The sequence below is a fragment of the Nonlabens antarcticus genome (assembly GCF_015356755.1).
In the GTDB taxonomy this organism is placed as follows: domain Bacteria; phylum Bacteroidota; class Bacteroidia; order Flavobacteriales; family Flavobacteriaceae; genus Nonlabens; species Nonlabens antarcticus.
The window spans coordinates 1-57,671 of the sequence record NZ_JADFCO010000065.1 but is presented as its reverse complement, the minus strand read 5'-3'; the positions used below and the strand labels follow the sequence as shown (position 1 = coordinate 57,671).

Here is a 57,671-nt window from a genome sequence, read left to right as displayed (position 1 = left end):
CGCGTAAGAAGGATAGCGTGCTTCAGGCCAGGAAAGATGCTAGAGAGGGAAATAAGAACAATCCTCCAGGAGGGAATTAAAACTCTAGAACTCATTATATTTGCAACCCGTAAGAAATAAAAAATAAGAACAACTGAAAATGAAACAAGTGAAAAATATTATCATCGCAGCCACTTTCCTATTAATGGGAACTATCGCTTTTGCTCAATCTACAAGTTCTAAGGTTTGTCACATAGCCTCACAGGAACTAGTAGAATCATTGCCTAAAGCAAAAGCTGCCGAAAAGCAATTGAGAAACTTTGCTAAGACTTATGAAGCTCAATTGGTAGAAATGGACAAGTCATTACAGAGTAAGGCACAGCAAGCACAGCAAAATGCCCCTAATCGTTCTGATGAGGAAAATCAACGCATTCTTGCTCAAATTCAAGATGATCGTAAGAAAATTGAAGATTTTTATACAAAATCACAAGAATCTCTTTCCCAAAAAAGAACAGATCTTTTAAAGCCAGTTTACAACCAGGCTCGTGAAGCAATCTTCAAAGTAGCTCGTGCAAAAGGTTTTGATTATGTTCTTGATTCAACTACTGGAACAGGATTGATCATGGCAGATGGTTATGATTTAATGCCAGATGTAAAAAAAGAATTAGGTATTCAGTAAGCTGTATTTCCTAAATATATTAGAAACCGTCCCTACGTTGTGGGGGCGGTTTTTTTTTGACTAAATTCAAGCTTTTAAACGGTGCAATTTGAGTAAAGCAGCTTTGGGTTTTTTTGATAGTGGTGTGGGTGGCACCTCCGTATGGAAGGAGGTCATCGATCTATTGCCGTATGAAAACACCATCTATCTAGCCGATTCAAAAAATGCGCCCTACGGGATTAAATCTCCAGACGAGATCATCGCTTTAAGTATAAAAAATACGGAATTCCTTATTTCAAAAGGTTGTAAGCTCATCGCTATACCCTGCAACACGGCAACGACAAACGCCATTGATTATTTACGCTCTAAATATAGTATCCCACTCATAGGAATTGAACCAGCCATCAAACCGGCAGCCTTACAGTCTGATACTAAGAAAATAGGTATCCTCGCTACCAAGGGGACATTGTCCAGTCAGCTTTTTAAGACGACTCAAGAAAAATTCAGTCAAGATATCGATACTATTGAAGTCGTGGGTACCGGTATTGTAGAGCTTATAGAGGCTGGAAAAACCAACACTGTAGAAATGAAAACCTTGTTGAGAAGGATAGTAGAACCCTTCATGATTTCTGGTATAGATTACCTCGTTTTGGGATGCAGTCATTATCCATACATCAAACATTTATTAGAAACTTTGCTTCCTAAAAACGTGCGCATAATTGATTCGGGAGCTGCAGTGGCAAGACAGTTACTAGTAACCTTGCAACAAAGCAAATTACTTAATGAGGATGGTAAACTGGGCCATCACCAGTTGTATTCTAATGCTAATTGTACCACATTAAAGGAAATTGTGGGTGTCGTTGAAAACATGACGATCGAGCACCTGGACTTTTAAAAACACACCATAAGATGTTGAAAAGAAGATGTGCAGCGACTCTAGCATCGCAGGCTTAAACCGTATTTTTATAGATCATTAAAATCCATTAACTATTGAGTTCCCAAGGTAAAAAGGTCACGCCTTTGATGCAGCAGTATAATAAGATCAAAACAAAGTATCCTGATGCTTTGCTGCTTTTCCGTGTGGGGGATTTTTATGAAACATTTGGTGCAGATGCCGTCAAAACGGCTCGCATTCTTAACATTGTTTTGACTAATAGAAATAATGGAGGTGAGCGCACAGAGCTTGCAGGTTTCCCCCATCATTCTCTCAATACTTACTTGCCTAAGCTGGTCCGCGCTGGGGAACGCGTGGCAATTTGTGATCAATTAGAAGACCCTAAGCAGACAAAGAACATCGTAAAGCGTGGTGTGACAGAATTGATAACGCCAGGAGTATCGCTTAATGATGAAGTGCTCAGTTCCAGATCTAATAATTTTCTGGCAGCCTTATCGCTTTCGCGGAATGTGTATGCCGTTGCCTTTCTGGATATTTCCACAGGCGAATTTCTAATCAGCCAAGGAACTAAAGAAGAAGCCGATAAATTGTTGCAAAATTTCAACCCTAGCGAAGTCTTGGTTTCCCGAAGTGATAAAAAGGAGTTGGCTCAGGATTTTCCATACGACTTGCCCTTCTTTTATCTTGAGGACTGGGTTTTTCAAATAGATTATGCCAGGGAAAGTCTTCTGAAACATTTCAAAGTGAATTCCCTAAAAGGTTATGGCGTTGACAAACTGGATCAAGCATTGATTTCAGCAGGTGCCATCCTTCATTATCTAGCCGAAACCCAACACCACCAGATCGATCATGTGGCAACTATAGCGCGGATTGAGGACGACAGCTTTGTGTGGATGGATCGATTCACGGTGCGTAATCTAGAATTGTATCAAGCCTTAAGTACAGGAGCGGTTACGTTAATTGATGTAATCGATCAGACCACCACACCTATGGGGGCAAGGTTGCTAAAACGATGGATGGCCTTTCCATTAAAAAACGCGGAACAAATAAACAAGCGCCACGATGTTGTTGCTTATTTCAAAACCGAATCGCAAATCAGGGAAAAGGTGAAATCTCATCTTAAGTCGATGAATGATCTAGAACGATTAGTCTCTAAGGTTGCTGTAGGTAAAATTTGTCCACGCGAGGTCATTCAATTGAAGAATAGCTTGCAGGCTATTGCTCCTATCAAAGAAATGACAATGGATGCAGGAGATACATCCTTACAGACTTTGGGCGAAAGCCTAAACAAATGCACACAGCTCATAGAAGTAATTGAAGAGCGATTAGATGAGGATGCACCGGTCAATCTTTTAAAGGGTAAAACAATTGCCGAAGGTTTTCACGAAGAACTGGATGAATTGCGTGGTCTTGCGACGACAGGAAAGGATTATTTAGATAAAATGCTGGACCGTCACAGTAAGGAAACCGGAATTTCCAGCTTAAAAATTTCCAGCAATAATGTTTTTGGATATTATATTGAAGTCCGCAATTCCCATAAAGATAAAGTGCCAGAAAGCTGGACCCGCAAACAAACATTGGTAAATGCTGAGCGTTATATTACCGAAGAATTAAAGGAATACGAAGGAAAAATACTGGGTGCTGAAGAACGAATTCATGCGTTGCAACAAGAACTTTTTGAGCAGGTAGTAAAAGAAATAATCCCTTTTATAAAACCCATCCAGAATAATGCACATTTGATAGGGCAATTAGACTGTTTGATTTCTTTTGCAGATCATGCGGTTTCATCAAATTACACAAGACCAGAATTATTAGATACGGATGAACTAATCATTAAAGGCGGTCGTCATCCCGTGATTGAAAAAATGTTACCGGCAGATCAGCCCTACATTCCTAATGATGTGCAGCTGGATCGTGATGAGCAGCAGATCATCATGATTACAGGACCCAACATGAGCGGTAAGAGCGCGATTTTAAGACAAACTGCATTAATAGTACTTCTTGCACAAATGGGAAGCTTTGTCCCAGCAGATACGGTTAAAATGGGAATCGTGGATAAAATATTTACTAGAGTAGGTGCCAGCGATAATATTTCCCAAGGTGAATCTACGTTTATGACTGAAATGAACGAGAGCGCCAGCATTTTGAATAATGTGAGTGACCGCAGTTTGATCTTGCTTGATGAGATAGGCCGCGGGACGAGTACTTATGATGGAATTTCCATTGCGTGGGCAATTACAGAATACCTGCATGAGCATCCATTTAAGGCCAAAACCTTATTTGCCACCCATTACCACGAGCTTAATGAAATGACAGAGCAATTTCCACGTATTAAGAATTTCAATGTCGAAGTGAAGGAATTAAAGGATAAAGTACTTTTCATGCGCAAGCTTATTCCCGGTGGTAGCCATCATAGTTTTGGAATACACGTGGCCAAGATGGCTGGAATGCCACAACAGGTCATTCACAAAGCAGAAAAAATATTAAAAACGCTAGAGAAATCACACCAGCGCGAGGATTCAAGAGCAGCAATGAAAGCAGCACAAGATCAAGAGATGCAGTTGAGTTTTTTCAATTTAGATGATCCACTACTGGAAGAAGTGCGCAATGAGATCATACAAGTGGATATAAACACCCTTACTCCAGTGGAAGCTTTAATGAAATTAAACGAGATCAAACGCATGCTGGTAGGGACCGATAAATCAAGATGATAATTTTACGTTTTTTCCTTTGTGGAATAGGGAAAGTTATTAAATTTGCAACCGCTTTGAAATTTAAGATTCTGGCAAACGTTCTTAATTTAGTAAGAGTAAACAATGCGAAAGTAGCTCAGCGGTAGAGCATCACCTTGCCAAGGTGGGGGTCGCGGGTTCAATCCCCGTCTTTCGCTCTTTTTTAATACCAATTTTAAGTGTCGCTGACATTTAAGCTCGAGTGGTGGAATTGGTAGACACGTTGGACTTAAAATCCAATGGGTAGTAATGCCCGTACGGGTTCAAGTCCCGTCTCGAGTACCATGAATCCTGATAATCATTTGATTATCAGGATTTTTTGTTTTATGAACTTTGTCAATTTTACGGTTTTTGTACGGTAAAATCAATTAGGGGAATTCTTGAGTTTAAATAAAGATTGATTCTCATAACAAAAAAATGCAACCCTGAAGCTGCATTGATTTAATAAATGGTTGACGACTAGTTATCGTCAGCACCAGTTTGTTCATCGTTGATTTCTTCATCAACGTTGTCTCCTATTTGCTCAATCTCATCACCTACTTGCTCTAGGTTGTCTTCAGTATCTTCAGCAGCAGATTCAATGGCGTCTTCTGCCTTTTCACCTGTGGATTCTCTACAGGCTGTGGTACCGATTAGTAAGCCGAATAACATCATGCTTAAAACTAACTTCTTCATAATTTTGGTTTTACAATGAAGCTTCAAAGGTAAATAATTTATGGATTTGTGCGCTATTTATTCAATCAGGCTACTTTTTCACTCAAGTATTTCCAGTAACGCTTCGGTACGTGCTGTAGGTGAAGCTTCATATTCTTGCGTGATTCAATGTTTGTACTTTTGAAATATTGATTCCAGAGATCCCTGTAATTGTTTTCGCTTTCGCGAAAGCTGCCCGTCACCAGTTGAGTGGAAGAACCAGCCTTATTGACAATACCTTTTTTTGCGGTAGGATCCTTAAAATTGATGGTCACTTCCACGACATTTTCTAGGTCATAAGAAATACCGAAGTCTCTTTTCAGATCATAAATCACCCATTTCTGGTCAGCATAGCGGTTTTTGAAATGTTGGGCTATCAGTGGTAATACGTTGAAATCTGGTTCACAGTTCGCATAATACAAATCTTCATCGATTAAGTGAAACCGTATAAATGCTTCCATACGATGCTTTTCACGACCTACCATTTTGGCAGCCTGAGAGATCTTTAGAATGGTAGTGTTGCCATAGTCACCAGAAGGCGCCTTGCCCGCTGCAAAGGTTTGCTGGCAATACTGGTATAAGGTGTTTTCTATTCCCAGAATCTCACTTAGGAATGCTTTATAGAACTCCATCATGTCTTGTTTAGAACTTAATTCGTTCATCCGGTTCAGGACTCTTTGAGCTTTTTCAGGTTCGGTGATAATTTCATGGGCTTCGCCAAAAAGACTATCCTGCTGCTGTGCCGGTGCCTGGATGATTGGATTCTTGACTTTATGCTGATAAATAGTGAAAATGGTCGTCATTAAACCATCAAAAGTGCCATCATATTGTAAAACGCGTTCCATTAGAAAAGACTTAATTGGTTTGTAAAATTCTTGCTGTATTTACTGCTGCCCGATAATAAAATCTGATTCTTTATCTGTATTCCGGTCAAATCACGCCTTTCAAACTCCCTAGAATCACAGGTGATAAAATATTTAGATCTATTGATAGAAATACCAATAGCTTTTAAGTGTTCCCAATTCAGTTTTCTGAATCGGCGGGCGCTTAGAATCTTCCCGACAGATTTCATCCCAACTCCGGGAATGCGAGCGAGAATCCTTTTTTCAGCTCTGTTGATATCTACTGGAAATTGATCAAGGTTGCGCAGCGCCCAAGAAAGCTTAGGATCAATATCCATGTCCAGGTTTTGATATTCATCATTTAGGATTTCGCGAACATCAAAACCATAGAATCGCAGTAACCAATCGGTTTGATAGAGTCGGTTCTCCCGCATCATCGGAACTTCTGTTCCTATTGCAGGTAATCTGGAATCATCTGCCACAGGAATATAACCCGAATAATACACTCGTTTCATCTGGAATTTATTGTAGAAAAAATTAGCACTATACATGATATCCCGATCGCTCTCACCGGTGGCGCCCACGATCATTTGTGTGCTTTGGCCAGCTGGAGCATAAATAGGAGTGCTGCGTATCAATTTCTTTTCAGATTGATAGAGATCAATGGCGTTTTTAACCGCTTTCATAGGCTGGATAAAATCCTTATGATCTTTATCTGGAGCGAGTAGTTTTAATCCAGCCTTTGTAGGAATCTCGATATTAACTGAAAGTCGGTCTGCATATAATCCAGCTTGTTGCATGAGCTCATCGCTAGCACCAGGTATGGATTTGAGATGGATATAGCCATTGAAGTTTTCTTCTTCCCTCAGCTTTTTTGCCACTCGAATAAGCCGCTCCATGGTAGCATCGGGACTTTTAAAAATCCCAGAACTTAAAAACAGACCTTCGATATAATTGCGCCTATAAAAATTGATGGTAAGATCAACTACTTCCTGTACCGTAAAAGCAGCGCGCTTTATATCGTTGGATTTCCGCGTTACACAATAGGCACAGTCAAAAATGCAGACGTTCGTCAACAAGATTTTAAGCAGTGACACGCAACGACCATCCTCTGTATAACTGTGGCAAATACCCATCCCGTCAGAATCTCCCAGTCCTTTATTCTTGTTTTTCCGCTTGCTGCCGCTGCTGCTGCAACTCACGTCATACTTTGCCGCATCTGCGAGAATTTCTAATTTCTCCTTAATTCGTTCGTAGTTCATATATCTTTCAATTTGTCAATCCGTCGCAGGACGGCTTCGCCTTTCAGCATTTGAATTATGTTTTAACTCCTCTATCGTCAATCCGTCGCAGGGCGCCACCAATTCTAAGCTTATCAAATCCTGCTATTCAAACTCACCGTCAATCCGTCGCAGAACGGCTCCGCCTTTCAGCACTCCAATTTTATTCAATATTCCCACCGTCGTGCCACTGCACAGCGGTACCGTTTCTCGGTATTTCAAATCCCCATCATTCCCGCACTTTTCCAGGTTTTCTTCCCGCCCCTGGCTGGTGCACCTCATGCTGCTGTGGCAATTCTGGTTTGCGATGTCCGTTCCCATTTCCCATACGTCTGTCCCGCAAACTGGCCTGTTTTTCCAACCGTTGCATCGTCTGCGGGTTCTCCTCTGAATATCGCGGGTCTGTGATATAATCTGCTTTTTCCATTTGCTGCACCTCAATGGAATAGAAATCAAATTCCTCTACTACCTTACCGTACACGGCATAAATACCGCTTCCGCGAAAAGTGATGCGAGCAGCCACCGGTGGAAACATTACGGTATCAAAAAAATGACCATCACGATCCAGAAAAGTGCCGAATTGCATGCGCTTCCCATTACCGGTATGCGTTGTTTTTACATTCACCACATAACCATAAATCAAGATCATGTTGTTGAGGTATTCCTTCAAATTTTTACGGGTATTGTTACTGCGCGGCGGTCGGGTCAATAAATCAAAATGCGAACACAGTGGAAAACCTAAAAGTTCCATCTGCTCAAAAGCCAATTCCTGCATCGTTGTAACAAGTCTCGGGATGGTGGCTTCCCGATGTTTGGGGACGAACAATTGTTTTTGTAAGGATTTTTTAGGAGTCTTATCCATTTTAAAATGTGCCTGCCACAACAACTCATACCGATCCATTCCCGTAAAGCGGAAAGCATTAATACGGATCAAAATGGAGATCTGGTCAATGCTTATCAATACCCGATTTATAAAATCTTCCAAAGATGTAAAATCACCATCACGCCACCGGGCTTCCACCACGAGAGCCATTGCTTTTTGTTCCAGTTCTTTGAGATAACTATACCCCAGGTAAATGGTTGTTCCCTTAATGGAATTTGCAATATCACTATTGTTGATACAGGGTGCTTCAATGGTAGCTCCACACATTCTTGCCTCGTGGACATATAATTCTGGACGGTAAAATCCACCTCCATTGTTGAGTGTGGCGGTCATGTATTCCAGCGGAAAATATCGTTTCAAGTACAGGCTCTGATAACTTTCCACTGCATATGAGGCGCTGTGACCTTTCGCGAAAGCGTAACCTGCAAAACTTTTAATTTGATTCCATATCTCCTGAGATTCTGCGGGATCATGACCTTCATTAATACAGTTTTGGAAGTATTTATCCTCTACTTTCTGGAATTCGTCTCGAGACCTATATTTACCACTCATACCACGTCTCAATACGTCTGCCTCGCCCAGGTCGAGCTTTGCATAATGGTGCGCCACTTTAATCACATCCTCCTGATAGACCATGATCCCGTAAGTTTCTGGCATGATGCTTTGCATGATGGGGTGCGCCTCTGCACGTTTTTCAGGATGGCGGGTACGCAGGATAAACTCGCGCATCATACCACTTTGCGCCACGCCTGGACGGATCACAGAACTTGCTGCCACCAGACCTATATAATCATTAGTGGCAAGTTTGCTCAACAACATGCGCATAGCGGGTGATTCAATATAAAAACAGCCTATGCACTTTGCTTGTGAGATCATGGCATTGATGCTCTCATCTTTCATAAAATCTTTAGTGCCACTACGTACGTCTGCAATTTTAGCATCTGGCTGGTTGATCTTCACCAGTTGAATGGCATCACGAATTTTCCCCAGGCCGCGTTGCGCGAGAATGTCAAACTTGTGAATACCGGCATCCTCTGCAATATGCATGTCAAATTGTACGGTGGGAAAACCTTTGGGTGGCAAACTGGTAGCACTGTAATAATGAATGGGTCGTTCTGTGATCAGAATCCCACCGGCATGAATACTGGTATAATTAGGAACGTTTTTAAGCCATAAACTATACCGCAGCACCAGTCGATGCATATGGTCTAGGCTGTGTTCATCAAAATTTCCCGTGGTAAGTTTGTCAATATCTGCTTTGGGAAGACCGAAAACCTTCCCCAATTCCCGGATAACGGCGCGGTATTGAAAGGTGTTGTAGGTTCCTAATAACGCTACATTTGCCCGATTTCCAAAACGGTTAAAAATAAACCAAGTCACATCTTCCCGATCATCCCAAGAAAAATCAAGGTCAAAATCTGGTGGACTCGTGCGGTAATCATTAATAAACCGCTCAAAATAAAGGTCTAGTTCAATAGGATCCACTTCTGTAATTTGAAGGAGATAGGCAAGGATGCTATTTGCACCGCTACCGCGTCCTACATAGAAATATCCTTTATCACGCGCATATTTACAGATTTCCCAATTGATTAAAAAGTAGGCAACAAAACCTTTATTTGCAACGGTGGTGATTTCTTTTAAAATACGCTCTTGAACGTCTTTGCTGGATTTCCCATACCGCAATGGTATGCCCTCTTGAGCTAATGTTTTTAGCAATTCAAGATCAGCGGCAGCATTGTCTGGCTCCTCCCGGTGGTAGGTTTTTTGGTTGGCATTAAGTAATGATTTGTCATAATCAAAACTGATACTGCACTGCTCCAGCAGTCTTTTAGTGTTTTTGAGAATAAAGGAATAATCGGCAAAGGCATTTTGAAGATCTGTAACGGGAATCATTTGATTCTCTATATCACCCTGCTGTTCTACGGGTAGCTGACTCAGCAAAATGTTGAGATCGATGCAGCGCAGCAATCGGTGTGCATTGAAATCCTTTTTGCTTCTAAAAGTAACCGGTTGAAGTATGACCAGCTTATCCTTGAATTTCAGATATTCCGTAAATGGGAGTTTGCGTAGTGCAGCTATGGAAATGCCTATGAACTCGCTTTTGCGAAAACTAGTTTTCTTCAATTCCATTACTTTTTTCAGCGGATAGATAACGAAGACATCTTTAAAATCTGGTGCGGCATCTGGCAACGGAATCTTATTATGTAGGTGTTGTGATAGGTGAACGTTTAATTCTTGAAAACCGGCATTATTTTTTGCTAGACCTACATACAGCTGCTGGTGATCGCGGCGAAAATCTACACCTATTACAGGTTTTTGAGGTTTATTTTCTAATAACCGCACAAAATTCAAACAAGCACTGGTGTTATTGATATCTGTCAAAACAATCGTTTCTAGACCATTTTCTACAGCAAGATCAATCAGCACTTCTTCTTTGAAGGTGCCATATCGCATCGAGTAGTATGTGTGGTTGTTTAAATACATGTTTTGTTTTAAATCTCAAATCCCAAATCCCAAAACTGCCAATTATTGATTTGCTGTCGCAAATCGCTATTGTCTATTGCTGATTTTTTTATTTTTCCAATAATTAACAAATCTCAAATCTCAAATCTCAAATCTGCCAATTGTCTGAAATTGATTTCTTTCTGAAAATCGTAATTGATTATTATCGGTTTTTTAGTTTCCCGCATCTCTCTAAAAATTCATCTCTTTAAATCACCTCACCCCAACCCCTCTCCAGCGGAGAGGGAGTTGTATTGCGTTCGTTTATAAATTCCTTCTGCCGATTATCGTGTTTTCTCCTAATGAGCTTATATCTAAATTTTAACTCCTAAACTGTTCTCGACTGCGCTCGAACTGATATTTTCTGATAACTGATAACTGATAACTGATAACTGATAACCCGATCACTGTTTCCTATGTGCAAGAACTACCGGCGGCAAACCATTAAATGGATTGGTCATCCTGCCTATGGTTTTTGCACCTAATCCGGAAGCTCTAACCACGCTACGGTCGCCGTATTTCTCTCTCATTTTATCCAAAGCATTGTAAAGATTCAGTGCGTTTTCTGTATCATCAAACAGATTGATCTGATAATTCCCACTGACCAAATGTGAAAATCTGATGCCTATCAATCGAACTAGCAATCTGCGGTTGTACAATCGCTCAAAAATTTCTAGAATCTTAGGAATCAATATGTGATCTGCACTGCAAAAGGGAATACGCAACTGTTTAGAATACGTATTGAAATCGGAGTATTTAATTTTTACGTTGATGCAAGCTGTGAGTTTATCGCCGCGCCTTAACTGGAATGCAAGATTTTCTGTCATGGCAATAAGAATGGATTTCAGTTTTGCCACATCAATGGTGTCTTTATCAAAAGTGCGTTCTGTGCTAATGGACTTGCGCTCATTAAATGCGATCACGGGTCTATTATCTAAACCTTGGGCACGACGCCAGATCATACTTCCATTTTTCCCTAAAACCCGGATCATCATATCTTCCTGCATTTCCTGGATGGTGCGTATTTGCCGTACCCCTAAATGACGCAAGGTCTGATAGGTTTTATCGCCCACTTGCGGAATTTTCTTTATAGAAAGCGGAGCCATAAATTCTTTTTCGTGACCCGTATCAATCATAAGTTGGGCATTGGGTTTTGCCTCGCCAGTCGCAATTTTAGAAACTACTTTGTTGACGGATAAACCGAAAGAGATAGGCAAGCCGGTTTCTTTTATGATCTTATTCCGTATTTCAGAAGCCAACTTATAACATCCATAAAACCGATCCATTCCCGTGAGATCTGCGTAGAATTCATCAATGCTGGATTTTTCAAAAAGTGGAGTTTCTTGCTTGATGATTTCTGTTACCTCGTCAGAATGTTTAGAGTAGGTGCCGGCATTGCCTCTTATCACAATGGCTTCTGGACACAACTGCCTTGCTAGTTTCATGGACATGCCACTATGAACTCCAAAACCTCTGGTTTCATAACTGCAGGCAGCGACAACCCCACGGTCACTTGTGCCGCCTACCAACAGTGGTTTGTTTCTAAGACGGGAATCCATCTTACGTTCCACAGAGACATAAAATGTATCTAAATCCAGATGTATGATTTGCTTTTCCATGTGATATTATTTTCCTTCTTGCCTATTAGTTTGTGAATGGATACTTCTGGTTTTTGGTTGTTGAGTCTGTTGTTTTTTAAGCTAATCTCTCACTGGCACAGAGAACTACCGTTTTCAGAATCTAGTGGTCAAAAAACCTCACGAGGTTTCCCTGTGAGGTTTAGCTAGTTTTAAAATGAATATTGTCTTCTCTAAGTCAGTCTTCCATGTTACGTAGGACTAGATCATTTACGGTCGGTTCCAGATCGCTAATAAGTCCATCGTATTCTAAATGGTTTGAAAACTGTATACCGTTGCATTGTAAGACCTCGTTCAAGGTGTCATATACTTTTTGCACGAGCTCTTCTGTGTCGGTTACTTTATCCCGCCATGTTTTAACGGTACTGGCTGCCTTGAAATTTAGGTGGCCTGTTTCCTTTCTAATTGCCATTAGCTTTTGAACGCGTACGGCTAGATCTGTTTTAATCTTTTCAATATTCATGGCGGTTGGTTTTATGGATTAATTTTTAAAAGAGAACGAACTGGTCGCCTTCTACAAGGCGTTCTTCACGTATGGTTAGGGAATCATCTTCTACAAACTTGAGACGTTCATAAAGACATCTGTCGTAGTCTTTAAATATTTTATCGCCTATGGGTTTGAGTAATTCGAGTCCATTTGCTTCTGGACTTTTTATTTTCTGCGAAATAGGGTAGGCATTGAAACCTTTAGAATCGAATGGTTTCATGATTTCTGTAAGTTCCTTTACGGATAAATCTGAGTCCAGCCATTTTTCTTCCTGTGTTCTAGTTAAAACTACTGGAGAGCGATGGTGACCTATGCGCTGGGTTAGACGGTTTGCGGCGCTTGTAACTATGGCAACGGTATGATGTTGTTCTCCTGTTAATGGATGTTCCCATATGTCATAAATTCCAGCAAGGGCGAAAGGGCCACGATCCCTATTAGGGTAGACCAAGTATGGTTTGTTGAGTTTCTCTTGTTTAGGGCCTTCAATAAATGCATCTACTAGAATGAGGCATCGTTGTGATTTGATCGCATGGCGAAACATAGGTTTCTGGAAGATTCCTGCGGGCCCGTTATAATTAGGATCATTCTCTATATTATGGCTTCCTTCTGCACGGGCATTGATCATATAGGTTTGCTTGTGTGCCCAGTGCGGTGTGAAACCTAATGTAAACATCTGTATATGGTTGGGCTTATCGCCAGTGATTACCGGGATCTTGTTGCCTGCACTTATGTTTACGTTTTCTTCTAGATGAACACCTTTCGCGAAAGCGGCATTAAACCGATTCTCTAAAAGGGCTTCAGGTGTTATAACAGATGCTCTACCACACATAATGTTTAGTTTTAGGAAATATTCCAAGATATATTCCCGATTGAGATCCAAAAGTATGGAATAATTCCCAATAAATGGAAATAATCCAATGTTAAAGTTGGAACTATTCCTAAAAAAGGTATATTTGGCACATGGCACAAGAGATTTCAACCGAGGCAAAGAGGTTTAAACAGGTACGAGAGGATCTGGGAAAGACACAAAGTGAGTTTGCAGAACTGTTAGAGGCAGGAAGTACTACTGCAGATATTGAACGTGGCAAGAAGAAGATTACGGGAAAAATCGTGTCAGAATTGTTGCGTCAATTTAACATCAACCCACTGTGGTTGTATGGTGTTAGTTATAATAAATACCTAGAAACCAGCCATAATACCGCGCCTAAAATTATTACTATGGACACTAGCGATCGTGAGAATATGATCATGGTTCCCATTAAAGCGAGTGCAGGTTATGCCAGTAATGTACTGGATACGGACTGGTACAATGAATTGCCTGCTTTTCATATTCCATTACCCCAATATAAGGAAGGAAGCTACCGTGCCTTCCAGGTGAATGGCGATAGTATGTTGCCTGTATTGCAGCCCAGTGAATGGGTTATGGCGCGTGCCGTGGAGAATGTGCGTCAGGCAAATGATAATAAGATCCATGTGGTGGTAACGCCAGACACTGTAGTGGTAAAAAAATTGCGCAAGACGGAGTCGCCAGAAGGCATTTTGTTGATTTCCTTAAATAGAGATTATCCCGTGATCGAACAACCGGTGGTAGAAATAAGCGAGTTGTGGGAAGTAAATTCAAAACTGAGTTTTGACCTGGATGTCTATGAGGGGCAAGAAGCAATGATATCTTTAAAACAGGGACTTGATAGTCTAAGGAGCGAAATAGCAAGCATAAAAAAAGGAACCGTTTAAGGTTCCTTTTCTTTTAATAGTTGATTAAGATCAATCTGGATCACTTTCTGTAGGATTAGTATCAAAACCTTCATCGTCACCGCTATCATCAGCGTCTGGTGCTAGTTCTTCAACTTCTACAGTTTTTTCATCACGACAACCCATAAAAGTAGGTGTCGCAAGAAAAAGAATTATAAGTGTAAAAAAGATCTTTTTCATAGTACTTAAATTAGGAAGCATCATCAACACCACCCATTCCAGTGTTTTCTTCAACTTCGTTAACACCTTCTTCCATAGTGTCTTCCATGTCATCAGCAGCGTCTTCCATATCGTCAGCTACTTCTTCCATTTTTTCTTCTGTAGTGTCAGCCTCATCTCTACATGAAGTAGCGAACATTGATACTGTGAATAATGCAATAAATACTAGAGTTAATTTTTTCATTTTTAAAAGTTTAGGTTAAGGGGTTAAATATAAAAAGGATATGTTAAAAACCAGGCTTTTGAACAAAAAAAGCAAACAGATCACTTTCATCATTCAAAATCAAAGTCTTTAATTAATTGTCGTCTCCTATTTGGTCAATCTGGTTATCGATTTCGTCATTTACTTTGCTATCTACTTTTTGTCCAGCTCTCTCTAAAATACCTTCAGATTCATTAGTGGCAGCTGGAGTAGTTGCAGGGGCAGTAACTTCGACTTCTTTTACGATAGTTTCAGTTTCTTTTTCACTATCACGACAAGAAGTCAATGCAGTTGCTCCCATAAAAACAGCAGCTAGGGTGAATACGATTTTTTTCATGGTCAAATGATTAAATGATTAGGGCGGCAAAAGTATTTTTTTACACAATCTGATTTGCTAATGTTCTCATAACTTATTAACAATCTAATCCTCTCATTTCTATATTTATAGAAAAAATAGAATGAGTTTCAATAAAATGTTTTCCTTCTTGAGGGACCTACAGAAGAACAATAATAAAGAATGGATGGACGCAAATCGCAATGAGTATGAAGCTGTCAGAGACTGGTATAAATCCTGGCTGAATGAACTAGACGCAGATCTTGGAAAAGTTGACCCTAATTATCATTCAACGGAAGGCAAACGCGCTATCAATAGAATAAATAATAATTTATTGTATCACCCTAATAAGTCTACATATAAGGATCATTTTGGTGCTGGGCTGGACTTATCAGATAATGGTAAGCAGGGCGATTTTTATATACATCTAGGGGTCAATGGTTCCTTTATTGCAGGAGGGTTCTACAAACCTAAAAAAGAAGTACTAGATTCCATACGTGATGCCATAGACTATAATGGTAAAGAACTCAAAAAGATACTCAGCAACGAATCGTTTATAAACACTTTCGGAAATTTGATTGACGATGGGGATTCTTTAAAAACTTCTCCTAAAGGGTACCCTAAAGATCACAAATATATAGACCTTTTAAATCGAAAGACTTTTGCTGTCCAGCATAACGTCACTCAAAAGGAAATTATGCAAGACGATTTTAAAGATGTATGTGTAGAGATTTATAAAGAAATGTTGCCGTTCAGAAAATATTTGAATAAAGCCGTTACTGTTTAATTGCTGGGTTCATAAACTTTCAGAATAGCTCCCATTCCATAATTATCGTGGCCAGATCGGACTAAATTACTATTGGGATTGTAGGAAAGGTCAAAGGGTTGCCAGGTTTTGTTATTGAAAAAAATACGGCGAACCCATGTTTTATTACCCTCAATTTCATCAGAAAAAGGCAATAAAGGTCGGTATGTAGTTGAGATTTTTTCCAAACCTCTTCTAGTGCGGATTTCTCGGTATTTTTTTGCGTCAATCAACTTACCATCTGGATATGTTGTTCCTAAAACTTGAATAGAAACGAAAATTCCATTTTGTGGAATTTGGATGCGAAACTCCTCTAAATTTAACTTGTGAACTTTATCAGTTTTTTCTGTGATCAGGAAAGTTTGAGAAGGGTAAAATGATTTATCTGTAGGCGATCCATCTGAGTTTACATCGTAGAGTTGAACCCTGAAAAGTGTGGAAAATTTACGCAGTTTCCCTTTATTGCTAGACTGACTTTCTTCAAGGATGACTGGGATTAAAAGGGTTTTTAGCAAGGTAGGATTGTTATTCTTGCGTTCAAATTTGACAGCTATTTCAGATTCTACAGTAGGTAGCCAGCAATTAAAATAATTATCGTGCACAACTGGATCGACCTCTGATTCTTTAAATTTCCCTTCAAGTCGTCCTTGTAACACAATGGCTTCAAGTTGCGCCGTTGATGGATTTAAATAAATCGTCGGTGCTATGTCTGTCATTGCAATGAGCAGGTCCTTATATCCTATGGAGGATATTGTTATAGAATCTAGGTCGGGATATCGCTTTCGCGAAAGCGTAAATATACCGTCACCATCTGCAAATGTACCTAGCCCATTACCAAAACTGATCGTTGCAAAAGAAACGGGCTCGTTAGTATCCTTGTTCAGGACAGTGATTTTTTGCGCCGTAGCAATCCACCCGATTAGAAAAAGGCTAAAAAATAATAAATTCTTCATCGATAGTCTTTAAGTACTCTAACACTTGATCAGTAGCGCCAGTATTACTATTGATCCAATGGCCACAAATCATGCCCGTTTTATCCCGCAGGAAATCGTCTTCAAACAGCTTATTAGCTATATCAGTAAATTTAGCAGAATTTTTGACAGAAAATAGCCCGCCTAAATCTTCCAGTTTTCCAGCTTCAGGGTATTTTTCATAATTCTTACCTATAACCACCGGCACGCCATAGGTGGCGGCCTCCAGAATATTATGTAGCCCTGAGGTCCCCATGCCACCGCCCACATAGGCAACATCTGCATAGCTGTAAGCTTTAGTCAGCAATCCAATAGTGTCAATTATTAAGGTGCTGGTGTTTTTAAGGTCATGCATTTCACCACCCTGTATTGATGTCCATTTTAAAGGAGAGTAGTTTAGAGAATCAATAAGTTGATCAGGTTTCCCGCCGCCCACTTCGTGCGGTGCAATAATGACTTTACATCTTTTCGATATGTTATTTTCTTCTAACCAGGATTTCATGATCTCGATGTCTGCAGGCCAGCTGCTACCTACCACTAAACATGGATGACCATCGATGAATTCTTTTAATAACGGGATGCTATTATCATGTTCTATGAGCTGGCTAGCGCGATCAAATCGAGTATCCCCACTGACGCTCGCATTCTCAAATCCCAGTGCAGCAAGTTCTTGTAAAGAAGATTCATTTTGTAAAAAGAAATGATCAAATGCTTCCAGAGAGCTCTTCATCCAGGAGCCGTACCATTTATGAAAGCTCATGTTTTTACGAAATATGCCGCTAACTAATATAGTCGGAACATGCTTCTCATTTAAGGTATTTAAATAATTGGGCCAGAATTCATACTTGACCATAATTGCTAGGGATGGGTCCACTAGACTTATAAATTTATTGACGCAAGACACCGCATCAATGGGAAGATAACAAACGATATCTGCCAGCTTTGTATCCCTTTTGTTTTCGTATCCAGATGGTGAAAAAAAGGTAAGGACGACTTGATATTTCTTACGGTTCAATTTTTCTAGTACAGGAACAATTTGTTCGTACTCCCCTAAAGACGCTACATGCACCCATATTTTAGGAACGGTGTGTTTGATTTTCGAATCTAGAATATGCCATGAGTTGTCACGACCTTGAGATCCTAACTTTATTTTCTTATTAAAAAAACCGGCTACAGGTAAGCACGCTTTCGCGAAAGCGGAACCCGTATCATAAATACATTTTAAGATAGACATAGATTCAAAAATACCACAAAATAGGCGTTGGGCGATGCGCAACTTATATCGTACTTTTACAATAATACCGCTGTTTACAGCTATAATTTTACATACCCAATGCGCAAAATTCAAATGGTGGACCTTAAAGGTCAATATGAAAAAATAAAAACTGAAGTGGATACAAATGTGATGGAAGTCATTGAATCTACTGCGTTTATTAATGGTCCTGAAGTCCACGCGTTTCAAAAAGAATTAGAGGAATATCTGAATGTGAAGCATGTAATTCCCTGCGCTAACGGAACTGATGCTTTGCAGATTGCCATGATGGGACTGGGTTTGAAGCCTGGTGACGAGGTGATCACCGCAGATTTTACGTTTGCTGCAACCGTAGAAGTTATTGCGCTTTTGAATCTCACGCCAGTTTTGGTAGATGTGAATCCTTATGATTTCAATATTGATATTGAGGCGGTGAAACGTGCCATTACTCCTAAAACTAAAGCAATCGTTCCCGTGCATCTTTTTGGACTTGCTGCAAATATGGATGAAATTATGGCTCTGGCAGAAGAACACAATCTTTATGTAATTGAGGATAATGCCCAGGGTATAGGAGCTAATTATATGCATAGTAATGGCTCAAAATCTAAAACTGGAACCATAGGTCATGCAGGAACAACCTCATTTTTCCCGTCAAAAAACCTAGGTTGCTTCGGTGATGGAGGGGCAATATTTACTAATGATGATGATCTTGCCCACATGATTCGCGGGATTGTAAATCACGGAATGTATGAGCGCTATCACCATGATGTAGTAGGAGTAAATTCAAGGCTTGATTCTATGCAAGCAGCAGTTCTGCGGGTCAAGTTGCGCAATCTGAATGATTATAATACAGCCAGGCGCGATGCAGCACGCAAATACACAGATGCCTTTGCTCAGGAAGAAAAAATTATAACTCCGTTGATTTGTGATAACTGTGATTGTCACGTTTTTCATCAATATACACTGACCGTAAAGGATACAGACCGCGATGCGCTGGTCAAGCACTTGAATGAAAGCGGAATTCCCTGCGGTGTTTATTACCCCATTCCTTTGCACAAGCAAAAAGCTTATCAGGATGAACGCTATAATGAGGCTGATTTTCCAGTTACAAACCGACTGGTGCAAGAATGTATTTCATTGCCCATGCACACAGAGCTGGATGAAGAGCAGATTGATCTTATTACAAATACTATTATTGAGTTTGTGAATCGTTAGATTGAAGAGCTTTTTCGCTTTCGCGAAAGCGGAATAGTTTCATGTTTTAATCTGGAAATTGGAACTCTGTTGGATCCGCTCTGTTGCCGTGAATGATCTTTATTATGTATAAAGTGGGGCTTCGACTCCATAATATATTATATGGCTTCCGCTTATAGTCGAGTAAACATTTTGGCCAAGCTCTAATCGTAGTATGCCAATAGTTGGATTTTTAGTTATTCTTGCAAAATCTGTATCAAATTGAACGCTGTATATATTCATTGGACGTTCTCCAAAATTGAGAAAAGTATAAAATGCAATGGCAGAAAGATTATCCCTTGCCTCATTACTTATGTCTATAATTAACCTGCTAGTTTTTGAAAAGAAAGTGCCTTTAGTTTTGCTTCGGCAAAAATCTCCTTAATAGTCATACCGCTAGATCCACTATCAATCCCCTTCTGGATCTCAGCGCATAACCATTCCAGCTTTCGATCTTGTTCCTCGCTATGTTGGCGCATTGCTTCCCTAACTACCTCACTGGCATTTTTATAGTTACCAGAGGCGACCAGGTCTCTAATGTATTTTTCTTGTTTTTCTGTAAAGGAAACATTCATAATAAATCTGTTTATATCAAAATTTAGCACAAATGGACAAGAATGGACATTTATAGTTCTGTAAATCCTCCGTAACTTCTCGCTTTTTAAAACGTGATGATGAAAAACCGACTTCTTATAGCTCTTATCTTGATTTGCTCAATGACGCTAAGCGCACAAAAAACCCCCACCACAACCTTTATTCACGCAGGACATTTGCTGGATACTGAAACAGGTAAATGGATGGACGAGGTAACCATAAAAGTCAACGGTACAGAAATTACAGATGTTTCTAAAGGCTACACAGCCATACCGCAAGATGTAAAATATTTTGATCTTAAAGATAAATGGGTTTTACCAGGCCTAACAGATATGCATGTTCACATGGAAACGGAATATAATCCGCAGGCATATATTTCAAAATTTGTAGATGATCCATCAGACGTTGCTTATAATTCTGTTGGATATGCAGAAAAAACATTAATGGCTGGCTTTACAACGGTTCGTGATCTAGGCGGTAGCGGTGTTAATATCAGTTTGCGGGATGCGATAAATAAGGGAAAAGTTTCTGGACCACGTATGTATACCGCAGGAAAAGCTATTGCCACGACTGGTGGACACGCAGACCCTACAAATGGAGGTAATCAAGACTTTATGGGAAGTCCAGGGCCACGGGAAGGAGTCGCAAATGGAACAGATGAAGGCAGAGCAGCAGTACGCTATCGTTATAAGAATGGAGCCGATGTTATCAAAATTACAGCTACTGGCGGAGTTCTTAGTGTTGCAAAAAACGGAAGTAACCCACAATTTACATTAGAAGAGATAAAAGCGATCGTTAGCACGGCAGCTGATTATAATATGCATGTTGCAGCGCATGCGCATGGCGATGAAGGAATGCAACGAGCAATATTAGGAGGTGTAAAGACCATCGAGCACGGCACTTATATGAGCGCGGAAACTATGGATCTTATGAAAAAAATGAATTGCTATCTGGTTCCTACGATCACTGCGGGAAAAGAAGTGGCTATGAAAGCAGAGGAAGAAGGATTCTATCCGGATATCGTGGTTCCTAAAGCTAGAGCAGTGGGTCCACAGATTCAGGGAATGTTTGAACGAGCTTATAAGCGTGGTGTACCGATTGTTTTTGGAACAGATGCTGGAGTATATGCACATGGGAAGAACGCCTTGGAATTTGGTTACATGGTAGAGGCAGGAATGCCCGCGATGGAAGCTATTCAAAGCGCGACTATTACTCCTGCAAAAATTCTCAAAATGGAAGATAAAATAGGCCAAGTTAAAACCGGATTTTTTGCAGATATCATCGCAGTTTCAGAAAATCCTGAGAAGAATGTGAAGACCTTGGAAAAAGTGACCTTTGTGATGAAGGATGGGGAAGTTTATAAAAACTGATAGCCCTAGTTCGCTTTCGCAAAAGCGAACTCAAAATAAATTATTTTAAAAGCTGGAAAGCACATTTGCTAAGGACAGAATTAACTCTGCTCTTGAGAAAGTAGAATTACCTACCTTTAAATTATGCCTGATCAAAACCTGAAAGACAAACTCCACAAACTTATCGATGAGGCAGATGAAGATTTTCTGCATTTGGTTCAAGAAGCAGCGGCCCATTATTATGCGGGAGAAACACAAGAAGAACTGGATGCAGGAATCCTAGAGGCCGAAGAAGATATTAGAGTTGGACGGATTTACTCCTTAGAAGAAGCTCGTGCAATGGCTATGACCTGGTTCAAGGGTTAATGAATTATTCTTTATCAAGTAGAGGTTTAAAAGATTTACAGAAAACAAGTGAATTCTACAAAGAATTATACGGCGAGCATAAAGCCAAATTTATAATCATCGGTTTCTTTGACTTCATAGATATTCTCGTTTCAGAAAATGATTTCACTAAAATTGGATCTATAGATAACCAATTCGTTAGTCATCAGTTTAACTATAGAAAAATTTTCTATCAATATTTGAGGGTTACTTACCGAGTAGCCGACGATAACATTTTCATTGTAAGAATTTTTGACGCTAGACAAAATCCCAAGAAAAACCTGTAAACAAAAAACTGCCGCTAAAAGCGGCAGTTTTTTGTTTAAATCCAAATCATTTCCTACAAAGCAGGATGATTCACAAATCCTTTTTCGTCCAGGTATTTTACATAATCCCTTGTGTTTACGGTTGCTTTCAAGTCATGTAATAAATTATACAATCCAAAGAATGTACGATTAATATACAAAAAGTGTTTGCTTCCGCGATTACCATTCATCTTGCGCAATTCCTTGTCATTGCTGTATTTTTCACTTAGGGAGCTGATTTGATCCCAAAAGGATTCATCTGCAAAATCAAAGGTTTTTTCTTGAAAAGGCTTGGTAAATAAACTGAGCATTTCGTGGAATAAGGTGGAGAAGTACTTGATTTCTTTATCGCTATCATCCTTGCGCAAAATTTCAAGTTGGAACAATTTCTCTCTGAAAATTTCTGGATTATTGATACTCGCAGGAACTGCTAGTTCAAAATAAGGAACGTAAAACTCATCGGGTATTTGTTTAATACAACCAAAGTCAATCGCGATCAACTCCTCTTCAGGTGAGATCAGAAAGTTTCCAGGATGTGGATCTGCATGAACAGCTTTCAACCCGTGCATCTGGAACATATAAAAATCCCAAAGTGTTTGCCCTAGTTTTTTACCGGTTTCTTGTGAGAAAGGCAGAGCTACAAATTCGCTAAGGTGTTTCCCATTCATCCAGTCCATTGTGATGATGCGTTTGCTGGAAAGCTCTGGGTAATATTTAGGGAATTTTAAATTTGGAATGTGTGAACAAGCCTCCGTAATGGCAATGCTCTGATCAACTTCAAGGTTATAATCTGTTTCTTCCAGAAGCTTGTCCTCAACTTCTGAGAAGTAACGTTTAGAATCTTCTCCCTTAAGGTTAAACATTTTAATTGCAATGGGCTTTACCATGGCTAGATCACTGCTTATGGAATCTGCCACACCTGGATATTGAATTTTAACTGCGAGTTCCTTACCATCTTTCTCTGCCTTGTGAACTTGCCCTATGCTTGCAGCATTCACAGAATCCTTAGAAAATTTATCATAGACCTCCTCAGGAAAAGCACCTTGATATTTCTTAAAAGTCTTTCTTACTAATGGCGCTGACAAGGGCGGAACGCTAAATTGCGCTAGGCTAAATTTTTCCACATAGGCACCTGGTAATAAACTTTTATCCATAGAAAGCATCTGTGCCACTTTCAATGCACTTCCCTTTAAATTTTTTAAACCATCATAGATGTCTGTGGCATTATCCTCATCCAGTTCACTGCGGTCCATACTAGGATTCACAGCTTTCTTAGAATAATATTTTATGTAATTCCCACCTATTTTAACTCCAGTCTTCACCATTTCGGTGGTACGACCTATTTTACTTGTGGGAATTCTGTCTAATGTTTTCATAATTCAATTTTGAATGCATTATGTAGAATTATGCACCCGGTTTTAAGTCATCTTCGCTTTCGCGAAAGCGAATTTGTTTAAAATTTGTGGAAATAATATTAAAGCAAGTAAAATCTAATTCTAGAAACAACTGAATCTAAAAAAAACTTAGTTCACTAGAATAATCTCGATAAGAATCTCTGACTTTCGTTTCAACTTAATTTTAGGACATTCTTTCCTTCCACAAAAACTTACCAAAATCCAGTACGGCATCAAGCGGAGTATTATCGAACACGTCAAAAATAGTATTGACAGATTTTTCAATCGCCATGTCTGTTTTTTCAAAACCAGCGCTGTCATCGTCCATCCAGAACTTCATTAAAAACAACATTTGTACCCAAGCGCCTTCACCATAAATGGTTTCAGAACGTTCTAATAAAATATTAGTTTTATTCTCGTTGCGTTCCTGTATCAATTCCTTAGCAAATCCTTTAACGTGTTTGCGCAAACCTTTAAGCTGCTCCATCTTATTCATCATATGTTGGTTTTCCTGTAAGGCAAACAACACATAACTGCGGTTGAGCGTCAATAATTCAAAGAAAGTATAGAAGAAAGTGAGCATCTTCTCACGGTTAGAAAACCCGTGGTAATCCTCGCTTTTGTGGGCAACATCCATCGTCATCGTGAAAAACGTATTCCAAATATCCTTGCGTAATCCTTCAAAACTACCGAAGAACCCGTAAAACTCTGCCTCAGTCATTCCATTATCCTTAGCAAATTTAAAAACACTTTTAGGCGTTTTCTCATGCTCAAGAACGTATTCCATATATGCAGTAATCACATCCTGACGATTGATTTCTTTCTTCTTAGGTGCCTTTTTAGAGGTCTTTTTATCTGTAGTATTTTTTACAGTGGCCATAATTTCAATGCTTTAAGTAAAGATACAATCTGTTTAATATTCTGCGTTGAGTCATTAAACAAAACTGTGTTAAGGTTGAGTCGTTGATCATGGTCAATAATTGCACTATGGAATAGATAATTTGTAGTTAAAACAAGACTTTGGTTTGAAAACGTAGAAACATAAAAAACCGTCCAGCTTTAAGCAGAACGGTTTAGATGGTTATGATTTGAACAGTATAGAATCAGTTATTTACCACCGGATTTTTATCTGTTTTAGTGATTACTGAAGCAATTTGATTGTTCTGGTAATCAACTTCAGTTAAAACATCACCATTACGGATAAGCCATTTCCCTACCTTCTTACCGCTATCAAATAGGGCTGTTGCGGTTTTTGTTCCTTTGTTATTGTAGCTCGTCCATTCTCCGTCACGTTTATTATTGACAAAACTTCCAGTTTGCGCAACCTTGCCATTTTCGTGAAAATAAGTAGCCGTTATTATTCCATCTTTTAATTGGACAAATTCTGGTTTTATTTTTTGTGCAAATGTGATCATGCCAATCATCATCACTGCAATTATCATTACATATTTCATAGTTCTAGCTTTAAATTGACTATCGAATTTAATCAATAGTAAACATTAATGCAACATTCACATAACATTAAATTTACATAGATATGATAAAACACTATTAATTAGGCTAGTATATATGTGACATGATTCAAATTAGGTGTTCACGGTACTGATCTTTAAAGTGTTTAATACAGAAATTCCGTCATAGATGTTTAGAATCGGCTTATTTTTGCACGCTTATTACAAGATATAATTATGTACAGATCACACGATTGTGGCAGCCTGCGCGCCAGCGATATCAATACTGAAGTCACACTTGCCGGATGGGTTCAAAAAAGCCGCGATAAAGGATTTATGGTTTGGGTGGACCTGCGTGATCGCTATGGTATTACCCAATTGATTTTTGATGAGGAACGCACTGATAAAAAGATTCTAGAACAAGCCCAAAATCTAGGTCGTGAGTTTGTGATCCAGGTGAAAGGAACCGTTATTGAGCGCGAGTCTAAAAACGACAATATGGCCACGGGAGACATTGAGATTCTCGTTAAAGAACTTAATGTACTAAGTGAGTCTAAAACGCCACCATTTACCATTGAAGATAAAACGGACGGTGGTGAAGAACTGCGCATGAAATACCGTTATCTGGATATAAGAAGGAATCCGGTTCGTGAGAACTTAATTTTTAGGTCTAAAGTTGCCATGGAAGTGCGCAATTTTCTGGCCGGTAAGGATTTTGTTGAAGTGGAAACCCCTGTTTTGATCAAATCCACGCCAGAAGGTGCCCGCGATTTTGTGGTCCCTTCCCGTATGAATGAAGGGCAGTTTTATGCATTGCCACAATCTCCACAGACTTTTAAGCAACTGTTGATGATTGGTGGAATGGATAAATATTTCCAGATCGTAAAATGTTTTAGAGATGAGGATTTGCGAGCAGACCGCCAGCCAGAATTCACACAGATAGACTGTGAGATGTCGTTTGTAGAGCAGGAAGATGTGCTGAATATTTTTGAAGAAATGACCCGTCACTTGTTGAAGAAAGTTAAGAATGTAGAGGTAGCAGAATTCCCCAGGATGACCTACAATGAGGCGATGGAGAAGTATGGTAATGACAAGCCGGATATTCGGTTCGGGATGGAGTTTGGTGATCTTTCCGCTTTCGCGAAAGCGAGAGATTTCAAAATTTTCAACGAGGCAGAAATTGTAGTGGGAATCGCCGTACCAGGTGCAGGATCGTATTCCCGCAAGGAAATCGATGCGTTAGTCGACTGGGTGAAACGACCGCAAGTAGGAGCTCTGGGAATGGTGTATGTGAAATGTAACGACGACGGGAGCTTTAAGTCCAGCGTCGACAAATTTTACAATCAGGATGACCTCGCTAAATGGGCAGAAACCACAGGCGCAAAACCAGGCGATTTGATCTGCGTACTTTCAGGACCAGCCCACAAAACCAGAGCACAATTGAGCGCCTTGAGGATGGAACTGGCAGAACGTTTAGACCTAAGGAAAGCTGACCAATTTGCACCATTATGGGTAGTCGATTTTCCATTGTTAGAATGGGATGAAGAGTCAAATCGCTACCACGCGATGCACCATCCATTTACATCACCGAAGCCTGAGGATATCGACAAACTGTCCACAGATCCAGGAAACGTGAGAGCAAACGCCTATGATCTAGTCCTAAACGGTAACGAAATAGGTGGTGGATCTGTACGGATTTTTGATAAGAAGTTACAAGCCTTAATGTTTGAACATTTAGGGTTTACCGAAGAGGAAGCCCGAGCGCAATTCGGTTTCTTGATGGATGCTTTTGAATATGGCGCGCCACCACACGCGGGACTGGCGTTCGGCTTTGATAGATTGGTTGCGATATTAGGTGGTCAGGAAACGATTCGGGACTTTATCGCATTCCCTAAGAATAATAATGGTCGCGATGTGATGATCGATGCACCTTCTAAAATTGATGATGTGCAGTTGAAAGAGCTGAGTTTGAAAGTAACGGTTTAGTTTTCGAACTGTGATTCTTTGAGGTTTTGAATATCGATTAGGAAGATTATGAGTTAAGAGTTTTTGAAGATCTAACATCGATTTAAAAATATTGAACACCTAAATAGGGCAGAAAATAGCTATTTTGATTAACCACTTTTGATTAAAAAAGTAAAATTTTAATTTCGCTCACAGCTCACAGCTCACAGCTCACAGCTCACTGCCGCATACCAAAAACCACATCCCTAAAAGAACCTTGAACATTAAACCTAAAACCAATAATTTGAACGCCACTAAAATTTTAGGAATCGTATTACTTATTACTCTTGCAGTCATAGGAGCCGGATTCTATGTGATTGATACTGGCGACGTTTTGTTAGGTAATAAGATGATAGGCTTTGCTACGGCATTTATGTTTCTGATTTTAATGCCTACGTTCATTGTCGTACGATACCGAAAAAAAGATATGTCTAAGTTTACTTTCAACACTAAAAGCAAGGAAGAACTGGCTGAGGAAGACGACTGGGATGATAAGAGTAAGTGGAATTAATTAAGCCTGCGCTTTGCTGTAAAAAAGCTGTTCAGTAACGACGAGCATTCCGCTGCGAGAATTCCATGGGTAACTTGGGTTTTGGGGTGCAATTGAGTTCCCATTTTGCGATAACCACGATGATCATCGCTGGCTCCAAAAACAATTCTAGAGATCTGAGACCAGTATAGCGCGCCTGCGCACATCTGGCAAGGCTCTAGCGTCACATAAAGCGTACAATCCTTTAAATATTTTCCTCCTATAAAACTGGCTCCAGCGGTAATCGCCTGCATTTCGGCATGGGCAGTGACATCGATTAGGGTTTCTGTGAGGTTGTGGCCTTTGGCTATAATTCGGTTGTCTGCTACAATGACAGCACCCACGGGAATCTCTCCACGATCCTTTGCAGTTTCGGCCTCTTGCAAGGCTTTATTCATGAAGTAAGTGTCGTCGAAGGGTTCCATCATGGGTTAAAAGTAAAATAAAAAGTAAAGAAAAAATAAATTTGATCCAAAACCTAAACCTTACTGAGGCCGAAGCTATAAAATAGTTTGCTCACACAGCCATATTTTTTTTCAGCTCACAGCTTTTAAAACTCTTATCTCATAATTCTCTACCCATAACTGGATAGTACTACCTTTGAATTATGTCTCAAAAATTACTTTCAAAAATAGATTCTCCAGCCGATTTGAAGCTTCTGAACCAAACGGAGCTTTCTATCGTTGCTAGGGAATTGCGTGAGTTTATTATTGATGCAGTAGCAACTAAGGAAGGTCATTTAGGTGCGAGTCTAGGCGTTATAGAATTAACTATCGCGCTACATTATGTATTTGATACACCGCAGGATTTATTAGTTTGGGATGTAGGTCATCAAGCATACGGCCATAAAATATTGACGGGTAGGCGTGATGTTTTTAATACGAATCGGGATCTCGATGGGATTTCAGGTTTTCCTAAACGATCAGAAGGTCAATACGATACCTTTGGTGTGGGACATAGTTCAACCGCGATAAGTGCTGCGTTAGGAATGGCTATGGCTAGCCAGCTTAAAGGAGAATCGCGCAAACACATCGCAGTTGTAGGCGATGCAAGTATAGCTAGCGGTATGGCATTTGAAGCTCTCAATCATGCTGGAGTCAGCGGTGCAGATTTATTAGTGATTCTCAACGATAATGCTATTGGGATTGATCCTGCCGTTGGCGCCTTAAAAGATTACCTAACTAAAACCAAATCAGGCAAGGAAACTGGCCGCGACAATATTTTTGAGTCGCTCAACTTTGACTATTCAGGGCCAATTGATGGTCATGATTTGCCAAAGCTTTTGGAAGAATTACAGCGTCAGAAAGGATTAAAGGGTCCTAGATTACTTCACGTTAGGACCACAAAAGGTAAAGGCTTAAAACAAGCTGAATTAGACCAAGTACGATACCACGCACCCGGAAAATTTGATAAAATTACAGGTGAGATTCCGGTAAAGGATGACACCAAATTACCACCGAAATTTCAGGACGTTTTTGGTTACACGTTAGTAGAACTTGCTCAGCAGAATGATAGAATAGTAGGTATCACGCCAGCGATGCCTACGGGAAGTTCCATGAAAATCATGATGGATGCCTTTCCAGAACGAGCATTCGACGTGGGAATTGCAGAGCAGCATGCGGTAACGCTGGCGGCCGGTATGGCTACACAGGGAATGATTCCGTTTTGTAATATTTATTCGACTTTTTTACAACGTGCGTACGATCAGATTATCCATGATGTTGCTCTACAGAAATTACCCGTTATATTTTGTCTGGATCGTGCAGGACTTGTGGGTGAGGACGGTGCAACGCATCACGGTAATTTTGATCTCGCATTTCTCAATTGCATTCCAGATATGATTGTTGCAGCGCCCATGGATGCTGTAGAGTTGCGCAATATGATGTACACAGCCCAGTTAGGAATAAACAGCCCTATATCTATTAGGTATCCGCGTGGTCGTGGGAAGTTGTTAGATTGGAAAGTTCCTTTCCAGCAGCTGGTGATAGGTACCTCTAGAACTTTACAAATGGGTAAGGACATTGCCGTTTTAAGTATAGGAACTGTAGGAGCAATGGTTCAAGAATTGATCTCTAGTGAGGATTTAGAGGTTACTCACATAGATGTCCGATTTTTAAAACCGCTGGATGAGAAGACAATTTTAGCCGCTCTAGAAAGTCATGAACATGTTATAACGATCGAGGATGGTACTATTGTGGGTGGGTTGGGTAGTGTTGTGTGCGATCTCGCTTCCGCGAAAGCGAAAACCCCACTTCCCCATATCCACAAATTAGGCATACCAGATTCTTTCATAGAACAAGGCCCCACTGCCGACTTGCAACGTATTGCAGGTTATGATAGGGAGGCCTTGTTGAAACTTATAAAAAGTCTATAATTCTATTCTTTTAAGAATTTAGTGGTTTCATTGAGTCCATCACCTTTGGCCTTTAGCAAATAAAAACCTGTACTAAGAGTTGAAACGTCAATGCGCTGTCTGTTACTGGAAACAGCTTGTTTTTGACGGTAAACTTCTTGACCACTGAGATTGTAAATTATAATCTCTACGTTTTCATAATTCTTCTCACTAGAAAGGAAAATCTCTGAAGTCGCTTGAGTTGGAAAGATGCGCAGTGCTTTTTCCTTTGCAACATTACTAATACTTGCGGTGGTCGCATCAAATTTACCTGTATATAATCCACGACCATGAGTCGTCGCAAGCACGGTATTATCTGCGGTTCTCAAATCAAGATCATAAACGGGAACATTTGTCATTCCATTAATGGATGGTGTCCATGTAGGGCTTGCACTGTCAAAATCATCGGTAGCAAAAATCCCCATTTGAGTACCAATAATTACCTCATTTGCGATTAACGGATTTTGTAAAATTGCTTTAACTGGAATATCGGGTAGATTCCCATCTTTTTGAGCCCAAGTGATTCCACCATCATTTGTGAACCAGATATTATTGACACCATAATTATGCATGGTAATATAGATTTCTAATTCACTGGCTCCAAATTCAATATCTGAAATGCTACCTAGAAAATCAGGGCTGGAAATGTCTACAATGGTTTTAGCAGAGTTCGTGTTTGCATTACCTATTCTGTACAGCTTAGAGTTTTGTGATCCAAAATATAAAGTTGGTGTAGTGGTTGTAAATGGAGAAGCTTTCATAGCAGTGGCTCTTCCATTTGATATAGAGGCATCAGTCAACTCTACACAGGAAGCTGCATTTGCTCCTAATGAACAAGCGGTAATAGAAGGTGCGTTAGTTGCCGTCCTTGAGTTTGCATAGAACACATCAAATTCAGAATCCAACTCTGCAACGTTAATAAAATCTCCATCATTTTCATCTGAAATTTCATAAGCATCTCCAGAATTCAATAAACCGTTTAAGATATTATTCCCAAAAGGAATGGGATATTTTACATAATAATGAGTTCTGGAGGTATATCCTAATATTGCGTAACCACTTTCTGCATCAATGGCCGAATAGGATCCATCACCTCCAGATGGGTCTGATGTAAAAGTCAACCTATTAGCACGTGAATTGTTGAATACTTGAGTACCGTTGTCCTGACTTCCTGCAATAAACTCATCTCCATTTTCAAAATCGATCTGCGCGATATCGCCATAATAAAATTGGGTAACATTATAACCAAAGTTTCGGTCTGAAATATTGGAATTATTACTTGAAGCTCCATTGAAAGAAGAAACTAAAGAAACCCCACCATCTGAACCTATTAAACCTTGATTCGAGTCTCCAGGATTGAATGTGAGGGCATGTACATCTGCATGAACAAATGGAACAGTTAAAGTATTCATGTTAGCGTTGTTTGACCATTTTGATATCTGGGTCCAGCTAGTACCTCCGTCTAAAGTACGATGCACGTTAATACCACCTACATATACTTTCTCATCATTGATAGGATCGACTTCTATCATTAGATCATAGAATGCCTGGCCTCTCGTAAAATCTGTATCAGATATACCCAGGTCAGCATCTTCTGGTTCAGATAATTGATCTAAACTTTGAAAACCATTGATTGTTTTAAAAATATCTGCACGGCCATTTACCTCTGCTAGAGCATAAAGCTTTAGGGGGTCTGTACTGGATGCTTCTAATTCCACACGGTCGCCTCCAGAAATTACTGTTTCTAATCGCCATTCTATTCCATCAATACTAGAATAAATCCTGCCTCCACCTTGATTTAAGCCTCGAGTATGGATCGTGCTCATGTAAATTTTTCCATTCGTGTTCAACTCAAAGTCATTAGGAATAACTGGAAACTGTCTCCCGTTAAAACCAAAGCTTAATGTAGTACCTTCAATTCTGCTCCATGTCAATCCTCCATCGGTACTTCTATAAATACCAGCATTTTGTGCGCCTAAAAAATTTTGAGGGTTTGTTGTAGTAAAGTTTGGGGAAGAGTAAATTGATGCCCCTACACCTACATAAAGTTCTGAAGGTTGACCATTTACAGGCCTAACCACTATATCATTGACATGAAAAATCCCTGATTTAAATATTGTTGTTTCTGGATCTCCAAAGTCACCACCTCCAGCAATGGGGATGTTAAGTAATGTCCAATTATTACCACCGTCTGTACTTTTATAAAGTCCATTTCCTATCGAGGCGCCATCTGTGTATTGTTCTCCTGTTCCTATGTAAATAGTATTTGAGTCAATAGGATCAATAGCATAAGAGGAAACCATTAAACTGCCTGCTAGACCTGGAACTATTTTCCATTCTTTGGCATTACTATTTATATTATCGTTTACCCATAAACCACCACCTACACCACCTGCAAAAACTCTATTGTAATCAACTCCATCACCATTGTTCCCCCCTACATCATTGGGGTCATAAAATATAACTCTTGTGCGACCTCCTACATTCCGTGGCCCTCTTTCTGTCCACGTTGATGTTGCAGATCCTGGAGCTCCTTTTGCAAAATCAGAGGGTATTTGAATAGGATTTTGTAAAAAAGGCGTGGGATAACCTAATGCTGGATCCATAGTCAATTCCCACATACGTTCGTTATATCCATTTGGCGGTAAACCTCTTTTTTTACGTTCTTTCTTATTTAAATTCTTAGTAATCTCATAGGGTGAATTAGCAAGATACTTCTCATGTTTGGCGCGTTTTAGGTCCATGTGTGAAGGTTTTTCCTCGCTAGGTATCAGCATGAAAACAACAGTAATGATGAAAGCAATTGCAAGAAAGGATAGGAGATATTTCTTCATTTGATTGGTTTTAAGTTCTAAACATACGGTATAACAGAAAGTTAAGTTTTACAAAGACCGCATCAGTTTATTCTACCGTTGATGATTTCGAATAGTTGCATTGCTTTAGTATCCGTTAAAGAAGCTACATAACCACAAGCTGCTAAAAGACGGTCGTAGAGTTCATTTGAAATCAACAAATCAGCTGGGATCAATTGTAATATCAGGTGGTCATAGCTATTTGATTGATCATTGAGGTCATTGATACTTGCGTTAATTACGGTGTCAAGAATTTCCTTTAAAATTTTATAACCAGCAATCTCCTTCTGCACTACTTCTGGGTGGCGATACAGGTTTTCAACCGTTAACGCGAGAATATCATCAATTTGAGCTTTATAACTCGATAAATCTGTTAATGAGGACTGCAATGTGCCGGCTAATATTTCTTCCTCGTGATCCATAAATTTATCCACGCAGTCAGCAATTAAGGTTCCTATTGCAAGTGACCGCAGGTAAGCAAGACGTTCTGCTGTTGATGATAATACGCTGTAGGTTTCGGTTCTAATATTATTGCGGACTAAATTGATTAATTGTTCGAGAGCATGATCTTCTGGAATGTTGCCCAAATTTATGGCGTCCTCAAAATCAATTATAGTGTAACAGATGTCATCTGCGGCTTCCACGAGATAAGTCAGTGGATGGCGCATGTGTGTTTCAACAGATCCTTCCGGATTGAGCAGTCCCATCTCAGACGCCACATCATTAAAATGAGCAACATCTGCCTGAAAGATTCCATATTTCTTCTGCGAAATATGGCGGGAAGGTTTTACAGGGAGTGATTCTTTGGGATACTTTATAAAGGCGCCTAATGTTGCATAAGAAAGTCGCAGCCCACCAGGCGATCCAGGCTTATCCATGTTGAGCAATCTATAGCCGTTAGCATTTCCTTCAAAATCCAGGAGGTCTTGTTTTTGCTTTCGCGAAAGCGAACTCATTACAGCATTTCCCTTCTCACTGGCAAAGTAACTTCCTATCGCTTTTTCACCACTGTGTCCAAAAGGAGGGTTGCCGATATCATGCGAAAGCGCGGCCGCAGCTACAATAGCTCCAAAATCCTGATGTTTATATCCCATGTCCACTAATTCTGGATGCCGCTCCAGGATTTTTTGTCCTGCCATACGCCCTAGTGATCTTCCAACCACGGAAACTTCAAGACTGTGTGTGAGTCTGGTGTGAACAAAGCCGGTCTGACTTAGTGGTATCACTTGTGTTTTGTCCTGTAAACTGCGAAAATGTGATGAGAAAATGATGCGATCGTAATCTACCTCAAAACCCAGGCGCAGCTCGTCTTGCTGGGTTCTGGATCTAAGTGTTGTGTCACCATATTTTTTAAGGGAAAGCAACTGCGGCCAATTCATAACATTAATTTTATGTGTGCAAGATAGAAAGCTATTTTGAAATTAAGTGATCCTTTCTACGGTAACGGTTTCTTAACGGGTTAGTGGTATAATGACAACGCTGGATTAACCTAGTCAGGTACATTGTGATCGTTCATTTGCAAACTCTAAATATCTTGTAATGAATAAATTTGTATTTCTAGTATTTCTTTTTGTCACGACCATTGCGTTTGCCCAAACTGGTAAAGTGATAGGTGCGATTATTGACACAGATGCATCCACGGCAAATGAACCTGTTTCATTTGCATCTGTTGTTTTAAAGGGAACAAATTATGGTGCTCAATCTGACATTGATGGGAAATTTAATATTACCGCACCCGCTGGAACCTACACACTTGTAGTTTCCTTTGTGGGAATGAAGACAATTGAAGTAGAGCAAGTTATCGTTCGTAATGGTTTTACCACAACTATTGATGTGCTCATGAAAGCTGAAACAGCTTCTCTAGATGCGGTTTCTATCGTAGTGGCAAAATCACGGGCAAGTACGGATGCTCTAATAGAAGAAAAGAAAAATGCGGTAACTATCAAACAATCTATAGGTGCCGAGGAATTGTCGCAAAAGGGCATTAGTAACGCTGAAGGTGCAGTAACTAAAGTGAGTGGTGTTAGCAAACAGGCTGGGGTTAAAAACGTTTTTGTGCGAGGGTTGGGAGATCGTTATAACTCCACTACTCTAAATGGTTTACCGTTACCCTCTGAGGATCCTGAATACAAAAATATCTCGCTAGACTTTTTTGGATCTGATCTCTTAGAAACGGTGGACATTAATAAGGTGTTTACATCTGCAATTACAGGTGATAATGCTGGAGCAAATATAAATATTGACTTGAAAGGTCTGACAGATCGTGATCAACTTGAGTTGAGCGTCTCTACCGGCGCTAACTTGCAAACGATAGGTGAAGATTTTAAAGGAATAGATGGCGGCGGTTACCTAGGATTTACTAGTCCTAAATTGCCGATAGATAATTTAGGAGCATATACTTTTGATAACAATATCAACAGCAATGATCAAAATGGATTAGCAAATCTGGGTTTTTCTATTAACGGCGGAAAACGTTTTGAGATAGGCGGTAATTATCTGAATGTTTATGGACTTTTGACTTTCGATAACAGTTATAGAGCTATAAATGGAACGATTAGGAACACTACGAGTGCCGGCACGCTTTATTTAGAACAGGATTTTGAGAGATTTGAATACGCCACTTCTCAAATTGCAGAAATTGATCTGGATTATAGATTCAATGGAAACAAAGTAGAGTTTCTTTCCTTATACATCCATAAAAATAATCAGGATTTTCAAGAGTTTGAGGGATTTAATAATCCAGAACAATCTGGAGACAGAGTTTTTGTAAGAAGACAACAAACGAATGATAATAATTTATTCGTCAATCAACTTTTAACAGAATTCAACCTGAGTGATAAACTAGAACTTAAGGTAGATGGATCTTTTAACGCTTTAAGAGGAAGCGAGCCAGATAGAAGAAGTTTTGAATATCTGTTGAGAGATGGGTTTTATTCGCCTAATCTAGATTCTGGGGGAAACAACCAGCGCTACTATAGCGAGATTCAAGAGAATGATTATAATGGAAAGGCCAGTTTAAAATATGACTTTGCTAGCGATGATAGTGATTTACTCAATTACATAACATTGGGTGGGGATTATCGTTACACGCATCACATTTTCAAGGCAACTACCTTCAATCATACGTTTGATCAGAGAGTTCAAACCGATATTGATGACTCTGATGCCATTTACAATCAGGCATCTTTAGACGCAGGAACTTTTAGGTTAGAAACGGGTCGAGGATCTGTTTTAAATCCTGATGCTTTTATACCTTTTTACTACATAGGCGACCGGTACATTGCCGCGGGACAGCTAGGATATGTAGGAAATCTTTCTGAAAAGCTGTTATTTACAGCTGGTGGGCGATTTGAAAATATACGTCAGGAGGTTAATTATAATACTAACGTGGCCAATAGTGATACGAATGGTCCAGCACTTATCGAGGAAAATCTATTTTTACCCAGTGTTGGTTTAAAGTATTCTATCAATGATGAACATATTGTACGATTAGCTGGTAGTAGAACCTATATACTTCCTAGATTCAAGGAAATAGCACCTTTTCGCTACAATAACCCTGGAGGTCGTGCTACACAGGGTAATCCTGATTTAGATATTTCAACTGTTGTTAATGTGGACCTGTCTTATGAAATCTATCCCAATAGAGGCGAGGTCTATTCTATAACAGGGTTTTACAAAAACATTCAAAACCCTATTTCAAGAACAGAGATTCCTAGCGCAGGTAATACACTTACGTATTTAAATGTGGGGGATAAAGCAACTGTCATAGGTGCAGAAATCGAAATAAGAAAAACCCTTTTTGAAAATGAAATGACAACGCTGGATGGTTCTGATAAAGACCGCAGCAACAAGTTTAGTTTAGGTTTTAATGCTTCGTATCTATATAGTAAGCAAGAATTGGATGATCCTCTTGCACAATTTACCGACGACAATTCTGCACTTCAAGGAGCTGCTCCATTTTTAACCAATTTTGACATCAATTATAACACCTTTGTAGGAAACAGCAATTTAAATACAGCGGTGGTGTTCAACTATTTTACAGAACGTGTATTCTCTGTGGGGACTCGTGGTTTTGCAAACATTAAAGAAATAGGTATTCCCACACTAGACCTAGTGAGTTCTATAGGAGTAGGTGAGAACGGGAAGCTATCACTAAAAGCTAAAAACCTGCTGAATCCAGAAGTTAGGTTAGAACGAGATGGTAACATTGATAACACAATACTCGACGGTTATAAACGTGGGCTTGACATTAGCTTAGGATACAGCTATACCTTTTAATTATTTGGTAATCTGGGGTTAACGCAGCCTGGAGTCACATGTTTTTACTTTGTCAGAACAAACAAATCAAATTTTCAAACAATGAAAAAGTTACTATTATCAACGATGGCTATTGCTGCACTAACATTTAATTCATGCTCTACAGACGACAACGTTTCTGGAGGTGGTGATAATGGAGGGGAATCAAATCTGACCCTCTCTGGCAATCTTACCGAAAATAGAACGCTAACAGCAGACAAAGCTTATGTTCTTGACGGTACATTTTTAGTAAAAAGCGGGTCTACGCTTACCATAGAAGCGGGCACAACCATCACTGCCACTGCTGGAGGCACTGATGTTTACCTTCTTGTTGAAAGAGGTGGTAAAATAATTGCTAATGGTACAGCTGCTGCACCTATACGGTTCACAAGTTCTGCTAAGGTTCCTGCGGCATGGGGTGGTGTGATTCTCAATGGGAATGCTTTTATTTCAGGTCAGAATCCACAAGGACAAAATGAAGCTGGTACAGAGGTGAATACGGGAGTTCGTTTTGGAGGAGACAATGACACAGAGTCTTCAGGTGTTCTAAATTACGTAATTATTGAGTACACAGGCGCCCGCATCGATGGCGATGCAGAGCACAATGGTCTTACACTTAATGGTGTAGGTTCAGGCACTACACTTTCTAATATTTGGATAGCAAACGGTGATGATGACGGGATTGAATTCTTCGGTGGATCTGTCAATGCTTCAAATATTTTTGTTTTGAATGCAAAGGATGACATGTTTGATGTAACGCAAGGGTACCGTGGAACATTGACTAACCTTTATGGGATTCGTGAGTCAGGTTTTAACTCAGTAACTTCTGATCCTCGTGGTGTTGAAGCAGATGGTAATCTTGATGGAGAATCTCCTTCTGATAATACACAGTCAGTTTTTACCATGAATAATGTGACATTAATCAACGGTGGTTCTGAAACAAAGTTTTCTGATATGATTAAAATACGCAGAGGTGGGACCGCAACGATTAATAATGCTCTAAGCATTTTAAAAGGAACGGCAACTGCTGAAGATTTCATTGATTTAAGTGATGGGAAAGGCAACGCAAATGATGCGACCGTAGTGAACGTCACATTTCAAGGAGTTCCTATCATGAATGCCGTTAAAAACCCAACAACAAGCACAGTTAATGTTTCAATTACAAATACTGGTGCTAATGCTTCCGCATTTGACTGGACCGGTTATGGTTTCTAGCATAATAGAATTTTCATGTGAAAAGCTGTCCTTAATGGGCAGTTTTTTTATGTAACGGTTTGTGGGTTTATTAGCAAGGATCATTAGTCAAAAGCCATTAGATTATCAATGTTTCGCTTTCGCGAAAGCGAAATTATTTCCACCATAAAAACAGCTATAATGATAACCATATGGTAACGTACGTCTGTCTAGAATATAGCAATTTTGCACCCTAATATTATTCTGAAAATGGGAGACATTTACATCTACATGCTTATTATTCTTGCGGGTCTTGCGATTACAGATCTTGTAGTTGGAGTTAGCAATGATGCCGTAAATTTCTTGAATAGCGCTATAGGTTCTAAGGCGATCAGTTTCAAGACAATTATGATCATTGCCAGTTTAGGTATTGCGTTGGGAGCTCTTTCCAGTAGTGGTATGATGGAGGTCGCGCGTAAAGGTATTTTTAATCCAGGTGAGTTCTATTTTGACGAAATCATGATCATTTTCATGGCTGTCATGATCACTGATATTTTATTGCTGGACTTTTTTAACAGTCTGGGATTGCCCACATCAACTACAGTTTCTATCGTGTTTGAGCTTTTGGGAGCCGCTGTTTGTGTGTCTCTTTTAAAGATAGGGGAAAATGATAATGAGACCTTTTTAGATCTTGGAAAATACATTGCAACAGATACAGCCATTGAAATTGTGGTCGGTATATTAATGTCCGTTGCTGTTGCTTTTACGATAGGAGCATTAGTTCAATTCTTGTCCCGATTGATGTTGACATTTGACTACAATAAACGTCCTGCGTTTCTAGCAGGAATTTTCGGCGGATTGTCATTGACGAGTTTGTACTATTTTATTCTTGTAAAAGGATTGAAAGGAGCAGATTTAGGTGGACTGAATTTCATATTTGAATACACTACTAATGTTTATGAAACCTTAGGTTACGGGTTTATATTTTGGTCAATTGTTAGTCTGGTTTATGTATATGTTCTCAAGTGGGATATTTATAAACTTATCATTATTCTGGGAACCTTCGGTCTTGCCATGGCTTTTGCCGGGAATGATCTCGTTAATTTTATAGGTGTTCCCATTGGAGCTTATGATGCTTATAAGATCTGGATAGAAAACGGTGCTGTGGCAAATTTTCCGATGGATGCACTAGCAGGTAAATTGCCGAGTCAGAAGTGGTTGTTGATGCTAGCCGGTGTGGTGATGATCTTAACGCTTTGGTTTTCTTCAAAGGCTCAAGCCGTTGTAAAAACATCTGTAGACCTTGCCCGTCAGGACAGTGGTACGGAGCGTTTTAAATCAAATTTTGTATCTAGATTTTTAGTACGCTACTCAGTTATGGCGGCAGATGGGATTGAATACATCATGCCTAAGAAAGCTTCAATCTATATTTCCAAACGATTTGAAAAAGTGCCTTCATTGGGACTTGTTTCTAAAAATGAGGACAAACCAGCTTTTGATTATGTGCGTGCTTCTGTGAATTTAATGGTGGCGAGTGTATTGATTTCGGTAGCGACCTCCTACAAATTACCATTATCTACAACTTATGTGACTTTTATGGTAGCAATGGGAACTTCCCTAGCAGATCGTGCATGGGGAAGAGAAAGCGCGGTATATCGTATAGCTGGAGTCTTGAATGTAATAGGAGGCTGGTTCTTTACGGCTTTTAGTGCCTTTACTGCCGCAGCCTTGTTTGCTTATATTATTTACTGGGGTGGTTTTTATGCCATCATAGGTTTAGTTGTTCTGGCTGTGGTTCTTATTACACGTAGTTTTATCATGCACAAACGTTCGCAATCAGAACAACGTGTCACTGACGAACTCCAGAAAGCAGAGAGCAAAACGATTCAAGGAATTATAGAAGAAAGTTCTGATACTGTAGCTACTGTATTTAAACGTGCTAAGGATATGTATTCTAACACGCTTGAAGGATTGATGAATCAAGATCTAGGTGCATTAAAATCAGGAAGAAAAGTTAGTAAAAAATTAGGCGGAGAGATTGATGGATTGCGTAATAACATTTACTTTTTTATTAAAAATCTAGATGAGAAAAGCATAGGAGCGAGTAAATTCTACATCGATGTTCTTGGACATTTACAGGACATATCGCAGTCCTTAGAATATATTTCTAGATCCAGTACAGATCACATCAATAATAACCATAAGAGTTTAAAATTCAATCAGATAAAAGATCTTAAGGAAATTATCAATCGCATTCACAGTATTTTTGAGGAATCCCAACACATTTTTAGATCTAAGGAATTCAGCAAATTGGAATCTATTATTCTCAAGAAACGAGAGTTGCTAGAACTGGTAGATCAGAAGATTGAAAAGCAAGTTAAACGAACTAAGGATTCTGATGAGTCGCCTAAGAATACAACCTTGTATTTTGGTTTGTTGTTAGAAACTAGGGACTTGATGAATGTTACTACTCAAGTAGCAGAACAATATTTCACAGAGTATGACTCTAGCAGATTCGGAAAGAAACAGAATTAAAGATTGGATTTGATTTCATGTTTTGAGCTTAGGTTCCAGTCCCAGTCCTATTAGGGGTGTGGTTCTAGTCTCAGTTTCAAATTCTTCTCAAGATTTATGCGTAGAAACTCTGTTATTAGGAAGTTCCTGGTTATGTAGCAGGCAAATTGATTTACTGTCATTTAGTAATATTAAACAGTGCCAGTAAGGATCCATTTCAAACAAAGCTTTTGGTAGGAACAAAAACCTGATTAAAGTCAAGAACAAGTTTGATGATTATTGCTTCTACAGTCTTCCGTTCAATGAGTTATCCTAGCTGTTCTTTCACGGCTTGACGCCTAGCTTTTGTTTTACTATTTGAAATGATTTGTGTTTTTCGCTGGAAAAATACCGATGGTAATGAGTTTTTGCAGAGTTCTTTTCAAGCGCGATATTCTGCTTATAAAACATCGGTATCAACTTTCATTCAATGGAGGGAACTTCAACTCTGGGAAGTACCGTTTTTTATACAAAGCTTTAATTATACTTGTTTTCCCTTAAGCGAAATGCTGAAGGCAATCGGTATTTGTTTTTTTCAAATCAAGTTCAATAAAACCTATTTCCCTTTTCTGTGGAAATTTCTAAGGCAATGGGGCCTGGTTCTAAATACCCTTTCGCGAAAGCGATATTTAAGTTCGCTCAATAAAAAATGCCTCCCATAATAGAAGGCATTCTAAATACTTTATAATATATAGCCTAAGCTGCCTCTTCTACTTCTGAAGGAATCTGATCTCCTTCTTCTGGCTGCTCACCGTACTTCCTGCGATAGCGCAGTTTTGCTCTGTGAACCAGGTACAACAGGATAGGAACAATAATCAATGTGAGGAAGGTCGCAAACAACAATCCGAATATTACGGTCCAGGCTAATGGTCCCCAGAAAATCACGTTATCTCCACCCACATAAACTTTAGGGTCAAACTCACTAAAGAGACTGAAGAAATCAATATTTAAACCAATCGCTAACGGAATCAATCCTAAAACGGTGGTGATTGCAGTCAACAATACAGGACGTAATCTTGCTTTTCCTGCCTGGACAATGGCTTCAAACTGGTCTTCTCTAGAGATGAGGTATTTGCCATCATCAATCCCTAATTGTTCAATCTTACGCAGTACTAAGATATCCACATAGTCAATTAGTACCACACTATTATTCACCACAATACCCGCTAGAGATATGATTCCCATCATAGTCATCATAATTACAAACGGCCATCCCGTAATCATCAACCCAAGAAAGACACCTATAAAACTCAAGAATATGGAAATCATGATGATCGTAGGTTTTGACACGCCACTAAACTGAAATACTAGAATGAAGAAGATCAATGCGAGTCCTGACATCAAGGCTGTCATTAAAAAAGCTTGCTGTTTGTTTTGCTCTTCTAACTGACCCGTATAATCGATTTTAATGGTGTCAGATAGATTTTGAAAATCGAGCATCTCGTTTTGAATTTGTGCAACTGCTGCTCCTGCATCACTGTAGCCTGGTTTTAAAGCACTGTAAACCGTGACGACTCTCTTGTTGTCCTTATGTTTAATAGCGCTAAACCCAGAAACGTTTTCTTGCGTGGTGACCGCACTTACTGGAATCTCGCGTATTTGTCCAGAAGCCATATCTCTAAACGTGATACGTTGATTGAATAGCGAACTGCGATCGTATCGATTCTCTTCATTGAAGCGAACGTTGATGTCATAATCCTCACCATCTTTTTTATAGACACCCGCTTTTTCACCAAATATCGATCTACGTAACTGCATCCCTACTTGGCTTGCACTGATTCCTAGTTCGCCGGCTTTTTCACGGTCTACCTTGACTTGTAATGCTGGTTTACTTTTATTGACATCTATTTTCAATTCATCAATGGGCGCAATATTTTTCTCGTTCAAGAATTTTACCATGCGCTCTGCAGTTACAATGAGATCGCTATAATCGTCCCCTTGTAATTCAATATTTACGGGATATCCCGCTGGTGGTCCCGCCTGGTCTTTTTCAACACTAATCGCAATTCCGGGAAATTTACCTTGAACTGCTTCCTGCACTTTCTGGCGCAATACCTCGCTGTCTTTTCCATTGCGGTATTTGTATTCTCGCATACTTGCAGTGATTTTACCTTTATTAGGCATTTCTGCAGCACTACCGCCATCTGTTTGCGGGTTTCCAGCGCCTTCACCTACTTGAGAAACGGCACTTTCCACAAGGAAATTCTCACCATCTTCCATGTATTCAGGAGCGTTCAAAACTTCGTAAACAATATCCTCAATTTCTTTAGTGGTGCTATTGGTTTTTTTAATAGAAGTTCCCTCAGGATACTCTATGTAAACTATAATCTGATTGGGTTTGTTTTCCGGGAAGAATTCTACTTTAGTACGACCGCTGGCTACCGATACGCCGAAATACAAAAACAACACTCCCAAAAACATCACGACCATTCCGCCTGTAAAGTAATAAGGTGTTTTCCCTCTTAATGCGAACACCAAGAACTTCTCATAGGCATTGTCGAGCCATTTCAAACTTCTCCTTTGAAAGAAGGTTGTCCATCCCTTAATTACATATTTGTAAAGCCATAATAGGATTACCGTCACTACCATTACAGTTCCCAAACCTCTAATCGCACCGCCAAATATCATTATTAGAGTTCCTATAGATCCCATGATAATGGTAATCAGAATCAATTTCTTTAGAGGTATGTTTTTCTCATCAATGCTCATGAATTTTGAAACCAGCATGGAATTGAAAAATATAGCTACAACTAGGGAACTCCCTAAAACAATGGACAAAGTGATGGGGAAATATTTCATGAACTCTCCCATGATTCCCGGCCATAAACCTATAGGAATAAAAGCGGCAACCGTTGTCAAGGTGGAAATAATAATAGGAACGGCGATCTCGCCTATTCCCACTTTGGCAGCTTTCATTCTCGACATGCCTTCTTCATCCATCAAACGGTACACATTTTCAACTACTACAATACCGTTATCTACCAGCATCCCCAATCCCATTATCATGGCAAATAGAATCATAGTGTTTAACGTATATCCTAAAAAGTTAAGGATGATAAAACTCATCAACATTGACATAGGAATAGCAAATCCTACAAACAAGGCATTTCTAAACCCTAAGAAGAACATAAGAACCGTAACTACCAGAATGACACCGAAAATTATGTTGTTGACTAGATCATCTACCTGGTTAAGAGTACGGCTGGAACCATCATTGGTAATGGATATTTCAACGTTGTCTGGAATGCTCCCGTTTTCTTGAGACTCTTTAATAATATCACGAATGCTTTCTGCTGCTTCAATGGTATTTTTCCCGGCTTGTTTTTTTACGTCAATCATGACAACAGGATCTCCAAATTCTCTCGCAAAAGTGGTTTTGTCTTCCTCTCGAAAATTTACTGTCGCGATATCCGTTAAATAAATAGGACCGTTTTCGTTCTTAACTACAAAACGTTCCAGTTGATCAGGTCTCGTGATTTCTCCCAGTATTCGTATAGTGCGTCGCTGGCTTTCTGTTTTAATATTACCGGCACTCATGGTCGCATTACCACCTGCTACTGCATTGATCACATTATCAAAGCTAACCTTAGCGGCAGTCATTTTGTAAATATCAACGGCAACTTCTACTTCTAGTTCTTGGGCTCCACGTATTTCTGCTTCTTTGATTTGTTCTAGATTCTCGATTTCATCTTCTAGATATTCTGCAAATTCCTTAAGCTCTCTAACGGTATAATCACCCCTAAGGTTGATATTCATAATAGGAACCTGCTCGCTTATTTTCAGGTCAAAAATATTAGGCTCTACCTTAGCATTATTAAAGGTAGGCCAGTCTTCGTTTGATGTTTCTACATCAACCTCATCCTTAACTTTCTGCTTTGCTTCTTCAACAGTGAGCTTCTCATTGAATTCAATCGTAATGATGGAATAATCCTCTTGTGAAGTAGATAGAATTTCAACAACGTTAGAAAGATTCTTTAATTTATCTTCCAACGGTTCTGTGATCAATCGCTCGATATCCTCTGCGGTATTTCCTGGATAGACACTGGAAATATATATTTTAGTTTCCTTTACCTCAGGAAAATCCTCCCGTGGCATTGCAAAGTAACCGGATATCCCCAAGACGAGAACCAGGCCAATAATGATCCATATTACGGTGGAATTATTGATCGCCCATGAGGATAAACCAAATTCCTTTTCGCTCTTTTTACCCATAATAATTAGTCTTTTATTCTTATTTGTTGGCCTTCTCGAACACTACGGGCTCCTTCAACTATAATTAAATCTCCGCTGGTAATACCTTCTGTGATTTCGATCATATTGTCACTTGTTTTACCGGCTTTGATAAGCTTCCTTTTCGCAATAGCGGTATCAAAATCAGCGTTTTTCTTAAAATCAGTGGCTACCATTACGTATTGTTCACCATTTTGATTTTCACTTATCACAGATAATGGGATTAGAATAGCATTCTCACTAGAATAATCGTTGATTTTTAATCTAGCGGTAAGGTTAGGTTTTATGTTTCCATTCTTATTGCTGACGGGAATCTCAATTCTAAAAGACCGATTTGCTGGATTGATAAAAGCACTGCTTTGACGCACTGTACTGGTCATTTTTTCTCCCAATACAGGGAACTCAACGTCGACTTCAGTTCCCTTTGTGATGGTAGCGATATAGCTTTCTGGAACCTCAACTTCAATGTACATATCGTCTAGATTAACTAAACGGAATAGTTGCGTGGATCCTGGTGACACAACACTTCCCTGCTCTGTAATGACATTATCAATTACCCCAGAAAAAGGCGCCGTGATCACACTTTTTGCCAGTTGCTGTTGCATGGAATTGATGGCGCTTTGACGAGCCTCATAGCCAGCTTTTGCCTGTAAATACTGGATTTCTGAGCCTATATTTTGATCCCAAAGTCTTTTCTGTCTTTCAAAGGTTGTTTTAGCAAGTTGTGCCTCTACCTTCATTTGTTCAATTTGCTGTCCCACACCACCATCATCAACTCGGGCAAGGCGTTGTCCTTTAGAAACCCGCTGCCCTTCTGTAACATAAACATTTGTCAAAACTCCAGAAGTTTCTGCAGTGATTGTAATATTTTGCTTCGTGTCAACACTTCCTTGTAATTCTATGAAGTGATTAAATAAGGTGTCAGTTACAGTTTCAATACTCACCAGTGCACCATCTTTTTTCACGCTGTTTTCATCTAAGTATTTCTCAATCGTGTTGATCTCATTTTCCAACTCTTTTTTCTCATTAAGAAGCTCTGTTTTTTTATGGGCAATAGCATCAACATCCTTACTAGCGATAAGTTCGTCAATGGATTGTTCACCACCACAGGCGATCAGTACTGGTAATAATAGCAAATAGATTAATTTATTTTTCATGTTATGGTTGTTATGGACGGTCATTTCTAGTTGATAAATAATTAGGGGTATTCAGTACGGTTTCTAGAGTCGCTTTATTACTAATGACCTGATACATACTATTAAGATATTCTGATTGTGCCTGGTATAATTGCGTTTGTGCCTGTCTTAAATCAAAGCTGCTGGCAATACCTTCCGTAAACTTGATTTCGTTTTTATTTTCAATACGCTCTGCCAGTTCAAGATTCTTTTTATTTGTATAATAGGTATCGATGGCAAGCTGGTAATCATTAACGGCGCTTTCATAATCAAGTCTGATTTCCTGCTGCCTTCTATCTAAGTCTGTCTCTGCCTGATCCCACGCGATTTTTGCACGATCTGTCCGCGCCTTTCTACCGAACGATGTGAAAATGGGCCAGTTGATACTTACTCCAGCCACTGATTGTGGGTACCATTGTGTGCTGTTTTTAAAAAAAACAAATTCATTATCAAAGGCCTGGGTTCCATAATTTATAAATCCAGTAATCCTTGGTAACGCCTTACTGCGCTCTAGTTTGTATTCCAGACGACGCTGTTCTGTAAGATTGAATGCAATGCGATAATCAACAGACTGTTCTAGATTGAGGTTTTGATTACTTAATGCGGGATCAATCGTTTTTACAGCAAGGCTTTCCAGGTTATCTGCTAGTTTTACGTTACTTGCTAGGTCAATTCCCATCGCAAGCTGAAACATGTTCATAGCGATTTCAGTCTGTCGCTGGGCACTGTTCAGCTGGTTTGTCAATTGAAGGAAAGTAATTTCTAATTGTTCTACATCTTCCTCTTCCGTCAGGCCATTTTCAAATATTTTTCTTGTTTCATAAAGGTTCTTTTCTAATGTTTCAAGGTTTTTAGTGATGATGTCCACATTTTCTTGAGACAATAGAACGCCTCCATAGGCATTGATGACTCCTTTTCTAACTTCTAATTTTGTTTTATTATTGGCGTTTTCTGAAAATTTCAGAAAGGTCTTAGAAGCTTCCAATGCTACAAGATAACTTCCGTCAAAAATGATCTGGCTTAATGTGGCAGTGAGGCTTGCATTTTGTTTAGGTGAAAAAACTACGGGAACAAAGGTGCCTGGTGCCTCCCCAATAATCTCTCCAGGGAGAACGGACACTGGTTGCTTGAGCTGATTGTTATAATCTGCACTTCCTGAAATTTGTGGTAATCCAGTCGCGGTCGTTTCCCATTTTTGCTTCAAAGCTTTTGCGATATCGCGTCTGGAATTAATCGCTTGATAGTTATTCAACAAGGCAAAGTCAATGGCTTCCTCTAGTGTAAAGCTGTAGTTTTCTGATGTAGTTGTGAGCTGTTGTGAGTTCGCTTTCGCGAAAGCGAAAAACATCAACATCACGATACTGTACTTAATTACTGACATTTAATGATGGTTTGATTGGGTTAATTCATTTAAAATATTACGGCCTGCAGGTGTCACGATTCCACGCAAGTGATATTCAAGATACTGGTCATATAGCTGGTCTTGTGGGAATCGATCGATAGGGAAGATGGAAATATTTTTGATTCCTTGAATGCCTATGAAGTACATACGAGCAACAAAGGTTTTATCAATATTATCACGGTAAAGTCCTAGTTCAATACCACGTTCTACATTGCGATAAATGCAATTATCCATAAAATCATACATGCGTTTGCTAATAATTTGATGAATCTCTGGATAATATTTTTGCAATTGATAGATTGATGAGGAGTTATCCCCTCTAAGTTCACGCATCACATAACTCTTGACTTCATACAACTCTTCAATAGGAGTGCGGTTCTCATCAAGAGCAATATTATTAACACCGTCGCAAATGAAGTTGCACATATGCATGGAAGTTGCGGCAACAAGCTCACTTTTATTTTTATAATGTGTATAAAGCGTTTTTTTACTCATACCCATACGGCTCGCGATATCATCCATAGTCACGCTTTTGAACCCGTGATTTAAAAACAGGTCAAGGGACTCTTTTAAAATTAGTTCTTTAGGTTCCATATTAATTTCAAGCTGCAAAAGTAGTCACGGGAAACTTTAGAAACTAACAAAGTTTCCAAAGTTTATGATTCTTTTAAAATATCAGACAACATAATGAGCTGTGTATGATAGTTCCTTTGCTATTTTTGAACTTATGACTAGCATTGAAAATTTAAGGAGTCAGTTTTTAGAATATCTGGACACCACGATCACCCATAAAAAACCCAGCGGACTATACGATCCGGTGCATTATATATTAGGACTGGGCGGGAAGCGTTTGCGGCCATTGCTGACGTTGATGAGTGCAGAAATGTATGGAAGTGATATCGAAAAAGCACTGGATGCCGCTGTGGCCATAGAGGTTTTTCACAACTTTACTTTGTTGCACGATGACATTATGGATGCAGCAGCACTACGTCGCGGTAAAGAAACGGTGCACGAAAAGTGGGATACAAATACCGGAATCCTGAGCGGTGATGCTATGATGATTATCGCTTACCAAAGCTTTCTTTCTTATGATCCAGAATCCTTTTATGCGTTAAATAGTATTTTTTCTAAAACAGCACTGGAAGTTTGCGAGGGACAGCAGATGGACGTGGATTTTGAAACCAGAACAGATGTTACGGTTGAGGATTATCTGTTGATGATCAAATTGAAAACGTCTGTTTTAGTAGGTTGCGCGTTGCAAATGGGTGCGATTATCGCTGGTAAGAACCCAGAAGAGCAGGAGAAAATATATACATACGGCATCCAGCTGGGCATGGCGTTCCAGTTGATGGATGATTATCTGGATGCCTTTGGCGATCCAGAAACTTTTGGAAAGGAAGTGGGCGGTGATATCAGAGAAAACAAGAAAACCTATCTGTATTTGAAGTCGATTGATAATGATGATTTTTCAGAAGAGTTAAAGTCACTATTCGCTCAAGATTACCGCAACCTAAACGCTGACCAAATCGATGATAAAAAAGAACGTGCTAAAGAGCTTTTTGTAAACAGCGGTGGCGCAAATCGGACTCTGGAAGCTATCAAGACTTACACTGATAGTGCTTTAAAAACCATTGCATCCTTAGACATGGAACCGAAAAACAAGGCAGTCCTTAAAAAGTTTTCTGAGGATTTGATGTCTAGAATCAGCTAGTTATGGAATTAACCACTCTGCAGGAAAGGCTAGAAGCAAAGAATCATATTTTCCAAGTTTACCGCAATCAGGTGAATAAAGATCTCGAACGATCAGGATTTGAGGCGATCGCAGCAAATGAACCCGATGCTTTTTTAAAAGAATTGGTGTCGGTTTTGAGTGAAGCGATTGAAGAAAGCGATACTAAACTCCAGCAGCTTTACTATCTCGCAGATGTTCCCGAAAAGGATTTGGAGAAAGGAATTGTAATGGCTTTTATTGTTAGAGAATGGGTGAAGATTCGATTTAGGTTGGGGCAGTAGGGAAGTAAAAATAAAAGTAAAAATAACTTTACGCGCGTGCATTTGCAATAAGCGATACGCTCCTTCTCGATTGCCGCTGGAAGTGGCTGCAGCAAATTATCATAGAACAATTCTGAATTTCGTCAAGCCGTCGCAGGACGGCTTCGCTTGCTTGTTTTATTCCAATGATAGTCAAGTTTTGTAAACGTAAAATGTTTCTTGTCATTTCTTCCACGGTGCAAAGATTCTCGACAATGGCATCGTTGATGGTTACTTAACATACCCCTATCCTGTTTCGAGCGACAGTCGAGAAAAGGTTAGTTCTGGCTATATGAGGACTTTGAATTTACATTCGCTCCTTCTCGACTTTCGCTGGAAGCGGCTGCAGCAAATTATCGTAGAACAATTCTCTTGGATTTTGTCAAGCCGTCGCAGGACGGCTTCGCTTGCTTGTTTTATTCCAATGATAGTCAAGTTTTGTAAACGCGATACGCTCCTTCTAGACTGCTGTCAAATCAGTAGCATTTTATTTTATTCATACTTCCCATCTGCCCATTGCATCGCTGGAACCATCCATTCGTCAAGCGCTTGGAATAAAAACCCGTGTCGCAAACCGGTAACCAGTTCTAGATCTTTATAGTGCTTAATACCGCAACTAGAGGCTATTTTTCTGGATAAAGCTGAATTTCCCGCGGGATCAGACCTATCGTAAATATTGAGGATATTACCGCACCAGTTGATTTCTGGAATTTGTTCCATGTCGCCCTGCCTGCCAAGGCACGACAGGCAGGTTTCGCGAAAGCTGCCTATAAAGACAAAATTGAGTTGGGGGTTGTTTGCGATCGTTGAAATATATTGAGCAATATAACCGCCTTTTGAGGTTCCCACGACAGTAATACGATCCGGATCAATACCTAAATCAATCAAACTATCCACTTGTCTATTCACTTCTTGAGCATATTCTAGCGCATTCACGTTTCCGTTGCGCTTCTCACTAATGATCGCAAATCCATGATCTCTGAATTTTTGTATAACTTCTTTGTATTCCACTCGACCATAATCTGGATGGACGGCATCTAAATCGTTTGTTTCTAGGAATGCATTATGGAGGAAGAAGATGTATTTATCATTACTCGCTGCTTCACTCGCTGCTTCTTTAATTTGTTGTGCTGTGGACGGTTTGCAAGAGATGCAAGAGAATAATATTAAGAAGTTTATTTTAAAATTAATTTTCAATAGTTATTCTTTTTTCCATGTCACCCTAAATTCATTTCAGGGTCTCCGTAATTATAGCAGGATCATTATGCGTGTTACAGATTTTCCAACAGAGTTAACTGATAATCACCTAAACTCCATACGAGGAGATGCTGAAATAAATTCAGCATGACAAAACCTTTTATTAATTTAAGTTTCAGTTTAAACTTAAAAAAGAACCCTCACAAATGGCTGCAAACCATTCCTGTAAATACTGCGGCCATCATCATAAAGTACATCATAACGCACGCCTATGGTTACTGGCCCATTTACATAGCCCGCACCTAAGAAAAGTGCAGGAACCCAATAATTATCATCCCTAAATTGAGGATCCTCAAAATTCTGATTGACGTTGAGGTATTCAAAGTCGGCACTTAGTTGTATTTCCCTTATGGGGTTTGCGATACCTATAATACTACCGCCTAATATGGTGCTGGAGTAGTCTAGATTATCATTTGCAAAACCATCGCGACGGTCAAAATTGCGCTTGACGTAACTCCCATTCAACCCCAGACCCACGCCTATAAAAGGATTGACCTGGTAGATGGCTTGAGGTGCCAATTGAATGGCGGTGTAACCGGTACCGAAACTCACTCCCAAATTACCACCATAACGTACTTGGTTCCAAAAATCGGCATTGGAAGTTTGAGCTTGGCAGATAATTGAAGCTATAATACAAATAAATACAGATAATGTTGTATTTTTAAGAGAGTTGGTCTTCATAAAGGGTTCTTATAACGCAATCGTTATAAATATACAAAAGGTTATGATGAAGAGAGGCAATTCTGTATTTTTGCTGTAACGATTGAAAACGGGAGCTTTCCCGATAGATTTATGGATAGATTTTCTTTTCTCAATGCAGCACACACTGCATATTTCGCTGGACTTTACGATGAATATTTAACAAATCCGGATCGCGTGGAGCCATCCTGGAGAGCCTTCTTTCAAGGGTTTGACTTTGGAATGGAGTCTGCAGGCGACGGCGATGTTCAAGTAGTCTATGAGGATAAAGGTGAAGATTTCTGTGTGGACGTATCTAACCAGATGCGTAAAGAGTTTCAAGTAGTACAACTTATCGATGGTTACCGCACTCGTGGACATTTATTCACAAAAACAAACCCGGTACGGGAACGCCGCCAGTACACACCTACTTTAGACTTGAGTAATTTTGGATTGTCAGATGAAGATCTCTCTACAGATTTTGAATCTGGGGAATTGATAGGGTTGGGCAAGACAACACTAAAGAACATCCTCGACCATTTACAAAAAGTATATTGTCAGAGTATAGGTGTGGAGTACATGTACGTGCGCTCTCCAGAACAGGTCAAGTGGATCCAGAGCTGGTTGCATCGCAATGCTAATCATCCTGAATTTGATAATTCTAAAAAAATACAGATTCTCAAGAAGCTCAATGAAGCTGTTTCTTTTGAATCATTTTTACATACAAAATACGTAGGTCAAAAGCGATTCTCCCTAGAAGGAAATGAGTCCTTGATTCCTGCTTTAGACGCTTTAATTGAGAATGCTGCAGATCATGGCGTGAACCAGTTTGTACTGGGAATGGCTCACCGTGGTCGTTTAAATGTGTTGTCAAATATCTTTGGTAAACCCGTTTCTGATATTTTTTCAGAATTTGATGGTAAAGATTACGAGCAGGATGTTTTTGATGGTGATGTAAAATACCACTTAGGTTATACCAGCAAGCGTAAAACAGATAATGGCAACCATATCAATATAAATATTGTTCCTAACCCGTCACACCTGGAAACAGTAGGAGCGGTCGTTGAGGGAATTGCACGTGCCAAACAAGATATGCACACACCTGACGATTTTTCTAAGGTGCTGCCCATCGTGTTGCATGGTGATGCTGCCATTGCAGGTCAAGGTATCGTTTATGAAGTTGTCCAAATGGCCAAGTTAGATGCCTACAAAACAGCAGGAACTATACATTTAGTAGTTAATAATCAGGTAGGATTCACCACAAATTACCTAGACGCGAGATCCAGTACATACTGTACAGATATCGCTAAAGTGACCTTATCGCCAGTACTTCACGTTAATGCAGATGATGCAGAGGCTGTTGTACACGCGATGAATTTTGCTTTTGAATATAGAATGCAGTTTAAGAGTGACGTATTCATTGACCTATTAGGTTATAGAAAATACGGTCACAATGAAGGCGATGAGCCGCGCTTCACGCAACCACAATTGTATAAGGCAATCAGCAAGCACGAGAATACTCGTGACATTTATGCAGATAAATTGTTGAAGGCGGGAATCATTGAAGAAGGAACGGTAGCCGATTTAGAAAAGGAATTTAAGGGTAAATTAGAAGATCAACTCGCTACTTCCAGAAAACAAGAAAATACAGTGATAACACCATTCATGCAAGATGAATGGGAAGGTTATGAGACTGCAGATGAAGATATGATGATGAAAGTCGTGAAGACTGGAGTCGATAAGAAAAAATTAAAAGAGATTACTAAAGTCATTTCAACCTTACCTAAAGGTGAAAACTTTATCAAGAAGATCAAGAAGATCGTCGAGTCCAGACAAGAAATGTTTGATGAGAATAAACTGGACTGGGCCATGGGCGAGCACCTTGCCTATGGATCATTGATGCAGGAAGGTTACAACGTCCGCATGAGTGGTCAGGATGTGGAACGAGGAACGTTTTCCCACCGCCATGCGGTAGTGAAGTCAGAGAATGACGAGGAAGAATTCACCCTTCATAATTTCCTAGATGTAAAGGGTAAGATGGAGATTTACAATTCCCACCTTTCAGAATATGGAGTGGTAGGTTTTGAATATGGTTATGCGATGGCACAGCCAGAAACGCTCACGATATGGGAGGCGCAATTTGGCGATTTCTCTAACGGTGCGCAGATCATGATCGACCAGTACATCAGTGCCGGTGAAGATAAATGGAAGAACCAGAATGGGCTCGTTTTATTATTGCCACATGGTTATGAAGGTCAGGGAGCAGAGCATTCAAGTGCCCGTATGGAGCGCTATTTACAGATGTGTGCCAAAGACAATATGTGGATGGCAAACTGCACCACACCAGCAAATATGTTCCACTTATTGAGACGTCAGATGTTGGTGAACTACCGCAAACCGTTGGTGGTATTCACGCCTAAATCTTTGTTGAGGTCGCCGCGTGCCATAAGCACCGTTGATGAGTTTGTTAAAGGTCATTTTCAAGAAGTTATTGATGTGGACGGAGACGCTTTCGCGAAAGCGAACACATTAGTATTCACCAGTGGAAAATTCTACTATGATCTTATTGAAGAAAGAGAGAAACAAGAACGGACAGATGTTGCCATTGTAAGAGTGGAGCAATTGTTCCCATTACCTATAAAGCAGATTAATAAAATAATCAAAAAATACGGATCGAAAGATGTTGTGTGGGCACAGGAAGAACCACGCAATATGGGGGCATATTCCCACTTAATGCTGCACATGAAAGAAACCAGAAGCTGGCGCGTATGTTCCAGAAATATGTATGCCGCTCCAGCCTCAGGAAGCTCAACGAGATCTAAGGCAAGGCAAGCGAGAGTAATAGAAGACGTATTTAATACCAACAAATAATATTATGGCTCTAGAAATGAAAGTGCCCTCACCGGGCGAGTCGATTACAGAAGTAGAAATAGCAGAATGGTTAGTCGCTGACGGTGACTGGGTTGAAAAAGACCAAGCCATTGCAGAGGTTGATAGCGATAAGGCAACACTGGAACTTCCAGCGGAAGCCAGCGGTATCATCACCCTGAAAGCTGAAGAAGGCGATGCTGTTGCAGTAGGCGCCGTAGTCTGTCTGATCGATACGGAAGCAGAAAACCCCAACAAAGGAGGTTCTAGCGACAAGAAAGACAGCAAGAAGAAAAGTGATGCTGATAGCAATGAAGAAGATGCTAAGGATGCGCCGTCCTCCATGGGCAAGGGCGACGAAGGTGGCGGTAGCGATCCCGAAAAGGAACTTAACAAGAAAGACGAAAAAACAGAAGACAAAAAGAATTCTGAAAAAGCACCACAGCCGGAGCAAGCTAAGAAAACATATGCCAGCGGAACGCCTAGTCCTGCTGCCAAGAAAATTATGGATGAAAAAGGAGTCGATGCCAAGTCGGTTTCTGGATCCGGCCGTGATGGCCGCATAACTAAAGACGATGCCGTAAACTCTAAACCATCCATGGGAACCCCAGGATCTGGATCTCGTGGAGAATCCCGATCTAAGCTTTCTATGCTGCGACGTAAGGTAGCAGAGCGATTGGTAAGCGTGAAGAATGAAACAGCGATGCTAACTACTTTTAATGAGGTAGATATGCACGCGATATTTGCATTGCGCACAGAGTATAAAGATTCGTTTAAAGCGAAACACGGTGTTGGTTTAGGGTTTATGTCCTTCTTCACTAAAGCCGTTACCAGAGCATTAGAAATGTACCCAGCGGTAAATTCTATGATCGATGGTAAAGAAATGATATCTTACGATTTCGCTGACATTTCCATTGCAGTTTCTGGCCCTAAAGGCTTGATGGTTCCCGTAATAAGAAATGCAGAAAATCTATCCTTTAGAGGAGTCGAGCAGGAAGTCAAGCGACTAGCTTTACGCGCAAGAGATGGAGAAATTACCGTTGATGAAATGACGGGAGGTACCTTCACCATCACAAACGGCGGAATCTTCGGCAGCATGATGAGCACGCCTATTATAAATCCGCCACAGAGTGCGATTTTGGGAATGCACAACATCATCGAACGACCAGTAGTTATCGATGGCGATATCGTTGCACGTCCTATGATGTATCTAGCGGTTTCTTATGACCACAGAATCATAGACGGCAAGGAATCTGTAGGATTCTTAGTAGCGATTAAAGAGGCATTAGAAAACCCGATTGAGTTGTTGATGGATAATGATGTGAAGAAGGCGCTGGAACTATAGATTACCATTTACACTGTCAGTTCGAGCACAGTCGAGAACAGTTTAGGTGTTCAAATATTTGAACATCAACCTAAAAGTATAGAAAAGCGATCTCATTTGAGATCGCTTTTTTGTTTTAACCGAGATAGTAAATTAGAGATATAAGATTATGTTGTAGCAGCAGGTGTTAGATAAATAAACATAAAGTCCACAAAATATAGATCATTTTGAACTTAGATAATTACTGACTTTTGATCACAAAAACACACCCCCAAAAAGCTAGCTTTTTGGGGGTGTGTTTTTAATAATTCTCTTTTAAATATTATATTTTTTAAGAAGCTACCGCCTGACTAACAGCTACATTCCTATCAATCTTCCCAATCATTCCCTGCAATGCTTTTCCTGGGCCTACCTCAATAAACTCTGTAGCGCCGTCTTTGATCATTTCCTGGATGGACTGTGTCCATTTAACGGGTGCGGTGAGTTGGTAGATTAGGTTAGTAATGATGTCTCCCGTTGCAGTAGTTGCAAGAGTAGTTACATTTTGATAAATGGGACAGTCCGGTTTTTCAAAGTCAGTTGCATCAATTGCTTTTGCAAGGCGTTCTCTTGCGGGTTCCATAAGCGGAGAATGAAAAGCACCGCCTACGGGAAGAATTAAGGCTCTTTTGGCTCCTCTTTCTTTAAGAATCGCACAAGCTTCTTCCACGGCTGGTATTTTTCCAGAGATAACGAGTTGGCCAGGACAATTGTAATTTGCTGGGACAACGACACCTTGAATGCTTTTACACACACTTTCTATGACATCGTCTGCAATTCCTAGGATCGCTGCCATAGTGCTGGCCTGCATTTCACAGGCAGCCTGCATGGCGAGAGCACGTTCACTAACGAGTCTCAATCCATCTTCAAAACTAAGCGCTCCCACTGCGGTTAAGGCACTTAGTTCTCCCAAGCTATGACCAGCGACCATATCTGGTGCAAAATCATTGCCCATAACCCGCGCCAAAATCACAGAATGTAAAAACACCGCTGGTTGAGTCACTTTTGTTTCCTTCAATTCCTCAGCAGTTCCTTCAAACATGATTTTAGAAATATCAAAACCTAATATTTCATTTGCTTTATGAAAAAGGTCTCTAGCCACCTCAAAACGGTCGTAAAGATCTTTTCCCATTCCTGTAAACTGTGCTCCTTGACCTGGAAATACGTATGCTTTCATTCTTTTAATTTAATACTACAAATGTAGTGATTGGGGTTATTTGTGATTTATAATTTGAATCGAAGTTTATTGGAAAATGAGTTTTCAGTCCCAGTCTCAGCTTTCAGTTTTTTATGTAGATAAATTAGTGTCAGTTTTCAGTCTGGTGCAATCGAGTTTTTAGTCACAGTCTCAGCTTTCAGTTAGGGTGAATAAGGTTTTCAATTCGAGTTTCCAGTTTTTTTATGGCGGTAAATTAGTGTCAGTTTTCAGTCTCAGTTTTCAGTCAGGGTGAAAGAAAATTACTCCCCTTTTGTGCTGAAATCGAGTATGTCACTACTCAGATCCCGCATCCAAATTTATTAGGATTATTGATCATATAGTTGATGAGCTTTCCTATTTCCAAGGTTTCACTGTAGATGGAATCAAAATGTTCTTTTTTTATATAGTTGCAGTCTAGAGCAAACCTGATCCAAACAGCAGTTTCAGAATTCTCTCCATCAGCATCGGTTAGTTTGCTTATGAAATGTTTGGGATAGCGTCGTTTGCGATAGGCCTCGGCAATATTTGCACAAACACTGCGAGAAGATCTTCTTATTTGATCTGTAACAGCATACTTTTCTACAGTTGGAAACGATTTTGAGATCTCAAAAATGGACATTGCATTATTATAAGCTTTCTGATAAGCAATTAAATTTTCAAATTCCATAAGTAATCTTAACTATTAAAAACGTACGCAGTTTGATTTGCGCAGCAAAGCAAACTGCGACTGCAAACTGCGACTGCAAACTGCGACTGCAAACTGCGACTGCAAACTGCGACTGCAAACTGCGACTGCAAACTGCGACTGCAAACTGCGACTGCAAACTGCGACTGCAA

The 57,671-nt window shown here is 39.8% G+C and carries 47 protein-coding genes and 2 tRNA genes (1 of these 49 running past the window's edge); 21 read left to right on the top strand and 28 right to left on the bottom strand.

Annotated elements, in window-relative coordinates:
- The 6 genes from IQ282_RS08260 to IQ282_RS08235 all read left to right on the top strand — a co-directional run.
- Positions 1–80: the 3' end of an OmpH family outer membrane protein gene (locus IQ282_RS08260; protein WP_194851393.1), read on the top strand. It extends 769 nt beyond the left edge of the window; only the last 80 of its 849 coding nucleotides appear in the window; its start codon lies off the left edge, out of view; the stop codon is at positions 78–80.
- 59 nt (positions 81–139) lie between these two features.
- Complete coding sequence (locus IQ282_RS08255) at positions 140–658, top strand: OmpH family outer membrane protein (RefSeq protein ID WP_194851392.1); 519 nt, start codon at positions 140–142, stop codon at positions 656–658.
- Positions 659–746: 88 nt separating this feature from the next.
- On the top strand, positions 747–1,532 hold the full coding sequence (gene murI / locus IQ282_RS08250; RefSeq protein WP_194851391.1) for a glutamate racemase: 786 nt from the start codon (positions 747–749) through the stop codon (positions 1,530–1,532).
- A 128-nt stretch (positions 1,533–1,660) separates the two neighbouring features.
- Complete coding sequence (mutS, locus tag IQ282_RS08245) at positions 1,661–4,243, top strand: DNA mismatch repair protein MutS (protein WP_194851390.1); 2,583 nt, start codon at positions 1,661–1,663, stop codon at positions 4,241–4,243.
- Positions 4,244–4,350: 107 nt separating this feature from the next.
- Positions 4,351–4,422: transfer RNA gene (locus tag IQ282_RS08240), tRNA-Gly, on the top strand.
- A 38-nt stretch (positions 4,423–4,460) separates the two neighbouring features.
- Positions 4,461–4,549 (top strand) — tRNA-Leu (locus IQ282_RS08235).
- A gap of 174 nt (positions 4,550–4,723) precedes the next feature.
- On the opposite strand, the gene IQ282_RS08230 is transcribed toward IQ282_RS08235, so the two are convergent.
- From IQ282_RS08230 to IQ282_RS08200, 7 genes are all read right to left on the bottom strand, one after another.
- Positions 4,724–4,939, bottom strand: a complete 216-nt coding sequence (locus IQ282_RS08230; protein ID WP_194851389.1) for a hypothetical protein — start codon at positions 4,937–4,939, stop codon at positions 4,724–4,726.
- A 65-nt stretch (positions 4,940–5,004) separates the two neighbouring features.
- A complete protein-coding gene (locus IQ282_RS08225; protein ID WP_194851388.1) occupies positions 5,005–5,802 on the bottom strand; it encodes a TIGR03915 family putative DNA repair protein in 798 nt (265 codons plus the stop codon).
- Positions 5,802–7,061, bottom strand: coding sequence for a putative DNA modification/repair radical SAM protein (locus IQ282_RS08220; RefSeq protein ID WP_194851387.1), 1,260 nt, complete (start codon positions 7,059–7,061; stop codon positions 5,802–5,804). The genes IQ282_RS08225 and IQ282_RS08220 overlap by 1 nt, the downstream gene beginning before the upstream one ends.
- Positions 7,062–7,308: 247 nt before the next feature.
- Complete coding sequence (locus tag IQ282_RS08215; RefSeq protein WP_194851386.1) at positions 7,309–10,446, bottom strand: DNA polymerase III subunit alpha; 3,138 nt, start codon at positions 10,444–10,446, stop codon at positions 7,309–7,311.
- A gap of 422 nt (positions 10,447–10,868) precedes the next feature.
- On the bottom strand, positions 10,869–12,083 hold the full coding sequence (dinB, locus tag IQ282_RS08210; RefSeq protein ID WP_194851385.1) for a DNA polymerase IV: 1,215 nt from the start codon (positions 12,081–12,083) through the stop codon (positions 10,869–10,871).
- 196 nt (positions 12,084–12,279) lie between these two features.
- Positions 12,280–12,564: a hypothetical protein gene (locus IQ282_RS08205; protein ID WP_194851384.1), complete on the bottom strand. Its 285-nt coding sequence runs from the start codon at positions 12,562–12,564 to the stop codon at positions 12,280–12,282.
- 25 nt (positions 12,565–12,589) lie between these two features.
- Positions 12,590–13,417, bottom strand: coding sequence for an SOS response-associated peptidase (locus tag IQ282_RS08200; protein ID WP_194851383.1), 828 nt, complete (start codon positions 13,415–13,417; stop codon positions 12,590–12,592).
- Positions 13,418–13,548: 131 nt separating this feature from the next.
- Between IQ282_RS08200 and IQ282_RS08195 the strand changes: the two genes are divergently transcribed.
- On the top strand, positions 13,549–14,322 hold the full coding sequence (locus IQ282_RS08195; RefSeq protein WP_194851382.1) for a LexA family transcriptional regulator: 774 nt from the start codon (positions 13,549–13,551) through the stop codon (positions 14,320–14,322).
- A gap of 30 nt (positions 14,323–14,352) precedes the next feature.
- On the opposite strand, the gene IQ282_RS08190 is transcribed toward IQ282_RS08195, so the two are convergent.
- From IQ282_RS08190 to IQ282_RS08180, 3 genes are all read right to left on the bottom strand, one after another.
- Complete coding sequence (locus IQ282_RS08190; RefSeq protein ID WP_194851381.1) at positions 14,353–14,520, bottom strand: hypothetical protein; 168 nt, start codon at positions 14,518–14,520, stop codon at positions 14,353–14,355.
- A gap of 10 nt (positions 14,521–14,530) precedes the next feature.
- Positions 14,531–14,698, bottom strand: coding sequence for a hypothetical protein (locus tag IQ282_RS08185; protein WP_228547274.1), 168 nt, complete (start codon positions 14,696–14,698; stop codon positions 14,531–14,533).
- A gap of 157 nt (positions 14,699–14,855) precedes the next feature.
- Positions 14,856–15,098 (bottom strand): hypothetical protein, encoded by a 243-nt coding sequence (locus tag IQ282_RS08180; protein ID WP_194851379.1) that lies wholly within the window; start codon positions 15,096–15,098, stop codon positions 14,856–14,858.
- Between the two features lie 121 nt (positions 15,099–15,219).
- Here IQ282_RS08180 and IQ282_RS08175 point away from each other — a divergent pair, with 121 nt between their 5' ends.
- Entirely contained in the window at positions 15,220–15,882 is a 663-nt protein-coding gene (locus tag IQ282_RS08175; RefSeq protein WP_194851378.1) for a DUF2461 domain-containing protein, read from the top strand.
- Here the strand turns inward: IQ282_RS08175 and IQ282_RS08170 are convergent.
- Together IQ282_RS08170 and IQ282_RS08165 are read right to left on the bottom strand one after the other, a co-directional pair.
- On the bottom strand, positions 15,879–16,853 hold the full coding sequence (locus IQ282_RS08170) for a peptidase associated/transthyretin-like domain-containing protein (RefSeq protein ID WP_194851377.1): 975 nt from the start codon (positions 16,851–16,853) through the stop codon (positions 15,879–15,881). The genes IQ282_RS08175 and IQ282_RS08170 overlap by 4 nt on opposite strands.
- Positions 16,831–18,105: a 3-deoxy-D-manno-octulosonic acid transferase gene (locus tag IQ282_RS08165; protein ID WP_194851376.1), complete on the bottom strand. Its 1,275-nt coding sequence runs from the start codon at positions 18,103–18,105 to the stop codon at positions 16,831–16,833. The genes IQ282_RS08170 and IQ282_RS08165 overlap by 23 nt, the downstream gene beginning before the upstream one ends.
- A 99-nt stretch (positions 18,106–18,204) precedes the next feature.
- On the opposite strand from IQ282_RS08165, the gene IQ282_RS08160 reads away from it, so the two are divergent.
- A complete protein-coding gene (locus IQ282_RS08160; RefSeq protein WP_194851375.1) occupies positions 18,205–19,338 on the top strand; it encodes a DegT/DnrJ/EryC1/StrS family aminotransferase in 1,134 nt (377 codons plus the stop codon).
- 341 nt (positions 19,339–19,679) lie between these two features.
- On the opposite strand, the gene IQ282_RS08155 is transcribed toward IQ282_RS08160, so the two are convergent.
- Complete coding sequence (locus IQ282_RS08155; RefSeq protein ID WP_194851374.1) at positions 19,680–19,931, bottom strand: type II toxin-antitoxin system ParD family antitoxin; 252 nt, start codon at positions 19,929–19,931, stop codon at positions 19,680–19,682.
- A 99-nt stretch (positions 19,932–20,030) separates the two neighbouring features.
- Between IQ282_RS08155 and IQ282_RS08150 the strand changes: the two genes are divergently transcribed.
- Complete coding sequence (locus IQ282_RS08150) at positions 20,031–21,320, top strand: metal-dependent hydrolase family protein (protein WP_194851373.1); 1,290 nt, start codon at positions 20,031–20,033, stop codon at positions 21,318–21,320.
- A 123-nt stretch (positions 21,321–21,443) separates the two neighbouring features.
- A complete protein-coding gene (locus tag IQ282_RS08145) occupies positions 21,444–21,665 on the top strand; it encodes a hypothetical protein (protein ID WP_194851372.1) in 222 nt (73 codons plus the stop codon).
- Between the two features lie 358 nt (positions 21,666–22,023).
- Here IQ282_RS08145 and IQ282_RS08140 read toward each other — a convergent pair whose 3' ends face one another.
- The 3 genes from IQ282_RS08140 to IQ282_RS08130 form a co-directional block, all read right to left on the bottom strand.
- Entirely contained in the window at positions 22,024–23,364 is a 1,341-nt protein-coding gene (locus IQ282_RS08140; protein WP_194851371.1) for an ABC1 kinase family protein, read from the bottom strand.
- 202 nt (positions 23,365–23,566) lie between these two features.
- Positions 23,567–24,262 carry a TetR family transcriptional regulator C-terminal domain-containing protein gene (locus tag IQ282_RS08135; protein WP_194851370.1) on the bottom strand — a complete coding sequence of 232 codons (696 nt, stop codon included), beginning with the start codon at positions 24,260–24,262 and terminating at the stop codon, positions 23,567–23,569.
- 223 nt (positions 24,263–24,485) lie between these two features.
- Positions 24,486–24,836, bottom strand: coding sequence for a toxin-antitoxin system YwqK family antitoxin (locus IQ282_RS08130; protein ID WP_194851369.1), 351 nt, complete (start codon positions 24,834–24,836; stop codon positions 24,486–24,488).
- Between the two features lie 234 nt (positions 24,837–25,070).
- Between IQ282_RS08130 and aspS the strand changes: the two genes are divergently transcribed.
- Both aspS and IQ282_RS08120 read left to right on the top strand, forming a co-directional pair.
- Positions 25,071–26,819 (top strand): aspartate--tRNA ligase, encoded by a 1,749-nt coding sequence (gene aspS, locus IQ282_RS08125; protein WP_194851368.1) that lies wholly within the window; start codon positions 25,071–25,073, stop codon positions 26,817–26,819.
- A 262-nt stretch (positions 26,820–27,081) separates the two neighbouring features.
- Positions 27,082–27,348 carry a hypothetical protein gene (locus IQ282_RS08120; RefSeq protein ID WP_194851367.1) on the top strand — a complete coding sequence of 89 codons (267 nt, stop codon included), beginning with the start codon at positions 27,082–27,084 and terminating at the stop codon, positions 27,346–27,348.
- On the opposite strand, the gene IQ282_RS08115 is transcribed toward IQ282_RS08120, so the two are convergent.
- A complete protein-coding gene (locus tag IQ282_RS08115; protein WP_194851366.1) occupies positions 27,345–27,794 on the bottom strand; it encodes a nucleoside deaminase in 450 nt (149 codons plus the stop codon). The two genes, IQ282_RS08120 and IQ282_RS08115, sit on opposite strands and share 4 nt — an antisense overlap.
- A gap of 179 nt (positions 27,795–27,973) precedes the next feature.
- On the opposite strand from IQ282_RS08115, the gene IQ282_RS08110 reads away from it, so the two are divergent.
- Positions 27,974–29,740, top strand: a complete 1,767-nt coding sequence (locus IQ282_RS08110; protein ID WP_194851365.1) for a 1-deoxy-D-xylulose-5-phosphate synthase — start codon at positions 27,974–27,976, stop codon at positions 29,738–29,740.
- A gap of 2 nt (positions 29,741–29,742) precedes the next feature.
- Here IQ282_RS08110 and IQ282_RS08105 read toward each other — a convergent pair whose 3' ends face one another.
- The gene (locus tag IQ282_RS08105; RefSeq protein ID WP_194851364.1) at positions 29,743–32,592 is read right to left on the bottom strand and encodes a T9SS type A sorting domain-containing protein; all 2,850 of its coding nucleotides are present in this window, start codon (positions 32,590–32,592) and stop codon (positions 29,743–29,745) included.
- Positions 32,593–32,654: 62 nt separating this feature from the next.
- A complete protein-coding gene (gene dgt, locus IQ282_RS08100) occupies positions 32,655–33,989 on the bottom strand; it encodes a dGTP triphosphohydrolase (RefSeq protein ID WP_194851363.1) in 1,335 nt (444 codons plus the stop codon).
- 160 nt (positions 33,990–34,149) lie between these two features.
- On the opposite strand from dgt, the gene IQ282_RS08095 reads away from it, so the two are divergent.
- The 3 genes from IQ282_RS08095 to IQ282_RS08085 all read left to right on the top strand — a co-directional run bounded on the left by IQ282_RS08095 (position 34,150) and on the right by IQ282_RS08085 (position 40,614).
- Positions 34,150–36,888, top strand: a complete 2,739-nt coding sequence (locus IQ282_RS08095) for a TonB-dependent receptor (protein WP_194851362.1) — start codon at positions 34,150–34,152, stop codon at positions 36,886–36,888.
- Positions 36,889–36,969: 81 nt separating this feature from the next.
- Positions 36,970–38,121, top strand: coding sequence for a hypothetical protein (locus IQ282_RS08090; protein WP_194851361.1), 1,152 nt, complete (start codon positions 36,970–36,972; stop codon positions 38,119–38,121).
- Positions 38,122–38,349: 228 nt separating this feature from the next.
- Positions 38,350–40,614: an inorganic phosphate transporter gene (locus tag IQ282_RS08085; RefSeq protein ID WP_194851360.1), complete on the top strand. Its 2,265-nt coding sequence runs from the start codon at positions 38,350–38,352 to the stop codon at positions 40,612–40,614.
- Positions 40,615–41,328: 714 nt separating this feature from the next.
- On the opposite strand, the gene IQ282_RS08080 is transcribed toward IQ282_RS08085, so the two are convergent.
- The 4 genes from IQ282_RS08080 to IQ282_RS08065 are packed head-to-tail and all read right to left on the bottom strand — an operon-like array spanning position 41,329 to position 48,033.
- Entirely contained in the window at positions 41,329–44,844 is a 3,516-nt protein-coding gene (locus tag IQ282_RS08080) for an efflux RND transporter permease subunit (RefSeq protein WP_194851359.1), read from the bottom strand.
- Positions 44,845–44,849: 5 nt separating this feature from the next.
- Positions 44,850–46,019, bottom strand: coding sequence for an efflux RND transporter periplasmic adaptor subunit (locus IQ282_RS08075; RefSeq protein ID WP_194851358.1), 1,170 nt, complete (start codon positions 46,017–46,019; stop codon positions 44,850–44,852).
- A gap of 10 nt (positions 46,020–46,029) precedes the next feature.
- Complete coding sequence (locus IQ282_RS08070) at positions 46,030–47,418, bottom strand: TolC family protein (RefSeq protein WP_194851357.1); 1,389 nt, start codon at positions 47,416–47,418, stop codon at positions 46,030–46,032.
- Complete coding sequence (locus IQ282_RS08065) at positions 47,419–48,033, bottom strand: TetR/AcrR family transcriptional regulator (RefSeq protein WP_194851356.1); 615 nt, start codon at positions 48,031–48,033, stop codon at positions 47,419–47,421.
- Positions 48,034–48,166: 133 nt separating this feature from the next.
- On the opposite strand from IQ282_RS08065, the gene IQ282_RS08060 reads away from it, so the two are divergent.
- Entirely contained in the window at positions 48,167–49,150 is a 984-nt protein-coding gene (locus IQ282_RS08060; protein WP_194851355.1) for a polyprenyl synthetase family protein, read from the top strand.
- A 2-nt stretch (positions 49,151–49,152) separates the two neighbouring features.
- Positions 49,153–49,452 carry a hypothetical protein gene (locus IQ282_RS08055; RefSeq protein WP_194851354.1) on the top strand — a complete coding sequence of 100 codons (300 nt, stop codon included), beginning with the start codon at positions 49,153–49,155 and terminating at the stop codon, positions 49,450–49,452.
- Between the two features lie 510 nt (positions 49,453–49,962).
- Here the strand turns inward: IQ282_RS08055 and IQ282_RS08050 are convergent.
- Together IQ282_RS08050 and IQ282_RS08045 are read right to left on the bottom strand one after the other, a co-directional pair.
- Entirely contained in the window at positions 49,963–50,667 is a 705-nt protein-coding gene (locus tag IQ282_RS08050; protein WP_194851353.1) for an alpha/beta hydrolase, read from the bottom strand.
- A 186-nt stretch (positions 50,668–50,853) separates the two neighbouring features.
- Complete coding sequence (locus IQ282_RS08045) at positions 50,854–51,408, bottom strand: alpha-ketoglutarate decarboxylase (protein WP_194851352.1); 555 nt, start codon at positions 51,406–51,408, stop codon at positions 50,854–50,856.
- A 111-nt stretch (positions 51,409–51,519) separates the two neighbouring features.
- Here IQ282_RS08045 and IQ282_RS08040 point away from each other — a divergent pair, with 111 nt between their 5' ends.
- Both IQ282_RS08040 and odhB read left to right on the top strand, forming a co-directional pair.
- Complete coding sequence (locus tag IQ282_RS08040) at positions 51,520–54,276, top strand: 2-oxoglutarate dehydrogenase E1 component (protein WP_194851351.1); 2,757 nt, start codon at positions 51,520–51,522, stop codon at positions 54,274–54,276.
- Positions 54,277–54,280: 4 nt separating this feature from the next.
- Positions 54,281–55,618 (top strand): 2-oxoglutarate dehydrogenase complex dihydrolipoyllysine-residue succinyltransferase, encoded by a 1,338-nt coding sequence (gene odhB, locus IQ282_RS08035; protein ID WP_194851350.1) that lies wholly within the window; start codon positions 54,281–54,283, stop codon positions 55,616–55,618.
- Between the two features lie 310 nt (positions 55,619–55,928).
- On the opposite strand, the gene fabD is transcribed toward odhB, so the two are convergent.
- From fabD to IQ282_RS08020, 3 genes are all read right to left on the bottom strand, one after another.
- Positions 55,929–56,813, bottom strand: coding sequence for an ACP S-malonyltransferase (fabD, locus tag IQ282_RS08030; protein WP_194851349.1), 885 nt, complete (start codon positions 56,811–56,813; stop codon positions 55,929–55,931).
- Positions 56,814–57,132: 319 nt separating this feature from the next.
- Complete coding sequence (locus IQ282_RS08025; RefSeq protein WP_194851348.1) at positions 57,133–57,501, bottom strand: four helix bundle protein; 369 nt, start codon at positions 57,499–57,501, stop codon at positions 57,133–57,135.
- On the bottom strand, positions 57,491–57,671 hold a 181-nt coding region (locus IQ282_RS08020), incomplete at its 5' end, for a hypothetical protein (RefSeq protein WP_194851347.1). The genes IQ282_RS08025 and IQ282_RS08020, both read right to left, overlap by 11 nt.

Bases quoted from the DNA above. Each gene is read 5' to 3' on its own strand.
- IQ282_RS08255 (WP_194851392.1), top strand. From the start codon at position 140: ATGAAACAAGTGAAAAATATTATCATCGCAGCCACTTTCCTATTAATG.
- mutS (WP_194851390.1), top strand. From the start codon at position 1,661: ATGCAGCAGTATAATAAGATCAAAACAAAGTATCCTGATGCTTTGCTG.
- IQ282_RS08230 (WP_194851389.1), bottom strand. From the start codon at position 4,939: ATGAAGAAGTTAGTTTTAAGCATGATGTTATTCGGCTTACTAATCGGT.
- IQ282_RS08225 (WP_194851388.1), bottom strand. From the start codon at position 5,802: ATGGAACGCGTTTTACAATATGATGGCACTTTTGATGGTTTAATGACG.
- IQ282_RS08220 (WP_194851387.1), bottom strand. From the start codon at position 7,061: ATGAACTACGAACGAATTAAGGAGAAATTAGAAATTCTCGCAGATGCG.
- IQ282_RS08215 (WP_194851386.1), bottom strand. From the start codon at position 10,446: ATGTATTTAAACAACCACACATACTACTCGATGCGATATGGCACCTTC.
- dinB (WP_194851385.1), bottom strand. From the start codon at position 12,083: ATGGAAAAGCAAATCATACATCTGGATTTAGATACATTTTATGTCTCT.
- IQ282_RS08205 (WP_194851384.1), bottom strand. From the start codon at position 12,564: ATGAATATTGAAAAGATTAAAACAGATCTAGCCGTACGCGTTCAAAAG.
- IQ282_RS08200 (WP_194851383.1), bottom strand. From the start codon at position 13,417: ATGTGTGGTAGAGCATCTGTTATAACACCTGAAGCCCTTTTAGAGAAT.
- IQ282_RS08195 (WP_194851382.1), top strand. From the start codon at position 13,549: ATGGCACAAGAGATTTCAACCGAGGCAAAGAGGTTTAAACAGGTACGA.
- IQ282_RS08190 (WP_194851381.1), bottom strand. From the start codon at position 14,520: ATGAAAAAGATCTTTTTTACACTTATAATTCTTTTTCTTGCGACACCT.
- IQ282_RS08185 (WP_228547274.1), bottom strand. From the start codon at position 14,698: ATGTTCGCTACTTCATGTAGAGATGAGGCTGACACTACAGAAGAAAAA.
- IQ282_RS08180 (WP_194851379.1), bottom strand. From the start codon at position 15,098: ATGAAAAAAATCGTATTCACCCTAGCTGCTGTTTTTATGGGAGCAACT.
- IQ282_RS08175 (WP_194851378.1), top strand. From the start codon at position 15,220: ATGAGTTTCAATAAAATGTTTTCCTTCTTGAGGGACCTACAGAAGAAC.
- IQ282_RS08170 (WP_194851377.1), bottom strand. From the start codon at position 16,853: ATGAAGAATTTATTATTTTTTAGCCTTTTTCTAATCGGGTGGATTGCT.
- IQ282_RS08165 (WP_194851376.1), bottom strand. From the start codon at position 18,105: ATGTCTATCTTAAAATGTATTTATGATACGGGTTCCGCTTTCGCGAAA.
- IQ282_RS08160 (WP_194851375.1), top strand. From the start codon at position 18,205: ATGCGCAAAATTCAAATGGTGGACCTTAAAGGTCAATATGAAAAAATA.
- IQ282_RS08155 (WP_194851374.1), bottom strand. From the start codon at position 19,931: ATGAATGTTTCCTTTACAGAAAAACAAGAAAAATACATTAGAGACCTG.
- IQ282_RS08150 (WP_194851373.1), top strand. From the start codon at position 20,031: ATGAAAAACCGACTTCTTATAGCTCTTATCTTGATTTGCTCAATGACG.
- IQ282_RS08145 (WP_194851372.1), top strand. From the start codon at position 21,444: ATGCCTGATCAAAACCTGAAAGACAAACTCCACAAACTTATCGATGAG.
- IQ282_RS08140 (WP_194851371.1), bottom strand. From the start codon at position 23,364: ATGAAAACATTAGACAGAATTCCCACAAGTAAAATAGGTCGTACCACC.
- IQ282_RS08135 (WP_194851370.1), bottom strand. From the start codon at position 24,262: ATGGCCACTGTAAAAAATACTACAGATAAAAAGACCTCTAAAAAGGCA.
- IQ282_RS08130 (WP_194851369.1), bottom strand. From the start codon at position 24,836: ATGAAATATGTAATGATAATTGCAGTGATGATGATTGGCATGATCACA.
- aspS (WP_194851368.1), top strand. From the start codon at position 25,071: ATGTACAGATCACACGATTGTGGCAGCCTGCGCGCCAGCGATATCAAT.
- IQ282_RS08115 (WP_194851366.1), bottom strand. From the start codon at position 27,794: ATGATGGAACCCTTCGACGACACTTACTTCATGAATAAAGCCTTGCAA.
- IQ282_RS08110 (WP_194851365.1), top strand. From the start codon at position 27,974: ATGTCTCAAAAATTACTTTCAAAAATAGATTCTCCAGCCGATTTGAAG.
- IQ282_RS08105 (WP_194851364.1), bottom strand. From the start codon at position 32,592: ATGAAGAAATATCTCCTATCCTTTCTTGCAATTGCTTTCATCATTACT.
- dgt (WP_194851363.1), bottom strand. From the start codon at position 33,989: ATGAATTGGCCGCAGTTGCTTTCCCTTAAAAAATATGGTGACACAACA.
- IQ282_RS08095 (WP_194851362.1), top strand. From the start codon at position 34,150: ATGAATAAATTTGTATTTCTAGTATTTCTTTTTGTCACGACCATTGCG.
- IQ282_RS08090 (WP_194851361.1), top strand. From the start codon at position 36,970: ATGAAAAAGTTACTATTATCAACGATGGCTATTGCTGCACTAACATTT.
- IQ282_RS08085 (WP_194851360.1), top strand. From the start codon at position 38,350: ATGGGAGACATTTACATCTACATGCTTATTATTCTTGCGGGTCTTGCG.
- IQ282_RS08080 (WP_194851359.1), bottom strand. From the start codon at position 44,844: ATGGGTAAAAAGAGCGAAAAGGAATTTGGTTTATCCTCATGGGCGATC.
- IQ282_RS08075 (WP_194851358.1), bottom strand. From the start codon at position 46,019: ATGAAAAATAAATTAATCTATTTGCTATTATTACCAGTACTGATCGCC.
- IQ282_RS08070 (WP_194851357.1), bottom strand. From the start codon at position 47,418: ATGTCAGTAATTAAGTACAGTATCGTGATGTTGATGTTTTTCGCTTTC.
- IQ282_RS08065 (WP_194851356.1), bottom strand. From the start codon at position 48,033: ATGGAACCTAAAGAACTAATTTTAAAAGAGTCCCTTGACCTGTTTTTA.
- IQ282_RS08060 (WP_194851355.1), top strand. From the start codon at position 48,167: ATGACTAGCATTGAAAATTTAAGGAGTCAGTTTTTAGAATATCTGGAC.
- IQ282_RS08055 (WP_194851354.1), top strand. From the start codon at position 49,153: ATGGAATTAACCACTCTGCAGGAAAGGCTAGAAGCAAAGAATCATATT.
- IQ282_RS08045 (WP_194851352.1), bottom strand. From the start codon at position 51,408: ATGAAGACCAACTCTCTTAAAAATACAACATTATCTGTATTTATTTGT.
- IQ282_RS08040 (WP_194851351.1), top strand. From the start codon at position 51,520: ATGGATAGATTTTCTTTTCTCAATGCAGCACACACTGCATATTTCGCT.
- odhB (WP_194851350.1), top strand. From the start codon at position 54,281: ATGGCTCTAGAAATGAAAGTGCCCTCACCGGGCGAGTCGATTACAGAA.
- fabD (WP_194851349.1), bottom strand. From the start codon at position 56,813: ATGAAAGCATACGTATTTCCAGGTCAAGGAGCACAGTTTACAGGAATG.
- IQ282_RS08025 (WP_194851348.1), bottom strand. From the start codon at position 57,501: ATGGAATTTGAAAATTTAATTGCTTATCAGAAAGCTTATAATAATGCA.